The following is a 43,889-nucleotide window of genomic DNA, read 5'->3' as shown; positions in this document are numbered from 1 at the left end:
CGAACGCTAATAAATTCACATTTGTCTGGAAAAAATCCATTGAAAGACACCATATAAATCTCATCGAAAAGTCGAATCAGTTATACAACAAACTACTAGAAGATAAAATCATCCCTGAAATTAATCGTGAAAACGATGAACAGCTATCTATTGAAGAATTAACTCAAATCGCGCAGAAACTCGATGAAGTAGTCGATGACTACACAATTAAAGTAGAAAACGCCGACGATGTAGTTGAGCGAAAAAGATTACGTAGCGAACGTAAAACACCGAAACAAATCGTGAAACAAGTATATGATTGGATTACACGCAAACAGAAATATGAAAGGGATTTTGAGATTTTTGATACACGTAATAGCTATTCAAAAACGGATAATGATGCGACATTTATGCGCATGAAAGATGACTATATGCAAAACGGACAACTAAAGGCAGGATATAACGTGCAAGTTGCGACAGAAGGTCAATTTACGTTGGCGTATGGCGTTTTCCCTAATCCAACAGACATGAAAACACTTATACCATTCCTTGATCAAATTGAAAAACAGTACTTTGACTTACCTAAACACATCGTTGCGGATGCCGGTTACGGCAGCGAACAAAATTACGATGACATCTTAACAAAACACCAACGCATACCACTGATTACGTATAACCACTACTTAAACGAACAAAAGCGTAAGTTTAAAAATGACCGCTTCAAAACAAGTAATTGGGTGTACGATGCGGAGCGTGATATGTATACTTGTCCGAATGAAAAGCAGCTGACTTTCCAGTATAATTCCGTTCGAACTGATAAATTTGGTTTTAATCGTCAATTTAAAATCTATGAATGTGAAGACTGTACGGGTTGTCCGTTGCGTGAGTTATGTACAAAAGCGAGAGAAGGTACAAATCGCAGGCTTACGATTAATGAAAAGTGGGAACAACAAAAAGAATATGTAAGAGCAAAGCTTTCAGAAGAAAAAACAGGTGCAATTTATCGTAAACGTAAAATTGACGTTGAACCGGTTTTTGGATTTCTGAAAGCTAATTTAGGTTTCACACGATTCTCTGTTCGTGGAAAATCAAAGGTTGAAAACGATATTGGTCTCGCATTAATGGCTGTAAACTTAAGAAAATATGCGGTCCGAGGATAATCCTCCACCGCATATTTTCAAAAACAAACGCAAAAAACGAGATTGCATAATGCAATCTCGTTTTTTCCTATGAACTGAAACCTTTTTGTCCCAGTCTCTTTTTTTCTTTATATAGCTAGTTGTATACAATGTTATAGGATCCGTTTTAATAAGATGAGGGTGCCGTATTCAATGTATACAAATCTGAATTTTAGAATTATTACAGCCCCGTTTCAAATGTAATGATTAGTTCATCTCCAGTTCATTTAGGCGATGTATGCTTAGCTTATTAAAAGATTGGAGGAGTTAGTTATGAACCTTGCCTTGAAAGAAATTAAGAAAAATAAAGTAAGATTTTTGATTTTAGGTTCAATTGTGTTTCTCGTTAGTTTACTAACTTTTATCATTTCTGGTTTGGCGAATGGATTATCACAAGATAATGCCGCCCTTATTAAAGATTTACCAGATGGACAATTTTATATGAATGAAGATGCAGATAAAAAATATAATCTATCCAAAATCGATAGTGATATCCAAGATGATATATTAAAAAAACAAAAGGATGCAGTAGCATTTTCGCTTCAAATGGGCTTTTTAAATGATAAGGATGATAAGCAACAAAGCGTCGCCTTTGTAACATCTACAGGTTCAAAGTTATTTGAAAATGTGAAACCTGGGGAAGTAATATTAGATAGCTCTTTAAAGGAAGCCGGTATAAAAGTAGGCGATACGTTAACAAACAATCAATTTAGTGGCGAGTTTGTTGTAAAGGGCTTTGTTGATCAAAAGAAATACAGTCATGCGCCTGTTGCGTTTATCAACATGGTGAATTATCAAGAAATCTACCGAGTGATGGAAATGCAAATGATTTTTGTACCAGATGCGGATTCTTCACTTGAAATCGCTGGATTACAACCATTTTCAAATAAAGAGTTTCTAAATACAATTCCTAGTTATAGTGCGGAACAGATGTCTTTAAATATGATTGTTTGGTTTTTAGTAGTCATTAGTGGCATGTTGTTTGCGATCTTCTTCTACATGATGAACGTTCAAAAAATTGGGCTATACGGTATTTTAAAAGCGATTGGTTTAAAGACAAGTAAGTTATTCAAATTGATATGGACACAAATGCTTGTCATTACAGCTATATCACTTGTTTTGTCTATTACACTCAGTCAAGTATTTAATATGCTAGCACCAGAAGGTATGCCATTTAGTTTAACTTTTGAAACAACTATGCAATTGTCTTTAGTATTCCTAGTTATCGGATTTATTGGAGCTACACTTTCAGGGCTTCAAATAAAAAAAATCGAACCATTACAAGCGATACAGCAAGGAGAGGCTTAGAATGACGATATTTACAATTGATAATGTTAGAAAAACGTTTACAAATGGGGAAGTAGATGAAGAAATTCTAAAAGGGATCAATCTTTCTCTTAAAGAAGGTGAAATAACAGCATTAGTAGGCGCTTCAGGCTCTGGTAAAAGTACGCTTTTGACAATAGCTGCGGGACTTCAACCTACGACAGAGGGGCAAGTACTATTCGAAGGGGAAAATATGACGGATATGGGTGCCGATCAAGTTCGTGAAGTACGAGCAAGTAAGTTTGGCTTTGTCTTTCAATTTGCACACCTGGTGCCTTTCCTTACAGTAGAAGAACAACTATTGCTAATGCTAGATGTTTCTGAAACGAAATTAAAGAAACATGAGCAATCAAAAGAAGTGGATCGAATACTTAAATTGGTTGGGATGGACCACCGAAAAACAGCGTATCCCTCTTCATTGTCAGGTGGGGAGAAACAACGTGTTGCAATCGCCCGTGCAATCATTCATAAACCTAAAGTTCTCTTCGCAGATGAACCAACAGCAAGTTTAGATTCAAAAAGGTCTAAAGAAGTAATGTTACTAATTAGAGATTTAACGAAAACACTAAACATTACTACGTTAATGGTTACACATGATGAAGAAATGCTTGCTTATGCTGATCATATCGTTAAAATGAGCGATGGTTTAATTTTGCAAAATGCAAATTAAATCTTTAAACAACAAAAAATCATAGCCTATTGGAAAGTCTACTGAAAAATGCTTTTCCAATAAAATCTCTAATAAAAATATAACCTTAAGGATTTAGCGCTCTAGCGTTCGCTTTCCGCAGGCACAGTGTAAGCCGCAACCCTCGCATCGCGCGGTTTGTTGCATCTTCCGTCTTGTGCGTGCTCCTGCCGCTACGTTTCACTCACGCTTTCGTCGCAAATAAGGTTCCAGCAGTGGTCTCACACTGCCGCACAAAATCCTTGCATGGTAAAGTAATGCTATGCAAAAAAACTACTTTAGATTTTTTCAGGAACCTTCTTTGGGATTTGTGGTCTTTTCAATTTGAAAAAGTATTAAAAAATAATAACCCCCTCGTTTTCAATTAACGAGGGGGCTAAGTTTATTGCTTATTTCTTAATGTCCTTTGTCCATTCAGCAACAGTAGCTTCATTGTCTTTAATCCAATTTTTAGCTGCTTCTTTTGGATCAGCACCGTTCATAATTTCAAGCATGACTTCTTCTAAATCTTCTGAAGTCCAGTGGAAATTATCAAGGACTGTATACACATCAGGATTATCCTCTTTAAATCCTTTACGAGCAAATGTGTTAATTGTTTCTTCACCGCCGTAAATACCTTTTGGATCTTCCAAGTATTTTAAATCAAAAGAAGCGAATTTCCAGTGAGGAGACCAGCCAGTGACGATAATTTCTTCTTTATTTTCAATGGCTTTAGAGAGTGCTGTTGTCATCGCGCCAGAAGAAGAAGGTAGTACATTCCAATCTGCTAAACTATCATATTCCTTTAATGCCTCGTCAGTCGCTGCCATAATACCAGCACCAGGTTCAATCCCTGTTATCGTATGATCAGCCTCATTTTTTAAATCTTCAATAGAGTTTACTTTCATATAACTTGGAACGACTAATCCAATTTTAGCACCGGATAGGTTTTCACCGAGCTCATCCAAACTATCTTTATATTTTTCATATTGAGTAGCGTGTGTGTTTGGTAGCCATGCTGCAACCATACCGTCTACCTCGCCTTTTGAAAGAGCTTCCCACATGATGCCGTTATCTAGCGGTGTTAATGTTACATCATAGCCTAAATCTTCTAGTACCTGACCAACGACATTGGTAGAAGCAATTTCAGTATCCCACTCAACGTAAGCAAGATTTACTTCTTTTGCATCTTTACCTTTCCCAGAATCATCGTCACTACTACAAGCAGCAAGCAAGAATCCAAGTCCTAAAGCCATACCTAATTTGGATAATGTTTTAAATTTCATCGAATCTTCCTTTCTTATTGCGATGTCTAGATATTCGCGCCGCATGCTTACGGGCACGAATATACTTTTCTTATTGCACTTTCTTTTTGTTAAAGCTTTGAGTTAAGCGATCGATAATGATCGCGAAAATCACGAGTCCTAAGCCGGCGACGAAGCCATTTCCGACCTGTGTACGTTGAAGGGCCGTTAAAACTTCACGACCAAGTCCTGGTGCGCCAATCATAGATGCAATAACGACCATTGAAAGTGATAGCATGACAGTTTGGTTAATACCAGCCATGATTGTTGATTTGGCCAACGGGATTTCAACTTTGAATAATTTCTGACTGGCAGTACTGCCGTATGAATCAGCTGCTTCGACCAATTCTTTCGGTACTTGGCGAATACCTAAATTCGTCATACGTACAGTAGGGGGTAATGCGAATATGACTGAGGCAAATACCCCTGGGACAATTCCAATGCCGAAAAAGGCAACTGCAGGAATTAAGTAAACGAAGCCAGGCATCGTTTGCATGAAATCTAGTAACGGTTTTATGATGCTCTCAGCGATACTAGATTTCGACATTAATATGCCGAGTGGAATACCTATTATGATAGAAATCACACTCGAAAATAGTACGAGCGTTGTTGTTTCCATGAGCTGAGTCCATAAGCCTTGGTTATAGATGAATAACAGACCAACTAGAGAGAAAATTGCAAGACCGAATTTTTTTCCGGTCGCAAAGAAAGCTAGAAGGACGACTAATAAAATTAATATAATGGCGGGAATGCCAATTAATAAATCAGTGACCTGACTCATGAGTAGTTTTCCGGATTTTTGAATAGTGCCGAAAAAGGCTGAAAAATTACTCGTCAACCAGTCCATAGCTGATTCTACCCAAGGGGCAATAGGTAATGATGGGATATTGTCTAGAAAATTATTCATACACTTCGACCTCCTCGTTGCATGTTGAGAGTGCTTCGATGACTACGCCACGGATAAGAACACCGCGTAAGCGTTCATCTTGAACAACTGCAATAGGTGTAGGAGAGTTATGAATCATCCCTAAAATATCCTGTAAGAGCATATCAGGGGGTACTGTTAAAATTTCTGATTGAACAATTGAATGGACCGTCTGTTCTTGTCTTTTTGCAGCGGCAAGTGCATCATCCGCAGTAATAAAGCCTTTCAAATGACGGTTTTTATCTACTGCCAATAGTAAACTAACAGCCTCTTCTCGCATTCTTTTTAGCGCTACATTCGGTCCATCAAGGTCTACATTAACGTAAACAGGTCTCACCATTGCATTTTCCGCCGTTAATACTCTTGAGCGATCCACATCTTCTACGAATGTTCGGACATAATCATTGGCGGGATTTGTTAATATTTCTTCACCTGTGCCAATTTGAATAATCGAACCGTCTTTCATAATAGCGATACGATCTCCGATACGAAGTGCCTCATTTAAATCATGCGTAATGAAAATGATTGTTTTTTTCAGAGTTTGTTGTAAATCTAGTAGTTCATCCTGCATTTCTTTACGGATAAGAGGGTCGAGTGCCGAAAAGGCCTCATCCATCAATAAAATTTCAGGATCATTTGCTAGTGCCCTTGCTAAACCGACACGTTGTTGCATACCACCAGATAATTGATTTGGATATTGATCTTTGTATGCAAGTAAACCTGCATTTTCAAGTGCTTGCTCTGCTTTTGCTGTACGCTCTTCTTTTGAGACACCTCTGATTTCAAGACCATATTCGGTGTTTTGAAGCAGTGTACGATGGGGGAATAAACCGAAGTTTTGGAATACCATACTCATTTTGTTGCGTCGAACTGTTTTTAAAGCATCCTTACCCATTTTAGAAATGTTTTCACCGTCTATAAGGATGTTGCCATTTGTAGGTTCAATTAAGCGATTTAGAAGTCTAATAAGTGTTGATTTACCACTTCCTGATAAGCCCATAATAACGAAGATTTCTCCTTCGTTCACTGAAAAGCTAGCGTTGTAAACACCAACTGTTGCACCTGTTTCTTTTAAAATATCAGTCTTGCTTTTTTGTTGCTTGACGAGTTCTAGTGCTTGGGGGATATGCTTACCGAAAACTTTGGAAACATGCTCCACTTTTATTTTTTCCATAGAACCGCTCCCTTCGTAGATTAATACTATTTACAGGATTGTCATATCCATAAATAAGAAAGTAACAACTCAACCCTAACAGAAGGTTGTTACTTTTGTCAAATTAGCAAAAAAGAAAAAATCCGCTTAAACGCTGATCTACCAGCGTTTAAGCGGATTTTAATTTGGGTATAAAAAGTTCTGGACGCGCGTTAAACTTTCATCATTGCCTATGAAGTAGATGATATCTCCTTCTTGTAGCGACGCATATGGACCAGGTGATAGTAATAATTCGTTGTTTCGACGAATGCCAACGATCGTACCAGTTGTATTTTGCCAAAAGTTTAAATCCTGTAAAGTTTGGTGAATACAAGGGCTTTCCAAAGTCATTTCAATCTGATAAGGAATGAAAGGATTGACGGAGCGGAAATGTTCTGTACGGCTAATAAGCTGCTTCGTTTTTTCCTGCAAATTGATCAATTGGTTTTGCTGTGCATGGATACTTACTAAAAGTTCATTTTGTAGTTCGTGGATTGACTGAACATCGTGAAATTGTCGGACAAAATGAGCTGCCTTTTCATATGATTTAATGAATACACCACTACCTTTTGAAGCTTCAACAATTTCTAAATCCTGTAAAACAGCAATGGCTCTTCTAGCAGTTTCAGCAGATACATTATATTGGCTTGCTAGTGAGGATCTTGCATATATTTTATCGCCGATTTGATATCTTTTTTCAACTATTTTCGAGGCAAGGTCAACGGCAATTTGCTGATATTTTGGCTGTTTCACTTGAACATTTTTTTCTAAGTTCATTCATAAACTTCCTTTCATCTTTAACAACATATCTTCGCTTATTATAGACCAGCGTGCTATGAAAAAATAGCATTAGAAAAATCTTTAAGTATTCCTCTGAATAAAAGTCATTTTAGGTACTCTTATTAGTGAAAAGAGTAATTGGAATTTTAATAAAATAAGAGAAGTTGTTTGACAGACATTAGTTATCAATATAAACTTAGTTACGTTATGTAAGTAATGAACTAATACAAGCTCGCAGCTAGTTATTTAAGTTAGCTGTTTACGAAAGAAAGTTGGAGAGAATTATGACAATTACAACTAAAATAATGGATATAGTTAAAGAGAAAATGGTTATTATGAAGCAATCTGAAACAGAAAATATCTGTATCGTTGGACCTGTGAAATTGCCAGTTAAGCAAGGTGATTTTTCAGAGACATTCCAATGGTATAACTGGCTAAAGGTTGATGCAAATTTATCAAAAGAAGAAATTATTGATTCACTTGCAGCAGCGAATTTAGCTTATCAACAGCAATCATCTGTCCTTGTATATGGTGATTTTGCCAATGGAGAGGATGCAATCATTCGTATGCACAGCATTTGTCATACTGGAGATATTTTTGGTAGTCAGCGTTGTGATTGTGGCTATCAACTACATGAATCTATGAAAATGATTACTGAACATGGTTGTGGTGCTATTTTCTATTTAGCTGATCATGAAGGCCGTGGCATCGGTTTATTTTCAAAATCAGTTGCTTATTTATTACAAGAAGAGGGCTTAGACACAGTTGAAGCCAATCATGCACTTGGTTTCCCTGATGATACACGTTCTTACGAAGAGGCCTTAACTGTATTAGAAGCACTTCGTACAAAACCTGTAACATTGATTACTAACAACCCGAAAAAGCTAGAAGCCTTAGAAGCACATGGTTTAGCAGCAGAAGGGCATGTACCGTTATGGGGTGGCTTAACCGAGACAAATCAATTTTACTTGAATACAAAGGTTGAAAAATCTGGACATATGCGTGAATCGAAGTAAGTGAGGAGGACATTGTGATGACGACGGATGAAAAATATATGCAGTTAGCGCTTGATTTAGCAGCGAGTGCAAAGGGAAATACTAACCCAAATCCATTAGTAGGGGCTGTTATCGTAAAAGATGGCGTTATTGTAGGTACTGGGTTACATCGGAAAGCTGGGGAACCTCATGCAGAAGTACATGCTTTTCGAATGGCAGGGGAGCATGCAAAAGGTGCAACTCTTTATGTGACACTTGAACCATGTTCACATTACGGCAAGACACCTCCTTGTGCAAACTTAGTGAAGGATTATGAAGTATGTCGTGTTGTTGTCGCAATGCAAGACCCGAACCCTGATGTAGCAGGTCGAGGTATCCAACTACTTCGTGAAGCAGGGATTGAAGTTGAGGTGGGTGTGTTAGAATCACAGTCACGTCGCTTAAACGAACGCTTCATTCACAATATGTTGACGAGTCGTCCATTTATCATTTCAAAATATGCGATGACATTAGACGGGAAGATTGCTGCACATACAGGACACTCTAAATGGGTGACAGGAGAAGCGGCACGCGAAGATGTTCATCATATTCGACATGAGGTCGACGGTATTTTAGTTGGTGTTGGGACCGTGATTGCAGATAACCCATCTCTTACAACTCGATTAAATGACAGCTATGGCAAAAATCCTGTACGTATTATTATGGATAGTTTGCTTCGCACACCGGAAAATGCGAATGTTCTCAATGTCGAAGAAGCGAAAACAATCATTGTTTGTAGTGATGAGGTAGACCAAGGGGAAAACTCTTTATTTGAAGAAAAAGGTGTGACAGTCTTACGGGTTCGTCGTGGGCATGAGGGACTTGACATTGATGATATGCTAGCAAAGCTTTATCAACTAGGTATAACAGATATTTTAGTTGAGGGGGGGAGTACAGTGAATGCTTCCTTTTTACAAAGTGGAGCTATTAATAAATACATTGTATATGTGGCCCCGAAAGTATTAGGAGGTCGCTTATCGTTAACACCGATTGCTGGCCATAGTGCTTTTTCGATGGATGAAGCATTTGACGTTGAATTTGATTCATTTGAAAAAGTTGGTCAAGATTTACGTATTATCGCTTATCCAAAGAAAGGTGACGAAAAGTGAATTGTGAAGCGGATGTTTGCATTGTAGGAGCAGGACCAGCTGGAACACTTCTTGGTTATTTACTTGCAAAAAAAGGCTTGTCGGTAATGCTACTTGAACAAAATGCAGAGCTTGGTAAGGCATTTCGTGGCGAGCATTTAAATGAAATAGGTGAGGTAGTTTTAAAGAGTCATAACCTTTTTGAAGAAGTTGAAGCGCTTGGTTTATTACGTATGGAAAAACTAGAATATTACTATAATGGTCAAATCATTAAGGAAATAAGCCCTGATCCTGCAGTAGGCCATCTAGGTATCCATGTGCCACAAGCTCATTTACTAAAAGCTATATTAGACAAAGCACAGAAAATTCCACACTTCACTTGTATGTTAAATACGAGGGTGACACGACTTGTGGCAGATAAGTCAGGGCGCTATGTTGGAGTGGTTGCCTCTAAAGATGGTAAATCAATTGAAATTACCAGTCAGCTTATTATTGGGGCTGATGGTCGCTATTCTACAATTCGTAAGCAGTCGCACATTGATATAGCAAAATGTAAACATGGATTTGATCTACTATGGGCAAAAATTCCTGCACCACAAGGATGGGAGCCTGTTATAAAAATGGCTCTAGTAGAAGGGAAACAATTATCGTTATTTTCCCAAACAAATGGATATATCCAAATTGGTTGGAATATTGATCAAGGTAGCTTTTCAAGACTTCGAAAACAAGCATTTACACCATTTATTCTACAGCTAACAAAAGCTTTTCCAGAATTGGCTGAGCAAGTGACACAATATATTACATCTTGGCAAGATTTTGTGTTACTCGATGTATTTAGTAGTAGATGTGAAAGTTGGGGAACGGAGGGACTTGTACTTTTAGGAGATGCAGTTCATACGATGACACCAACTGGCGCATTTGGTTTAAACAGTGCACTAAAGGATGCGGATTGTCTTGCAACACTATTATCAAAAGAAACTATCGCACAATTTGACGTACAGATATTCCAACAAATTCGCGAGCCAATTATAGAAGAAATACTGGCGAAGCAAATCGAAAAAGAACAATCTTTTGCCGCAAACTTCGTAGAAACGGTCGCTTGAAAGGAACGAGAAAAGATGAAATTTGGCTTTGATATAGATGACACACTAATCGATTTACGCGCGCATGCTTTTAAGCTATATAATAAAAAACTTGGCAAAAATATAGACATTGAAGCATTCCATGCACTGCAAAGAGTGGAAATACACGAGCCGTTTGGATTAACTGATGCAGAAGGTTCTGCGATGTGGAATAGCTCCTTAGAAGATATTTATTTTACCGATTGTTCTATTTTTGAAGGGGCGCTTGAAACATTACAAGCATTACAGCAAAAAGGACATGACATCTACTATATAACGTCACGTCCAAAACATTATTGCGAGAAAACACGTGAATGGATGATTGCGCAAGGATTTCCTGTTACAGAAGGGCACTTTTTCTGTGGGATGCAAGATCATGAAAAAGTGGAGATTATTAAATCACTAGCGCTAGATGTTTATGTAGATGATAAACCAGCAGTACTCGAAACATTACAAGATGTTGACACGAAAGTACTTCTAAAAAATCAATCATACAATCAGCATGTGACATTGCCACGTCTGCATCATTGGCATGGATTTGAGTCACTGGTAACCAATCTATTATAAAAGGGATATGGAGGTTAATTTCCGTTCCGGCTGTAGTTGAATGTGCTGTCAAGTGCCGACTTTGGCGTGGAGCTTTAATAGTAGTGGATAAGTTTATCTAATCAAGACACCTTTGAAAAGTTCTAGTTGAAGTTCATCTACCATCATTCTGCACACTTTCTTCATATTTATCGTTTATAATATAAGCGATCAGCGTTAGTTGACGTAGAAAGAAACAAACTAGAGGTGGATATAAGATGAAATTAAAAATGTTTGCTGCAACTTTGTTTGCTACTGTTGTACTAGGTGCTTGTAATGGAGAGAGCTCTAATGTAGAGAATTCAGTAAAAGAAATGGGTACACAAAATATTAAGGAATTGGTGGCTGAGTATAGCGGGAATAAAGCAACTGACGAATCTGCTTCAATCACATCAAGCCAATTGATTGTGACGGATCAAGAAGGAAAAGAGTTCACATATGCTTTGCCAAAAGATGAATTTTTTGTTTCCATTGCACCTTACGTTAATCAAACGCACCCTTGCACAAACCATAGTTTGACTGGTTGCCAAGGTGAAATGGCAAATAAAGAGATTGATGTTTACATTGAAGACTCGAAAGGTAATGTGCTAGTGGATGAATCTATGAAAACGCCAGCAAATGGCTTTATTGATTTATGGCTCCCACGAGATGAAACGTATAGCATCAAGATGGAACATGAAGGAAAAATGGTAGACTCAAAATTCTCTACTTCGGATAATGATGGAACTTGCATTACAACGATGCAATTAAAATAAAGCAAAAAAGGATTGATATCACGAATGTCGTGTTATCAATCCTTTTTCTTAGTATAGTTGCTTTTCAATTTCCAACGCAACTTGTTGAATAGTTTCAATTAAAGATTGTTCATCATAATCATTGTATCGTACTTCAGGAATGACCATTGTCACCGAAGCGATGATTTGATGTGATGCATTTAGGATTGGTGCTGTAACAGAACATGCCCCACGTACACGCTCACCATTACTCTTTGCAAAACGCTGGGAACGGATTTGCTGTAACTCCTCCATCAACTGGTCTTTAGAAAGAATCGTATGATCAGTGATTGGTGTAAGTGTTATTTGTTCTACATATTCTTCAACATCTGGCATAAAGGCGAGCAATGTTTTAGAAGATGCCCCTGCATAAAGAGGGGAGGTGTCTCCAACATACATTTTCGTCGATAATGGATATGTTGAATCATAGTTTAAAATACAACGCCTTTCCAAACCATCAATAATATTGATAGAAACACTTTCACCCATTTCTTCGTTTAGTTTTTTTAAAAGGGGCTCTGCCACAATAATAAGGCTAGACTCTTGTTTGACTAAGTTCCCTAAATAAAGAAGCGAATGTCCTAGTTGGTAGCGTTTCGTACGCTCATCTTTATGCAAAAATCCCTCGTATACAAAGGTAGAAACAAAGCGTTGTAAACTAGAGATGCTAATCCCAGTTTTTTTACTTAACTCTGTTAAAGAAAGGGTTGGTTCATCTTTCGTAAATGCTTTTAACACTTTAATCGCTTTGTGTAGCGACGACATCGTGTAGTTTTTTTCGAAAGTCTCTTGATTCATCTCGTCACCTACTCATATCAATTACGCCTTGGCGTAATTGTGTCCAGATTTTGAATTGTGCTTGCACAATTAACTCCTTTCAAAATCTGTGACATCCGCCGGAGGCTTTATCTTCATTCGGTCGGCAATTGGGCTCATTTTGAAAAAAGCTAAGACTGCAATCATTTCACTTCCTATAGAGGTAGGAAGCTTCTGCTGAATGAAGATAAAAATTACCTTTATTATAACTCACTTTCAATTAGGGAGAGAGGACTTTTGGAATTCTTTTGAATGTTCCCCAAGTATCGGAGGAGCTAGTTTGTATTCGATATTTAAGTTAGAGAATTTTATCGGATTTTTGACGAACTTGATTTTACCATATTGTGCATGTTCTATTTCACCGATCATATCGCGTGCAATTACTTGAGGCTGTTCAAGTGCTTCAGCAATCGTGTTTACGCGGCCACCTGGAATCTTGTGTTGCTGTAATAATTCAATCCATTCATCGCGAGTTTTCGTCATTGTAATTTCGGTAATTTTCGAAACTAATTCATTTTCATTTTGCTTGCGCATCGTATTTGTTATAAAACGTGCATCTTTGGCCCATTCCTCATGTCCAATCATACCGCAAAATTTTTGGAATTGTCCGTCTGTACCAACACAAATCATTAAAGGACCATCCGAACAGTTAAATACTTGGTAGGGTGCTACATTATTATGGCGGTTACCTAAACGTTCAGAAGTAAAGCCTGTATTCAAGTAAGCACTTGCTACATTTGCTAAACTACTCATTTGAACATCGAGTAAAGCTAGATCAATAAATTGTCCTTCATTTGTTTGATCGCGCATCCGTAGAGCAGCTAAGATACTAATAACGACATAATTAGATGTTAAAATATCTGCAATCGGTACACCTACTTTTGTAGCCTCTCCTTCGGGCGATCCTGTTACATCCATTAATCCACTCATCGCTTGAATGACAGGATCAAAGCCAGGTTCATAGGCAAGGGGGCCAGTTTGACCAAAGCCTGTAACCGCACAATGAATTATGCGAGGGTTTACTTTTTTTAACTCTTCATAACTGAGTCCCATTTTTGCCATGTCACCTGTTTTAAAGTTTTCAAGCACGATATCTGCATCTTTGACAAGTTCTTTAAACTGTTCTTGTGCTTCAGCAGTTTTTAAATCTAATGAGATTGATTTTTTGTTACGGTTCGCACATAAATAATACGTACTTTGATCATTCACAAATGGTCCCCAGTCACGCATACTATCTGAGCCGTTCGGATGTTCTACACGAATCACTTCAGCGCCTAAATCTGCCAGCATCATCGATCCTGCTGGGGCGGCATAGACACGTGATAAATCAAGTACTCGAATATTTTCAAGAGGTTGCATCGTTTTTCCTCCTATGATCGTTAATTATAAGTAGGTTTGCGTTTTTCCACGACAGCACTAACGCCTTCTTTAAAGTCATTTAGTTCTGTCACAATCGCCATTTGGGATGAAATATAATCAAGAGCAGAACGTAAATCCATTCGTTGGCTTTGATAGACTGCACGCTTAATGAATTGTAATGTCGTTGTTGGACGACTTGCTAATTCTTTTGCATAATTGTATGTGTATTCATCTAGCTCATGGTCTTCTACCACAAATGTTACGACACCTTTTTCTTTCGCTTCATCGGCAGTTAATACACGAGCTGTCCAGAACATGTCTAATGCTTGGTCGATACCGATTAATTTCGGTAAATAATATGCCCCACCGTCACCTGGTACGATCGCTACATTAATATAGCTTTCCGAAATCTTTGTTGATTTTGCAGTAATCCGAATATCGCACATTAATGCCATATCAAGACCCGCGCCCATCGCAAAGCCATGAACTTGAGCAATAACGGGCTTATCGATTTCCTCAAGAAGCAGAGGAATTCGTTGAATCCTTTTCCAAAGGGAGTTTTTTCGTGCTAAGCCAGTGGAAGAAATGTCTTCTTCACTTTTGAAGAACCCTTCACCTGCTTGCATTGCTTTAATATCGCCACCTGCACAAAATGATTTGCCGTTTCCTTTTACAATCACTACTCGAATATCCTCTGAATCACGAACTGTTTCAAGTGCATGAATCCACTCCGTAATCATTTCTTCACTAAAGGCGTTATACGCTTCAGGTCGGTTTAACGTAATCGTTGCAATATGATCTTTCACTTCAAATAATAAATCTGCCATTAAAAATCACTCCTTATAGTGTTATTGGTATTTTTGTATCTGTTAAATACGCCCATAGGCTGTCACCGCTATTTTCTATCAGTTGTGTCGCCAATATTTCCGTCCAATAGGAGATGTTTGCTCCTTCATCACGCCATGACCAAAGTCTACGTGTATATTGGTGCAAGCTATGCTCGTGTGTCGTACCGATTGCAGCATGTACTTGATGAGAAATTGTCGCTACGGCTTGAATAGCTTCTTCAAAACGGATGCGTGCATAGGCCACTTCACTATTATTACTTTGTGTCAGAAGGGCATTTGTGACGTTATTAAAAGCTGCTAATGCAACAGCTGTTTCACCTGCTAAGTTCACAATATGCTGCTGAACGAGCTGGAAGCGATGAATCGGACGACCAAATTGTTCGCGTTCTTTCGTATATTGAACCGTTAAGTCGTTTATTTTATCGATTGCACCTGTCATCAGTGCTAATTGAAAGGCTGTTTCAAATGTTGTGAGTGTTTGGATTTCATCAGATGTTAGGACAGCGGATATTTGTGAAACTTCAGCATTAGAAAACTTTACAGTATCCCTTGGTTCGCCAGCTAAGTTTGCCCCTTGCGTAATTTCAGCTTTACCCAAATCTATCTCTACTAAATGTGTACCTTCTGAGCTATTTGCTAGTGTTACTAAGTGTTTTGTATGACGTGCCCAATGAATATGGATCGCTTCGCCCGTTAATTTTTTGTCTTCTAGGGTATAGGCTTGATCAGTAGACAACATGTATGTCGCTAGATCACTGATTACCTGTAAGTTGGTATATTCTAATATATAATTTGCCAATGTTGTCTCAGCAAACGGAATTGGTGCAGCATACTTCCCGGTTAATCGAACAATATTCAGAAGATCTTCTAAATCGCCACCTGCACCTCCGTTTTCTTCAGAAATGGCGACAATCGGAATACCATTTTCTTCGAATAAATCCCATACTTTTGGTGCCCAAAGACCTTGTTCGACTGTATCCACTAAATCTTTATCAACATTTTCTTTTAGCATACGTTCTACGACATCTAAAATCATATCTTTCATTTCACTCATTGTGCTACAACCCCTTTCGCTACCACGCCATATAGTACTTCTGAAGTTCCTCCACGTATAGTAAAGCCAGGTGCATGTAAAATGGATTCCGCCATTAAGCGATCAATTTTTCGCTTGGCATCAAGTGTTGGGTAGGTTTGTACTAATAAGCGTGTGATTTCGGGAATACTTTGTTCAAATTTTGTGCCCAGAGCTTTGACGAGGGCCGCAGGAATGGACACGTCATTACCTTCACCGGATTCTAATAGTTGTGCTACGCCAATTGATAGATTCCGTAAGCTCCACAGACGTGCGACAACTTTAGATGCCTGTTTTATTCCTTCTGTATTTTTTTGTTGTTTTAGTTCTTGGATCAGTTCGTCAAGTAATGGAAATGTGCTTAAGATACGCTCAGGACCACTGCGTTCAAAGGCAAGCTCTGCTAAACCTTGAGACCAGCCATTACCGATTTCACCTACCACCATATTGTCTGGGACGAAAACATTGTCAAAAAATACTTCATTGTAATGATGCTCACCTGTTAAGAACTTGATAGGTACAACAGTTATGCCATCTGCCTGGAAATCAACAATGAGTTGGCTTAGTCCAGCGTGTTTATTTTTTCCATCAAAAGGACTTGTTCGTACTAAGGTCACCATATAGTGACAAAGGTGAGCGTTACTAGTCCATATTTTTTGACCGTTCACAATCCAGCCACCCTCTACTTTTTCAGCGCGCGTACTTACCGATGCTAAGTCAGAACCACTATTAGGTTCACTTAAACCAATCCCGAAGTAACATTCGCCTTTCACAATTTTAGGTAAGAAGAAATTACGCTGTTCCTCGGTCCCATAACGTAGAAGAAGTGGTCCTGTTTGGCGATCAGCAAACCAATGAGCTGCAACAGGCGCCCCAATAGCTAAAAATTCTTCCGTTAAAATGTAACGATCGATTGTACTTCGCTCTTGCCCACCATATTTTTTGGGCCAAGTCATGCCAATCCAACCTTTTTGCCCGATTGTTTTTGAAAACTCAGGATCATCTCCACTTAACCAAGAATCACATTTTGATATAAAGGTACCCTTCGCTAATTCTTCTTGTAGGAAGCTCCGAACTTCTAGACGGAATTGTTCCTGCTCTTCTGTAAATTGAACAACTGGTAATTGAAACATTTAATAATTCCTCCTTTTACCGTATTGTGATAACCATTATTCTATATGCGTATTCTATTATGGTTAATATATCCAAGTCAAATGTTTTTTGGAATAATTAAAAAATTTAAATAATCTATTTTCGGTATTTTTTTAGGTCCTTCCCCAAAATGTGGGGGTTGCAATATAAATGCAGCATTTTTGGATTGTAGAAGAGCTAGCGTGACTCCATGGGGCTTACCGGACGTCCACAGGAAAGCTCACTGGCGGTACGAAAATCAACCACTAGTTTTGGTGATGAGCCATTTTTTAGTGAAATATAAATAGAAGGAGGGATAAGTTGCGTTTATTTGCTGTATTAGAGGGAAAAGGATCAATAAAGGTTAGGAAGAATAGATAAATAGAGTAAAAAACAGGTAATTTAAGGATAATAGTGTTATTATGTAGAAAATTTCGTTTCGGAGGTGTAGAAGTATGCAAATGACAATTAAAACATCGCAAAAGGTAACACAAGTATTATCAGCACAGCTTGTGCAACATTTAGAAATACTTCAATATTCAACGAATGAGCTAGAACAATATATACATGAGAAAGCAAGTGAAAATCCCTTGTTAGTTGTGACGGATGCAAAAGCAAAAAGTCATTATGAGGAAATTATGAAGTTAGCAAACTGTTCTTTCAATACTTTTTCATCGCATCATAATACATTCAAAAATGATCACTTCAATGTCATTGAGATGAAGCTAGCTGAAAAGGAAAGCTATGAGCAGTTCTTATTCGAACAAGTACCTATACATCAAAATTTATCTGTAATAGACCTAAAAATTTTAACATTCCTAATTCGCTCTTTAGATGATCGTTTGTTTTTAGATGTGGCATTAGAAATCGTAGTCGATAAGTTTAATACTACCTATTCACATGTAGAGGCTATATTGGATTTACTTCAAACCTTTGAACCTGTGGGGGTAGGCGCACGTAGCTATATAGAATATTTACTTATTCAACTAGATCGTGATCAGTTTGCACCTAAAATGGCAGCACAATTTATCAGCATGGATTTAGAATTAGTAGCAGCTCAAGCGTTCAAACAGTTAAGTAAGAAATATAACATGTCTCTTCAAGAAGTAAAAAAGACTGTTCACTATATAAAAAACTTAAAGCCAAAGATTACAGGTGATAAGTTTGAAACCATATCATACGTCATTCCTGATATAGAAATAAATGAAATAGAAGGGGAATGGATTATCAAATTAAATCGCCGTAATTTACCTTCTGTTTGCATTGATGAAAGCTACGTCGCTTTACTTAAAAGCGACCCCAATTATAAAACTTACTACAAGAACTCAATGAAGGATGCGCTTGCCTTACTTCAAGGAATTGAACAACGTGATAAAACACTTTACGAATTAGCAAGATGGTTAGTACAGTTACAGGCTGATTTTTTTTCAATCGGCATAGAAGCAGTAAAACCTATGCGTTTAAAAGATATGGCGAATGTATTAGGGGTTCATGAGTCTACGGTTAGTCGAGCAATTCGTGGAAAGTATATACAAACACCGCATGGGATATATCCTTTACAATCTTTGTTTACAAAAGGTCTCGTAAATACTTCTGGGAAAATCAATTCTATTGCGTATATTAAAAAGCGGCTAAAACAGCTAATCGAGGCTGAAGATAAACAAAATCCATTAGCTGATCAGCAAATTACAGAGATTTTATGTGCAGAAGGAATTCAGATTTCAAGACGAACAGTGGCGAAGTATAGGGAGGAGATGAATATTGTTAGTTCATATAATCGAGCTTATGGATAACGAGATGCAAAAAATATAGAAATGATGTAATTTCACATCATTTATTCGAATGTGCAATGGATTTTATCAATGGTAGATAGAATTCCTAAGCACATTCAAATTTTTTTCTCCATACTGTATGAGCAAAAATTGTCACTTGTTTTCCTACGCTAGTAGCGAGGGCTGCGGCTTACGGTGTGCCTGCGGAAAGCTCTTTAATGAAAAAGCACATGAAGCATTTTTTTTGAAAAATACATTTTTTTTTTCGTGTAAGTAGATTTTGGCATCAGAATTGCTCATTGAATAGCAGACATTGAATTAGAAGGAAGGTGCTAGTAAATGTCTACATAAAACACTAAGGGGTGGTTTAATGGGAGCTTTGCAAAAATCACTGAAGACACGACACATTACTATGATTTCTATTGGGGGAGTAATTGGTACAGGACTATTCGTAGGTACGGGGAAAAACATCTTAAGTACGGGCCCTGCGGCTGTTGTGTCGTATGCAATTGCGTGTTTACTCATAGTCTTGATCATGCAAATGGTTGGGGAAATGGCATCGGGAGAAATGGCTTTAGGGGAAAAGTCTGGTGGCTCGGCTGAGCTAGGTTCATTTGCTTCATATGCAGGGAAATATATTGGACCGTGGGCAGGTTTTACAGTGGGCTGGTTATATTGGGCAAGCTGGGTGTTTATTGTTGGGTTAGAAGCTGCACTAATTGGGGGAATGCTAAATAATTGGTTTCCATTTATTCCGGTTTGGGTCGGTGGTGTAGGCATTACATTATTAATGACAATCATTAATATTTACTCCGTAAAATCATTCGGCGAATTTGAATACTGGATATCATTTATTAAAGTTACCGCAATAATTGTATTCCTAGTTGTTGGTACAACCATGATTTTAGGTATTTGGCCAAATTATGAGCCAAAAGGGCTTGGAATTCTAACAGAGTTTGGTGGCTTTGCACCAAATGGTATTGTACCGATTCTCACGGCGATTGTATTTGTTATTTTCTCAATTTGCGGTGCTGAAGTTGCAGCCATTGCAGCGGCGGAGTCTGAAAACCCGGCGAAAAATATCGTGCGTGCCATTCGAAATGTCGTATTCCGCTTAGGGTTATTCTTCGTCGGTTCAGTAGCAATTATGATTTTAATATTGCCGTGGAATGATTCAAAAATGCTAGCAGCGCCTTATGCAAATATTTTAACGATGGCTGGGTTACCAGTTGCTGCTCAAATCATTCAAATAGTAATTTTTATTTCACTTATCTCCGTGTTAAACTCAGCACTTTATACGAGTTCACGTATGTTACTTGAAATGTCACGCCAAGGCAATGCGCCAAAAATTTTCTCGCAAATTAAAAACCGGCGTGGTGCACCAGTACCGGCTATTCTCGGTAGTACAGTGGTTGCGTATATTTGTGCATTATTATACTTCGTCTCACCTGAAGTCATTTTCTACTTTTTAGGTAACTGTGTTGGGGGTCTAATGATTGCTGTTTATATTTTTATAGCGATCTCGCAAATTCGATTCCGACGTTCTTATGATAAAATTTCGAGTGAGCCATTAGCAATTAAAATGTGGTTATTCCCTGGCTTGTCATATGTAACTATTGGCGTCTTAGCAGTCGTTTATTTATGCCAAGCACTAATAGAATCTTTACGCCCTCAGTTCTACTTGAGTTCAATAGTAGTCATAGGCTCGATTGTGCTGTTCTTTACGATGCGGAAACTTTCTTCAAAATCAATTGAACAATTACCAACTGAGCAAATAGAGGAAAAGTTAGCATCAGAGTAGAATGTTAATTTAAAGATGAATACCCTTAGATAGCGTGCTATCTAAGGGTATTAAAGTTTTGGGAGGATGTGACCTGCATGTTGACAAAAGGACTACATAAAGAGGAACATTTTTTTATTGTGAAAAATCATGAAGTAATTGTAAAAAGCGATATCGAAATCGAACTTCTTGAAAAAATAGTAAACCGCTATTGTAAAGGCAAAGAAACCTTTAAGGTTGAAGGTTATTTTGTACATGTATTAGTAACATCGCAAGGAAACTTATTTTATGTAAGACCATTGAAGCAGTTTAGCGATATTGATTTTATGAATCCTTTATCAAATAAAGTTTTAAACTCCATTTCAGATGGTATTACAATTTGTGATCGTAAGGGTAAAATATTATTTCAAAATGATATAGATATTGAAATTGTCGGCATGGATTTAATGGGAAGATACGCAAAAGACGTAATTGCTGAAGGGTTAATGAGTGATTCAATATCAATGAAAGTGATTGAATCAAAAGAAAAAGTAACAATCTTACAAACATTCATTAACGGAAAATGCCTTTTAGTTTCAGGTAAGCCAATTTTTGGTGAAGACCATGAGTTGCAATATGTAGTAGCGATTACACGTGATATGACGCATCTAAAACGGTTAGAACAAGAAATGAAAAAATTAGAAGTTCAAAATGAAAATTTTAAAAGTAAACTACAAACAATACAAAATGAAGAGTCTTTAAAAAGTAGTTTAATTGCCGTATCACCGGCCATGATGCAAGTAGTCAAGCGAGTCATGAAAGTGGCAGAAGTAGACTCTACTGTGTTAATTGGTGGCGAATCGGGTGTCGGGAAAGAAGAAATTACAAAGCTTATTCACACATATAGCAGACGTAGCCATAAGCAAATATTAACGATTAACTGTAGTGCAATACCTGAAACCTTACTAGAATCAGAGCTTTTTGGTTATGAAGCAGGGGCATTTACAGGTGCAATAAAGGGCGGAAAAGCAGGGCTATTTGAAATCGCATCTGGGGGAACGGTGTTTTTAGATGAAATTGGGGAAATGCCCTTGTTGCTACAAGCGAAATTATTGCGCGTGCTTCAAGAGTCTGAAGTACAGCGTATAGGTAGTGGAAAGCCTATTCCAATTGATGTACGTATTATTGCAGCGACGAATCGAAACTTAGCTGAAATGGTTAGGCAAGGTAGTTTTCGGGAGGACTTATATTATCGTTTAAATATTATCCCGATTGAAATTCCATCATTAAGGCATCGGCGGGAAGATATTATTCCGATGGTTAATCATTTTTTAACGTTAATTGAAGAAAAGTATGGGATTCATCGAACAATTGAGTCATCTGCCATGAAAATATTAGAGACATACGATTGGCCAGGGAATGTCCGTCAACTAAAGAATATGGTGGAGCGTATTTGCTTATTATCTACGCAAGCAGAAATAACTATAAATACTGTGCAACAAGAGCTGGATAGTAATCCTATTGTGGTGCGTAATACAGAGAATCTAGCTCAAGAAAAATATATGCAAGAGCATGAACCCGCTCCAATGTATTCTGGCACATTAAAAGAGCAGGTAGCATCGTTTGAAAAGCAAATGATTAAGCAAGCACTGTCTAAACACCCTAGTATACGACAAGCTGCCAAATCACTTGGCTGCGATCAATCTACACTTGTTCGGAAAATACAAAAATACCAATTAACACGACACGTTTCATATAAAGACTAATGATGCGTTTTTACATCATTTTTTCGCTTTTGCTTAAATAATTGCAGTTTTGAAAAGGTATTTAATGTTGTATTGCAAATATAATGAAAAAACACATCATTCATTTTCGATTAAATTTTTATACAGTCATCTATTGAAGTAATTAGGATCGAGGATGACAAATGGCATTTTCAAAAAGAAAATGCTTTTTTTTTTTGAGTTGGCACGGAAGTTGCTTTTATAAAAGTGTATGAAATTTTAAGCGGAAAGAGGATGGTATTTATGACAATTCAACTAAAAGAAGAATTAAAGGCATTAGATCAAAAGCATTTTCTTCATCCAACTACATCTATTGAACAACAACAAACGCAAGGGCCAAGTGCCATTTTCACAGAAGGAAAAGGAATCTATTTAAAAGATATAGAAGGCAATGTCTATATTGATGGAATGTCTTCGTTATGGAATGTAAACGTCGGCCATGGTCGTGAAGAAATAGCTGAAGTCGCAAAGGAACAAATGGCTAAACTAGCATTTAGTTCGTGCTTTGCTACATTCAGTAATGAACCTGCAATTCGTTTGGCAACAAAAATCGCTTCTGTAACTCCTGGTGATTTAAATACGGTATTTTTCACTTCAGGTGGTTCGGAATCAAACGATACAGCGATTAAATTAGCACGTCATTACTGGTTACTTAAAGGACAACCAAAGCGTCAAAAAATTATTTCACGTACACAGTCATACCACGGTGTAGCGATGGGGGCTACAAGTGCAACAGGATTACAAGCGTTTCGTGACTTTACGAACTCACCTGCACCTGATTTCCACTATGTATACAATCAATCCGCACGTAATTTACGCGAAACGATTGAAGAGCTAGGACCTGAAACTGTTGCAGCGTTTATTTCAGAGCCTGTACAAGGTGCTGGCGGTGTCAATATCCCGCAAAAAGACTATTTTAAAGAGGTGCGAGCTATTTGTGATGAATACGGAATTTTATTCATTGCAGATGAAGTAATTACGGGCTTTGGCCGTACGGGGAAATATTTTGGTATGGAGCATTTCGGCGTAGTGCCAGATATGATGTCATTTGCGAAAGGCGTATCTAGCGGTTATGCGCAACTTGGTGGCGTTGCGATTTCAGAAAAAATTCATAAAGATTACTGCGAACTTTCAAAAGGTACATTAATGCACGGTTATACTTACAGCGGCCATGCACTTGCTTGCCAAGTTGGACTGAAAAATATTGAAATTCTTGAACAGGAAAAGCTAATAGATAACGCAGCAAAGATGGGTGAGGCGATGTTAGAAGGCTTCAAAGCCCTTCAAGCAAAATATAGTTTTATCGGTTGCGTTCGTACGATTGGATTGCTAGGAGCGATTGAATTAGTAAAAAGTCGTGAAACTGGAGAGCTATTCGAAACACCTCTAAGTCCAGTTTTTGTACAAGAAACGATGAAACGCGGCTTAATCTTACGTACAGTTACTTACGATCAAGATACTGTTGTTTTCTCTCCACCGTTAATTTTATCTAAAGCAGAATTGGACGAAATGCTCCGTATTTTAGATGAGACATTTGAATATATCCGCAAAACATTAGTTGAGAAAGAAGGTTGAGCAATGATTATTGGGATTCCAAAAGAAATTAAAAATAATGAAAATCGCGTAGGTATGACACCAGGTGGAATTTTTGATCTTTTGAAAAATGGTCACATCGTAAAGGTAGAAACAGGTGCAGGATTAGGTAGTGGATTTACAGATGATGCCTATATAGAAGTGGGAGCAGAAATCGTTCCTACAGCGACAGAAGCATGGGATGTAGACATGGTCATAAAAGTGAAAGAGCCATTACCACAAGAATACGGATATTTTAAGAAAGATCTTATCCTGTTTACGTATCTTCATTTAGCGCCTGAACCTGAATTAACGAAACAGCTCATTGAAAAAGAAGTCGTGGCGATTGCTTACGAAACGGTTCAGCTACAAAACGGCGCGTTACCATTATTGACGCCTATGAGCGAAGTGGCAGGGCGTATGGCTGTACAGTTAGGTGCGCATTTTTTAGAAAAGCATGAGGGTGGAAAAGGTGTGTTACTTGGAGGTGTTCCAGGTGTATCACCAGCCAAAGTAGTCATTATTGGTGGGGGAATTGTCGGCACGAATGCCGCGAAAATGGCTGTTGGTGCAGGCGCAGATGTCACAATTTTAGATACGAATGTTGATCGTTTACGTCAATTGGATGATCAATTTGCTGGACGTTTAAGAACGCGCATATCCAATACATTTAATATTTCAGAAGAAATCAAGACAGCTGATTTATTAATTGGGGCTGTTTTAATCCCAGGAGCTCGTGCACCACGTTTAGTGACAGAAGAAATGGTGAAGGAGATGCCAAAAGGTTCCGTTATTATCGATGTTGCCGTTGACCAAGGTGGTTCCATTGAAACAATAGACCGTATTACAACACATAGTGAGCCAGTGTATGAAAAACATGGAGTTTTACATTATGCAGTTGCAAATATTCCTGGGGCAGTAGCGAGAACATCGACGATCGCATTAACAAATGTCACGTTACCATATGCCCTACAAATAGCTAATAAAGGCTACGAAAAGGCTGTACTAGAAAACGCGGTATTAGCAAAAGGTGTGAACACAGTACACGGGAAAATGACTTATGAAGCTGTGGCAAATGCTCATAACATTCCATTTACACCATTAAAAGACGTGCTACAAACTGTTGCAATCTAAGGAGGAGTTTTATGACAACTATCATTCGAGAAATACGAGAACAATTTAATCCTGCAAAACCATCTGAATGTATCGGCCAAGTAGAGCTATTAACACTGGATGAAACGAAAGCAATCGTTACAGCAGCGCAGGATGCATTTGAAGGATGGAAAAAGACATCATCAGTCGCACGTGGTGAAATATTACGCGTGACGGCAGACTTGTTCGAAAAAAATATCGATAAAGTAGCCGAAATTGCATCACATGAAATGGGTAAAACGAAAAACGAAATGATAGGTGAAGTGAAACGTGGTGCCTCCATCTTGCGATATTTCGCTCAAGAGGGTATGCGTGCAACAGGTGAGGTATTGCCATCTGCAAGTGAAGGGAAAATATTGTATACGAAGCGTGTGCCACTAGGTGTTGTGGCCGTTATTACACCGTGGAATTTCCCTGTTGCTATTCCTTTGTGGAAAATTGCTCCTGCATTAGTGTACGGCAATACAGTCGTTTGGAAGCCTTCTATTGAAACAGCGTTAACAGGGAAATTAATTGGTGAGCTTTTTGAACAAGCAGGCATGCCAAAAAACGTATTGAACGTTGTACAGGGGCGTGGATCGAAGGTAGGGCAAGTGTTGCTAGAAGCGCCTGAAGTTAAGGCTATTACATTTACTGGTTCTAATGGTGTTGGACAAAGCATTTTAAATACAGCTGGCCCTACTAAAAAGAAAATCCAATTGGAGCTTGGTGGGAAAAACGCAGCTATTATTTTAGCAGATGCCGACATCCATTTAGCTGCAAAGTTGACAATCGAAGGTGCGATGAAGCAGACGGGCCAACGTTGTACGGCAACTAGTCGAGTGTATATCGAGGAAGCTGTTTATGATAAAGTCTTAGAACATTTAATCCTAGAGGCACAAAAAATAGAAGTTGGTGTTACGATGGGCCCTGTTTCATCTAAAGGGCAATATGATGCTATTTTAGGAGCGATTGAACAAGCAAAATTGGATGGAGCCAAACTTGTATTTGGTGGTGGGCCTACACAAGGAAAATCGGAAGGTTATTACATTGATCCAACGATTTTCACTAATGTTACACATGATATGGCAATTGCTCACGAAGAAATTTTCGGGCCAGTACTTGCAGTGATGAAGGTGAAAGATTATGAAGAGGCTATTCGTTTATCAAATGACTCAGAGTTTGGGTTAAGTGCTTCCATCTATACAACTAATATTCAAAAAGCATTTGATTTTATTGAGCGCAGCGAGGTTGGACTTGTTCAAGTAAACGATGAAACTGGAGGTGCAGAACCTCAAGCACCGTTTGGGGGCATGAAAAACTCAAGTACAGGTGCACGTGAGCAAGGACAGGCTGCAAAAGAATTCTTTACAGTGTCTAAAACGGTTACTATAGGCACACATATCATTTGATTTATCTAAATGTTCAAATGAGTTTTTGGAAAAGTGTAATGGCGATAATGCAAAGAACTTTTCCTTGCTATGGAAGTCAGTGTTCGTATTTGTTTTTTATTATTTTTGTAGATTATTATGCAAAAAAATATAGGACAGTCCTAAAAGTGAAGTAGTGCTATTTTCTTTGATATTCAGGTGAAAATCCACGTAGACTCCTGCGGGAACAGCATAAGACGTAAGACGCAACAAACCGCGCGTAGCGAGGGTTGCGACTTACGTCGTGCCCGCGGAAAGCGAAGTGGATTTTTGCCATATAAAAAGCTAGTTGTTCTGCTTAAAGGAGATTAATAGATAGCAACGATTTTGTAGTTATATTGCATAAGTAGACCTGCTTAAAAAAGATAAAACTAATAAACGAAAGAAGGGATTTCTATGACTCACACTCGCTTAGCAATTGATGTCGGTGGAACTTTTACAGATGTCTTTGTATTTAACGAAGAAACAGGAGAAATATTTGTTACGAAAACGTCATCTACACCATCTAATCCAGAGCAGGGAATTTTAAATGGGGTTGAGAAGGCGAAACTGAATGGGAAGGATATTAAGATTTTTTCTCATGGGACAACTGTTGGAACTAATGCATTAATTGAACGAAAACTACCAAAAACAGCTCTCATCACAACGAAAGGTTTCCGAGATGTAACCGAAATTCGTCGTGGTACTAAGGAAGATATTTGGGATACCTATAAAGATACAGCAAAGCCTTATATACAACGACGTGATCGATTTGAAGTAACTGAACGTATAGATTATGAAGGAAATATTATTGAAGCGATTCAAGAAGATGAAATTCGAACTCTTGCGAAGAAATTAAAGCGTCGTGGAACAGAATCTATTGCAGTTTGTTTTCTAAATGCGTATGTAAATGGTGAAAATGAAGCAATAGTTAAAGCAATTTTGAAAGAGGAGCTACCAGATGTATATGTATGTATTTCAAGTGAGGTACTGCCGGAAATTTTCGAACATGAACGGATGAGTACAACGATTATAAATGCAGTTCTTGGACCAATTATGAGTAATTATATTAGCAAATTGAGCAATGAAATGCAGAAAAAAGGCTATGAAGAGGAAATTTTAGTTTTACATTCTGGTGGTGGCGTCATGACTTCGAGTACAGTCCCGCGCTATGCGGCTAGGTTAGCGAGCTCGGGGATAGCTGCTGGAGCGATTGCTAGTAAACACATAGCTAAGTTATGTGGATTTGAAAATGCAATTGGCTTAGATATGGGCGGGACAAGTACTGATATTTCACTAATGTATGAAGGAGATATTCGTATAACGAAGGATTGGTCGATTGAATATGGATATCCAATTGGGTTCCCAAGTATAGAGATTTTAACGATTGGTGCAGGTGGAGGTAGCTTAGCTTGGAAAGATGAAGGGGGCTCCTTACGTAATGGTCCACAAAGTGCAGGTGCAGTACCAGGACCTGCGTGTTATGGTCGAGGTGGTACAGAGCCAACCAACTCGGATGCTAATTTAGTTCTAGGGAGACTCGGTGTGAATCTATTAGACGGCACGATGCAATTAGATAAAGCTGCAGCAATACAGGCTGTTCAGAAAATTGCAGATGCATTCGATCATTCTACTGAAGAAGCGGCAAGTGCCATTATAGAAGTTGCAAATGCCAATATGAGTGATGCAGTTCGATTAATATCCGTTCGTCGAGGTTATGATCCGCGTGATTTTGCTCTTGTAGCCTTTGGAGGTGCAGGACCATTACACGGTGCATATCTAGCAAAAGATTTGAACATCCCAAAAGTCATTATCCCTACTCATCCAGGAGTAGCAGCTGCAATGGGATGTTTACTTGTAGATGTTCGACATGATATTTCTAAAACCTATGTGAAAAAGGTTAATGATGTATCTGAAGATGAGCTGACAAGGCAATTTGAAGAACTACGGAAAGAGGCTAAAGTGCTTTTAGAAGAGGAAGGGATTTCAGATGATACATCTACATTGATGAATTATATGGATCTTCGTTATAAGGGGCAGTGGCGTTCTTTAGCCGTTGTAGTACCAGATCAAATGATGTCGATGGAAGAGATATTAGAAGCATTCCATCGGGAACATGAGCGAGAATTTGCTTTTTCTGATAAGGAACAAACTGTAGAAATATATGGATTACGTGTGACGGCTATTGGAACAGTACCTAAGCCAGATTTCCCGCAATATGTACCTGAAGGCTCGATTGAAGATGCATATAAAGAAACACGTCCGGTTTATTTTGATGGTAAATATGTTGACACGAAAGTTTATAATCGCGACAAGATTCCGGTTCATACACAATTAATTGGACCAGCGATTGTAGATCAACTAGATACGACAACAGTTATTCCACCAGGGTTTACAGCTGAGGTAGATGCTTATAAAAATATCATTATTACGGTGAACTAATACATGAAAAGGGGGAAGTAATCTATGAGTACAACTAGGTTAGTGGTAAAGAATAAAATGCAAAATCTAGATCCAGTAACATTTGAAGTGTTAAAAAACGGCTTTGTCAATTTAGTCGATCAAATGGCTGAACAAATGTTACGTACATGTTATTCGTTTGTAATTTATAACCGGGATTTTAGTTGTGCATTATGTGATGCACAGGGAAATACTGTTATGCAAGGAACTCAAGATATCTCAGTTCATGTAGGGACATTGCATTTAACTGCGAAAGCTGTATTAGAGGATTTTGCAGGGGATATAAATCCTGGTGATGTATTTTTAGTAAATGATCCATATCGTGGTGGGACACATTTTAGTGATGTACGGGTTATTCTACCTGTATTCCATGGTGAGCAGCTGATTGCGCTAATGCAAACAAATGGACACTGGGCAGATGTCGGTGGTTCTAACCCTGGATCCTTTGATATTACTGCAAAGGAGCATTATGGGGAAGGATTACGTATTCCACCTGTACGTATTTATAGTAAAGGTCAATATTTAACAGATGTCGTGAATATTATCGTGAAGAATATGCGTATCCCAGAAGAACGTATGGGGGATTTACGTTCACAAATCGAAGCAGCTAAAGTTGGTGAGAAACAACTAAAAGAGATGATTAAGAAGTATGGTATTGATACCGTACTGTCAGCTTTCGATGAAGTACAAAATTACGTAGAACGTTTAATGAGAGCGAAAATAAAGACATTACCAAATGGACAATGGGAAACGGTAGATTACATTGATATGGATCCACAACTAGGCGATGGTCTAATTCCAATTCATGTAAAAATGACCATTACAGAAGATGAGATTTTCTATGATTTAAGTGGTTCTCATCCTGCTATCAGTTGCTTTTTAAATGCTGGATTCGGTTCAGCACTTTCAGGAACATATGCAGGAACAAAGACTTTCTTTCCCGAAATTCCACTGAACTCAGGATTCTATCGAGTCGTGAAAATTCACCTTCCTGAAAACTCTGTTGTGAATGCACCTAGCCCAGTAGCTGTATCGGGCTATTGCTCAGGTTCTTTTGAAAAGATTATGAATGCGTGCTTTGAACTATGGTCGAACATTATGCCTGAACGTGCTATTGCATGTTCATTTAACCTAGAGTACTTACTAATAGGCGGCTACGATAAACGACAAGATAACATCGAGTACTTCATGTGGTATGACTGGATGGCAGGGGGGCATGGTGGTCGTGTTGATCGTGATGGTGCGAATACAACTTCACCAGTGTTTGGCGTTGGATTAAGTGTCCAGCCATGTGAAGGTCAAGAACGTTTGTCACCTGTCATTACAACAAAGCATGAAATTATTACAGACTCAGCAGGGCCAGGGAAATATCGTGGTGGCTGCGGAGTTGAAAAGGGAGGAGTTTTAACAGACGTAAACCAAACTGTCATGTCTTATTGCTGTGATCGTTCACGCTCAATTACATGGGGAATTATGGGCGGCTTACCTTCTATTGCTCAAGGAGCTATTTTAAATCCAAATCAAGAGAATGAGGAGTTTTTGGGCACGATTTTCTCAAATGTAGAAGTGAATAAAGGTGACTCCTTTACACGTCCTTCTGCAGGAGGAGGAGGGTTAGGTGACCCATTAGAGCGGGATGTAAATGCTGTTTTAGAAGACGTAATTGATGAGTATGTTTCGATTGAACGTGCGAAGCTCGATTATGGAGTAGTGATTTATGAAGTTGATCGTGATATTGATGCATTTGAAATTGATCATGATGCAACTGCAATAGAACGTGATACTATTCGTAAACATCGTCATCAGTGGTTAGAAACAGATCCAATGGAAGTGGAGAAGCTGTACAATACAGGAGAAATTAATCAAATGGATGTTGTGCGTCGTTATGGTGTTATCATGGATTACAAAACAAATAAGGCCTTGCCAATTTCAACAAAGCAATATCGAGAAGCTATGAAAAAACGTTCATTAGCATACTGGAATCACTGATAAATAACCAAGAGTAATTCAAATTTGAATTACTCTTGGTTATTTAGTTTAGGCAAAACGACTGAGCTTGAAAAGCGATAAATCCTGCTTGCTTTCTCCGTGTAAGGCTAAATCGGCTAACACTTCGCCAACAGCACTACTAAATTTGAAACCATGACCTGAAAAGCCTGCCGCCACAAGTATATTGTGATGTCCTGGCAAAAAATCAATAATGAAATCTTCATCAGGGGTCATCGAATATTTGCAAGTTTTCCCGAATTTCAAGTCACCGTGATTAGGCATAAATTGAGTAATAAAGTTTTGTAAGTCGATCGCATCTTGTTCATCAAATGGACGAAGCGGTTCGTTCGGATTCACTATATCACCACCGTCATGTCGCCCGATTTTTAATCCCGCACCGTCAATGCTTGGAAATCCGTAATAAGAGCTTCCCTCTAATTCAAAGCAATAAGCAGGAAATTGTTGTTCTGCATAAAGGCTTTCATCTGCTTCAAACCATGCGAAAGTTTTGCGCATTGGTGTGACGGGAATGGATACGTCCATCGTTTGTAAAAGCTCTGTTGCCCAAGCACCTGCAGTGACGATTAGCTGTTTTGCCTCATACTGACCTTTGGTTGTCTGCACTCGCACAATATTGCCAGCTTCAATCGACTGTACTTTTTCATTAGTATGTAGTGTTGCGCCTGCTGAAAGGGCTAGCTGTTTATAGGCGGCAACGCAAGCCTCCACTCGTAACACCCCAGCAGTTGGCTCGAAGCAAGTTAAGAAGTTATCTGGCAAGGATAAGCCCGGCCACTTCTCCTTCGCTTCTGTAGCCGTATACTGTTCAATCGGTAAGTCGTAAAGCTTGGCACTTGATACAACGTTTTTAATAAAAGAATGAGTTGCCTCTCCGACATTGATCACGCCAGTTTGTAAAAATAATTGTTCATTCGTTTGTACTTCAAGTTCCTTCCAAAGCTCACCCGCTCTTTTGACAAAAGGTACATAGCTAGCACCTTCACCATACGCAAAACGAATAATACGCGTCTCCCCGTGATGGCTACCTTCCTCATGTGGAGGATTAAAAGAATCAATCATTAGCACATTTTTTCCGGTTTTCGCTAAGAAATAACCAGTTGCCATCCCCATTGAGCCTGCACCGATAATAATTACATCATAAGTCATAGTAATCCCTACTTTTTAAGTACAGTGTAGCAAAAACGAGAATGTTAAAACAGAACTTTCTAAAAATTATCATTTTAATAGTTTTATATTCGTTACTCTATGAATTCTTTAAAAGTAGTTAATGTAGAAGGTGTATGTTGTTCATTTTTTCTCGTGCATAGATAAATCGGGCGTTGAATATCAATATTTTTTACAAAAACGCGTGCTACCTGTTTACGATGGATAAATTCAGAAACTGCAATAGACGGTGCTAGCATAGCCCCATATCCTGCGGCAATAGCATGAATAGATTCGTTGATGCCATTTAATTGCAAGCCTATTTTAGGTGGGATTGTTTTATGGATTTTACATAAGGAGATTAATAATTCTTTCGTTGAGCTACCATCCTCACGCAAGATAAACGGTTCATTCATTAATTCCTGGAGTAAAACTTCTTGCTCTGCAAGTTTATGCCCGTAAGGCACGATAAACCAATAATCTAAATTCATAAGAAATGTGTAATCAATATCAGGGTGATGTCCATCTTCTTTGACGATAAAGCCTAAATCAGCCTTGTAGTGTAGTAGCTGTTCAATAACTTGTTTTGAGTTTTCTGTTTTCAAATGAATGTTAGTAGTTGGATAGGCTTGTTTATATTTCGCCATCCAATTAGGCAATAGAAAATGAGCTGGTACATGGGTAGCTGCGATATGTAATTCTTCGATACCTGTAAATTTCAGTTGTTCAACCTTGTTTTCAATATCCATCTCTAAATCAAAAAGGCGTTGTGCCTGTTTAAATAAAAATTCCCCATTGCTTGTAAGAGATATGCCTCTACCTTTCGATTCGACGAGGGTTAAACCGAGTTCTTTTTCTAAATTTCGAATTTGTATCGTGACGGCTGGTTGACTAATCATTAGTGTTTGAGCAGCTTTTGAAACACTTTGTAATTCAGCTACTTTCGTAAATAAGCGAAGTGCATGTAAATTCATCTTATACCTCTTTGTATAAATTTAATTAATATATTTATATAAATTATATATTAGATTTATTAATTTTCGCTAGGTATCCTTTTATTAACGAAAAAATAGTAGGGGGTACAGTTATGAATCGTCAACAGGCTGGCATATTGTTTGGTGGAGTATTATTACTGGTTGTCGCGATGGGCATCAGTCGTTTTGCATTTACACCAATTCTCCCATTTATGCGTCATGATGTAGGCTTTTCTTTTGAAGTGGCTGGATTTTTAGCATCTAGTAACTATATTGGTTATTTTATAGGAGCGCTATGGGCAGGGTTTGTGTATCGAAAGAGAAAAGCCTTCTTACTTATAAGTGTTGTGATCAATGTCCTTTCGGTTGTATTGATGGGTCTTATCGAACTATATAGTATCTGGCTTGCGCTTCGTCTTATTGCAGGTATAACAGGTGGGCTAATTTTTGTTTTAACATCAAGTATTATTATGGATTATTTAGCAAAACAGACATTAACACGCTGGTCTGGCTATTTATTTAGTGGAATTGGTCTTGGCATTGCGATTTCAGGACTTTTTGTACCTTATATGGAGGCCCATTTTGCATGGCAGGGGGCGTGGATTGGATTAGGTATTTTATCAGCGTTATTTTTAGTAAGTACGATAATTTTATGGAGAGATTTACAAGTTCAAGATGGCATGAAAGCGATGAAAACTTCTGAAACGAAGTTGACGCAAGGTTTTATGCCATGGCTTATTGCAGCATATGGTTTTGAAGGGCTAGGCTATATTATCACTGGCACATTTTTAGTAGACATTATACATAATATCCCTTCGCTTCAAGCTTATTCATCGTATAGCTGGGTAATTGTTGGCGTGGCGGCAATTCCTTCTGCACCCGTTTGGACTTTATTAATGGAAAAATTTTCAGCTATCAAAATATTGTTTGTGGCGTACATACTACAAGTTTTCGGTATTTTGTTACCGGTATTTTCTCAGACGGTATGGAGCGTATTATTGTCTTCATTTTTATTTGGCTTAACGTTTGTTGGTATCGTTACGTTAACGACTTCTTATGCTCGTCAACAGTTTCCGACACAAAGTGGCTCTGTTGTTTCAATCTTAACAACGTTTTATGCATTTGGACAAATCGTGGGTCCAATTATCGCGGGCAAATTGGTCGGTGTCTATAGTAGTTATAAAGCAGCACTTATTTTTGCAGGGGCAATTGTATTTTTTGCACTTGTGATTATGATGGTTGGTAGATGGAGAACAGCGAGGCGACAAGCCGAACTAGAGAATATGACAGTAGTTAGTGCACAAACAACACCATAGTTTTGGTGAGGGGCTTAAAATGGACCACATATTTCCATGGACAACTGTATTAACAGTTGTCTTTTTTATGTGCTGGGAATTGTACTTGTTAGAGAATAAAATTCAATTATGGGAAATTTTTACGATATTAAAAGTGACGTATGTTTCATTGCCTACTGATGGCACAAATATGTCGGAATTAATAATCTCGTAAAACAATGGCTGAAAAGGAGAGTCGATTATATGAAAGTTCAAGCAAGCACAAACAAATATGCAAGGCCTATCAAGAAAAACAACATGAAAAGCCTGTCCCCCGATTTGTTTTTAGATGAAGAGAAAAAGAAAAGAGGGAAAGCTAAATTTGAAATTAGAAATGAAAATGGCTATATCCGTCATTATATTATTAAGGCAAATGGCGAAAAAATACTTGTGAAAGAAGTGAAGCAACAACAAGAACTGTCTTGTGAAACAGGAAGGGGAGAATTTTCGGATTCCCTTGATAAAAAATTAATAGAGCAGCTTACTTCTAAACTACCACCGAATCAGCGAAATAAAGAGTCTGATGAAAAAATTATTGGACAAAGAGAAACTCGCATAAATAAATATAAAGCGGGGATTTGATTTATTTTGAGATAGCATGGAGGGGTCTAATAGGTTCTGAATTAGCTAAGCTGAAACTGTAAAGAAAACAGATTGTATGACTAGTAAGCACTATACAACTAAAAGGGAATGTAAATGTGCTTTTGTGCTTCTGTATTTCATTGTGAATATAACCAATGCTTTGTTGATGAATTTATTATTAGATAGATTTGTATGTTTGCAGATATGAAGAATAAGGTAAGTGTATAGTATGCAAACACAATAATCATTGGAGGGGACACCATGCAAGATTTACTGTTAATTTTATTGTTACAGCTTTTATATGTTCCTTTACTAACATTACGTACAATCTTTTTAGTAAAAAACATCACAACTTTAGCTGCTATCATTGGCGTCTTAGAAATGAGTATTTATGTATTTGGTTTATCACTAGTTTTTAATGGAGACCAAAGTATTTTAGCGATGATTATTTACGCAGTTGGTTTTGGAATAGGAATATTTGCGGGTACAGCTATTGAAAAGAAATTAGCAATAGGCTATGTCTATACAACCGTTAATACAAAATTAAAAAATGAAGAGATGGTCAATTTTCTCCGTTTAGAAGGATTTGCTGTCACGACTTATGTTGGAGAAGGGCGCGATAGTAATCGTTATAAATATGAAATATTGACAAAACGTAATCGTGAAGCAGAGCTATTTCATCTAATTGAAAAGTTTGAACCTAACGCATTTATTATTTCATATGAACCAAAATCGTTTAAAGGTGGATTTTTATTGAATCGCATTCGTTCAAAAGCAGAAAAGTAGGTTGACGATAATTATGATCTATGAAGTTTTCTAAGTATAGTAGAGGGCAAATAATATGCTGTATATAGGTGCTTTTTTTCATGTTAGTACGACAAAATGGCAGCATCCTATTCAATTGAATAGGATGCTGCCATTTTTATTTTGTTTAGGATACTCTAAATTCTCGGACTCGCAAGTAGCTGTCGGATGTGAACTAGCGCTTTAGCGTATTTGTTCATTATTGAAAATTAGCTGGTACGTGGATACTTTGTGATGAAAAGTCTAGAAGATTTCCACTATGATCTTTTATTCCATTCGTTGCTGATTTTTGAATCATCACATTACTACCAGCTCTCAAAATCCCATTTTGTGTAATGATAACTTGCGCCGTTTTTGAATCTGGTAAGATGTGTGTTGCAGTTGTAGCAGTAACACCATTGATAATTACATTAAAATCGGTTGGAGCAACATTTAAAACATCTTCTGAAAAGACAAGCGTAATCATTGAGGTACTTGTTACATAGGCAGATGCAACTTTTGGTGCTAGGTTGTCTTTTAAGTTTATCGTTGTTTTATGTTCTGGCATCATTTCTGTTGAATTCGTTGCCTTTAAGCCTTTAATCGTAATATTACGTTCACCTGAAAAATTATTTGTATCTTTTCTAAGTGTCAGTTTTATACTATTTAAATTTGTTGCCTCGATAACAGCACTTTCTACTTGTGCACCGTCAATTACATAGTTCTCAATATTTTTTGCGAGGGCCGGGTCAACTGGATGATTAAATTGCAAATAAACAACATTATTATCTAACAACATATCATTAGTAGCTGTACGAATACCTACTAATGCTAACTTATTTAAATTTACGTTTAAGTCACCTGTACGGGTAAATTTCAAGTTCGCTAATTGCTTCAAGTTCACGCCATAAGTACTCGAAACGCCTGTAAATGTCAGTGTACCATCAAAGTTAGCACCTTTTATATCGAATTGATTTAATAAAGAAGATAGCTTTATACGAACCTTTGTCGGTGCATCCTTCACAGCTAACACTTCACTTGCGGATACATGTCCAGTATTATATAAAATATTTTGATGGATATAACTACCAGTAAATGATGCATTAGGATAACCGCTCAATTTCATTGCTTTATCAAATGTTAATTGTAAATACTCTATATTTTGATCAGTTACTACTTCAGAACTTACGAGAGTGGGTGGGTTCTCGTCTTTCGTGAAATTGTAAATAGTAGAGAAAGTTGCTATTTCTCCTGATAGGTCTGTGACAACACGTTGGCTTGCTGTTGCGATTGTTGTTACACCTAATAGTGGAACATTCTCATGCACTGTTACATTAAATAAACGGCCATTTGTTGAATCTTTTTCGACTTTCGTCACCGCTAGAGGTGTAGAACCAAGTGTTACGGCTAAATCCATTGGTGTAATAGCTAGTAATTCCTCAGAGAATAGTAGTTGGAATGTATTTGGACCTGTTTGATGGACACTTGCTAATGTAGGAGCAATGCCGTCTTTATCGCCTTTTTTCACGGTTACGGTCGCTGGGTTTGGTGAGATTAAATTGCCTGCCACATCACGTGCTGCGATAAATGTTAATTGTATCTCAGCTCCCGGTGACAATGGTTGTCCATTTGCTGTAGCACCAGATAAATCAAGTGTCGCTTCTGTTGCATGGGCAGCCAATGCGCCTTTAATGCCAACAACTTTCGCACCATTCGGTAAAGTCGCTTGGATTTGTTCATTCGCAAAGGCTAACATTGGTTCGGAAAATTGAACAGTGAAAGCTGATGCATTGCCTTGTTTTGTACCAATAATGAACGGTGCAGTTGTATCTTCTCCGACTACCAATGTGCTGTCTAATTTATTTACATAGACACCCTGCACTGTTTTTACATTTTGTAAGACGTAACGATGTGTGCCTTTTAACGATTCTTTAAAAGTAAACGTAATCGCTTTTTTATCTTCGCTTAGTTCTGTTTTGAAAACAGCAAGTGCCTTTAAAGTATCAAGATTAGAGAACGTAAACACATTGTCAGCTACTGTTCCATCCGCTTTAAGCACCGATGCTGGGTCAATCGCTTGGTTAAATGCTACCTTTACCTGTGTACCATTTACCGCATCAATGGATTTTACTTTTAGTTCCGCTACCACATATGTCACGACAGCTGAATACGGCTTTTCATTAATGATAAAATCCACTTTCGTTTCTTCATTTTCTGGTAATGGCGTCGGTAACGTCACTGTATGCTGTGTTCCATCTGTTAATGTAACTTGGAGTGTTGTTGCATTTGTGACAGCGACTGTTTGAATAAGTAAAGGTACTTCTGGTTGGATTGGTGGAACTGTTTCTGGCTCTGGAATTGGCTCTTTCCCAACTTCATCAATATTTGTCATTGTACGATGTAAAAATGATGCGAATTGTCCGCGTGTTAATGTATTTTTTGGATTGAAATTTTTTACATTTGTGATTTTTGCGTATTCTAATGCAATAATCGCTTCACGGTTTTCATCAGCAGATGCCTTATGTAAATCTGTCATCGCAGTTTCGAATTTTTCTTCTCTATATTTCTCTATTAAATCGACATTATAAACCGTTTTAATTGCACGAACTAGTACAACAGCCATTTGTTCACGTGACATATTATTTGCTTGAATTAATTTATTGTTAGACCCTTTAAATACACCCTCGTCCTTCACAAGTGCGGCATATTGTAATAATTCCTTATCTTTTGAAGTCGTTGGCAAGTCCGTAAAACGGGCTTTCTTATCAAAATCTTCTGGAATACTGAAGTTTTCAGCTACAAGCCATTTACCTAAAAATTTCGTTACACTACCACGTGTCACGACAGCATCTGGTTTAAACGTGCCATCTGTGTAGCCGCCTACGATTTTTAACTCCGCTAATGCTAGAATTGCTTCTTTATGGTCATTTTTATTAATATCTGAAAAGCTTGCAGCATTTGCTACAGGTACTACTGCTGAAGCTATTAATGCCGCTGATGCTGCACCTACAACCCATTTACTATGTCTATTATTCAAGTTAAATTCCCCCTCTAAAGGTAGTCTAGTTCCTATTATAAAAGAAAACTGTATACTTTTCCAAAAAAATGTCGAAATGTTGAATGGAGGAAAGGGTAGGGAGTCTAAGAGCGGTCTTTTGAATAATATAAATAGTTATTTTTGGTAAAAATATATTTACTTTACAAATATAATCAGTTAGACTGATTATCATGAATGGTGATTAAAAGGAGGGTAGGAATTGAGTAGAATTTTTAAATCATATGGTTTTATGACAGGGAAAGTCGAACAACTCTTTGAACTGGAATTTGCCGAAAAACTAAAGCCATTTAACATTAATGCAAAACAATATGGTGTTCTTATTAAAATTGATGAAAAACCTCATTTATCTCAAAAGGAAGTAGCGGCAGAATTAAAAATTGACAGAACAACAATGGTTAGCTTTATTGACCATTTAGAAGCTTTAAAGTATTTGACTAGAACTAAAAACCCTAAAGATAGAAGATCTTATAGCCTAACGATTACAGTGCAAGGTAAGCAAATATTAGAAAGCTGCTGGGGCTTAATGGAACAGTCTGAAAGAAAAATATTATCTTCTTTAAGTAATGAAGAAGCGGACATGTTAGGTGGAATTTTGATGAAAATCTTGGAAACCAGGAGGATTAATGAATGACTCAACTTGAATATTTTAAAAGTCGAATCGAAGCAACATTTAGCCCAATGGATTATATGCAAGAAAGTAAGCAAAACAAAGATGAGTATGTATTACTGGATGTTAGAAATGGACCTCCTACTTTAAAAAAAGAAAAGATTCAAGGAGCGATAGAGATTCCACTATTGGCGTTAGAAAATCGTTTGTCAGAATTGCCTAAGGAAAAGGTAATCGTTTTATATTGCTGGGATGTATGGTGTAGCACAGCTGCAAAAGCGGCTTTAATCCTTTTAGAAAAAGGATTTAAAGTGAAAGAATTAAGTGGTGGAATTGCCGCTTGGAAGACTATGAATTTCCCAGTAACTCCTGTAAGGCATTCAGATTCATCAATTGAAGAATGTGGATGTTAAATATGTAAAGCTTAAGAGGATTGATCAAAATAAAGACTTTTATAAAACGCCGTCCAATTGTTTGGACGGTTTTATGCATTTATAAGATAAGAAGTATGAGTAACTTAATCATGGTTCATCACCATAACTAGCAGTTGATTTCCGTTACGGCAGCGTGTTTTCCTGGGGCGTCCGATAAGCCGATTCACTCGCTCCAGGTTCTTATCTGTGACGCTGATGAGGGCACTGAAAAACTCTAAATTAGATTAATTTTATGGTATTTTTTAGATAAGTATTATTCTACTATGCAAGGATTTTGCGCGGCGGCGTGAGACTCCTGCAGGAACAGCATGAGACGTAAGACGCAATAAACCGCGCGTAGCGAGGGTTGCGGCTTACGCTATGCCTGCGGAAAGGGAACGCCAGAGTGTAAAATTCCTAGTTCCAATTTTAATTAGAGAATTTATTTAAAAAAACACTTTTTCAGTGCCCTAAAGCTGATGCCCAAAGAGTCACGCTGGCCCCACTCCAATCAATAAACGCATTATTTAATATGTCCATTCCACCTTTTGGTAAATAACCCTAATCGTTTTAAATACAGAAAAATATATCATTTTGAAACCTTTTAGATGTGCTAAAGACTCTAAGTAGTGAAAGGAGGGGAAACGGAATGGGACATGATGTACAGATAGTGAAACGAGCCATTACGGGAGACAAAGAAGCTTTTGAGCAATTGCTCTATTTAGAGGAGGAGAAGTTGTATTATGCTGCACTCTCTTATGTAGGCAATAAAGAGGACGCACTCGATGCTATACAAGAAACAGCATGTAAAGCCTACCTAACAGTTAAACAGCTAAAGAAACCTGAATTCTTTTCGACATGGCTATTTCGAATCCTAATTCACGAATGTTATCGCTTGCTGAAAAAAGGGCAAAGAATAGTTCCTTTTGAGGAAGACGAACTGTTAAAACGTTTGAATCAACAACCCTATAAAATTGACACTCCAATTGATTTAACAGAGGCATTGCAACAGCTAGATCACTCGTATCAAACAGCGCTAATTTTGTACTATTATCGTGATTTACCTATTAAACAAATTGCTGAAGTGATGGAAAAGCCAGTTGGAACGATAAAAACATATTTACACCGTGGGAAAAAACAATTAAAGCGAGAGTTAGAGAGGAGTGCAACGTTTAATGAAAAAATCATTTAATACAAACGAAATCCGCACAGAATTCCCTAGAGGTGAGGTCCGGGCAGCAATTTCTCAAGGGATTCAACAAGCAGAACAGCAAGGCGATTTGCAGAATACGCCGTTGCAAGTAAAAAGAAGAAAACGTAAACCGCTTTTATATATAGCTAGTACTGCAGCAGCATGTGGTTTAATAATCGGTTCTGCATTCGTATCCCCAACATTGGCGAGTAGTTTATCGCAGCTGCCGATTATCGGTTCAGTATTTAGTGACTCCGGCTTATTAGGGCTAAAACAGGCTAGTGATCAGGGGCTAACGAGTGCAGTTGGAGAAACACAAACGAATAATGAAATTTCTGTAACTATTAATGAAGTGTTATATGATTCCACAAATATTACAGTTGGATTTACAATTGAATCGCAAGAAGAGCTGAGCGAAGAATATTTTAGAGGATTTATAGATTTTACAATTAATGGTAATTCACCTGTAACGGGTTCGGGTAGTTATGGTGAAAAGATTATTAGCCCAACTGCTCGTACAGGCATAGCAACTTTTGGTGTAACAGATGATATGCCAGAAACTTTTGAACTAGGCTTAGTTTTAGAAAGCGTGGAAGGGGAGAAATGGAACTTCTCGACACCTATTAAAAAGATTACTGACATTGTTCGCGTGCCCGTGGATCATCAACAGCAAGTAGATGGTGTTAAACTCGACGTTTCAGAATTATCGCTAAGTCCTTCAGGTGTGGGCATTTCATTTGTGGCATCAGAAAAAGGTAGTATGCCTGAGATGATGCGCGCCTCATATGTAGAGTTCCGTATAACAGATGAGTATGGCCGTGAAATAACTTCCCATTCCGGTGGATTAAGAGGTCAATTATATGATGATGTGTGGGTATTCAGTGGAAAGAAAAGTTTTGATCCGATTACAAAGGACATCAAAGAGTTGACGATCACACCATTCTTATCTCTACCAACCGGAGGATCTGGTGTTGCTATAGATGAGAATGGAAACGAAACAATCATTCATGAAAATAGATCGTCGTTGAAAGAAGTAGAATTCAAACCATTTACAGTGAACATTAATTAAAGAAAATCTTGAACAACCCTGAATTAGGAGCACTCATGTAAGAGAGTCTCTTATTCGGGGTTATTTTTTTATTCGTTCTGATTAGTTTTACATATAAGTTAAGATACTTGTTTCCAATACATATTTAGCAAGGCATCTAATTCTTGACTACACATAACGACCTTTGGATGTGTAAATCCGAGATCTTTGGCTTTTTTATACATGACTTTTCTTTTATATTCAATGGCAAGTTTTAAAATTTTTATATTCAATATACGTTTCACAAAATATCTCCTAACATTCAATTTAATTTATATTATGTCCTGTAATTTAGTTTATAACCATACTATTATTGTATAATACTTGAAATAAAAAATGTAAAATTTTGAATCAAATAAAAAATTGTAATTAAATTGTAATATATAGGGTCGAACGAGTGGGAATTTATTAGCTTATTTTTATTTATGAGAGAAATAAAAAGATTGTACGTTGTATAGAGTGTAGAGGCCTTTACGAGAAACGGTAAGAAGGGGAACTGGTGCCATGAAATCGAATGAACGAAATTTTATAAAGCGATTAAAGAGACAAGAAGAGGATGCACTCGAATATGTCGTTGATCATTATTTACCACTTGTGAAAGGTGTTGTTTATAAAGTATTGACGCCACTGCAACAAGAAAATTTATTGGAAGAATGTATGAATGACGTATTTTTAAGTGTTTGGGACAATATCGATCAATTTAAAGGCGATGCCATTGATTTTAGAAAATGGATTTGTGCCATTGCAAAATTTAAGGCGATTGATTATTACAGAAAGGCAGGAAAGAGCATGGAGATTTCTTCAGAACATACTGACTTGCTCATTGAAGACTCTGCGGAAGAAGCGCTAATTCGAATCGAAAATCATGAAGAGTTATTACAATTGATAAATGGACTCGAAGCAATGGATCGTGAAATATTCTTGATGAAATTTTTCTTAGGTGTGAAAACAGAAGAAATTGCCTCGCGATTTGGCGTAACACGCACGGCCATCGATAATCGCATTTACCGAGGAAAAAAGAAACTTCAGCAGCAAGCCATAGATATGAAGTTAGGAGGTAGCCTTGTATGAAAGAAATTTACAAGTTATTAAATGATGTGCAATTGGATGAAAAAGAATTTGTTGAACTTGAGGCTAGTGAGTTCGAAAAAGCACAAATGAAAAATCAATTGAAGCAAAGAATGTTGAAAAAGAAAAAACGAGGAAGCTGGTGGCAACAAATCGCTATTGCTTCTCTATTTATAGGGTTATCGGGTACTATATTAGGTTTTACTTTCCCAGCACAGGCAGGAAGTATCCCAATAGTAAGAGATATTTTTAAGTTTATAGATGGGGATCGGGCTGCTCTTTATGAAAATTATAAAGAATTTTCGACTGCGATTGGATTAACTGATAAGAGTAAAGGGATTGAAATTACTCTAAATGATGCCATTTATGACGGTGAAACGATAACTGTTACTTTGGATATTAAAAGCGAAAAAACCTTAGGAAATCAACCGAAATTTCGTCATAGTGCTTCTTTTAACGATGTTAACGGGGGGACGTTTGGTTTAGACATAAAAAAAGTGGATGATTTCAATTATGTAGGGATATTGACGGCAGGAAGTTTTAGTCAAGCTTCAAAGGATATGGCTAATTTTA

At 37.7% G+C, this 43,889-nt stretch carries 39 protein-coding genes (1 of these 39 only partly in view); 26 read left to right on the top strand and 13 right to left on the bottom strand.

The window, feature by feature from the left end; translation table 11 throughout:
- From ACIQZG_RS08090 to ACIQZG_RS08080, 3 genes are all read left to right on the top strand, one after another.
- A partial coding sequence (locus ACIQZG_RS08090) for an IS1182 family transposase (protein WP_402754658.1) occupies positions 1–1,139 on the top strand: 1,139 nt, incomplete at its 5' end.
- Positions 1,140–1,430: 291 nt separating this feature from the next.
- The gene (locus ACIQZG_RS08085) at positions 1,431–2,465 is read left to right on the top strand and encodes an ABC transporter permease (protein ID WP_402754657.1); all 1,035 of its coding nucleotides are present in this window, start codon (positions 1,431–1,433) and stop codon (positions 2,463–2,465) included.
- Between the two features lies 1 nt (position 2,466).
- Positions 2,467–3,153: an ABC transporter ATP-binding protein gene (locus tag ACIQZG_RS08080; protein ID WP_402754656.1), complete on the top strand. Its 687-nt coding sequence runs from the start codon at positions 2,467–2,469 to the stop codon at positions 3,151–3,153.
- Positions 3,154–3,560: 407 nt separating this feature from the next.
- On the opposite strand, the gene ACIQZG_RS08075 is transcribed toward ACIQZG_RS08080, so the two are convergent.
- The 4 genes from ACIQZG_RS08075 to ACIQZG_RS08060 form a co-directional block, all read right to left on the bottom strand.
- Positions 3,561–4,436, bottom strand: a complete 876-nt coding sequence (locus ACIQZG_RS08075) for a glycine betaine ABC transporter substrate-binding protein (protein WP_402754655.1) — start codon at positions 4,434–4,436, stop codon at positions 3,561–3,563.
- A gap of 70 nt (positions 4,437–4,506) precedes the next feature.
- Positions 4,507–5,361 (bottom strand): ABC transporter permease, encoded by an 855-nt coding sequence (locus ACIQZG_RS08070; RefSeq protein ID WP_402754654.1) that lies wholly within the window; start codon positions 5,359–5,361, stop codon positions 4,507–4,509.
- Entirely contained in the window at positions 5,354–6,553 is a 1,200-nt protein-coding gene (locus tag ACIQZG_RS08065; RefSeq protein ID WP_402754653.1) for a quaternary amine ABC transporter ATP-binding protein, read from the bottom strand. Before ACIQZG_RS08065 ends, ACIQZG_RS08070 begins: the two co-directional genes overlap by 8 nt.
- Positions 6,554–6,712: 159 nt before the next feature.
- A complete protein-coding gene (locus tag ACIQZG_RS08060; RefSeq protein WP_402754652.1) occupies positions 6,713–7,348 on the bottom strand; it encodes a GntR family transcriptional regulator in 636 nt (211 codons plus the stop codon).
- A 287-nt stretch (positions 7,349–7,635) separates the two neighbouring features.
- Between ACIQZG_RS08060 and ACIQZG_RS08055 the strand changes: the two genes are divergently transcribed.
- The 5 genes from ACIQZG_RS08055 to ACIQZG_RS08035 all read left to right on the top strand — a co-directional run bounded on the left by ACIQZG_RS08055 (position 7,636) and on the right by ACIQZG_RS08035 (position 11,934).
- Positions 7,636–8,367, top strand: a complete 732-nt coding sequence (locus tag ACIQZG_RS08055; RefSeq protein WP_402754651.1) for a GTP cyclohydrolase II — start codon at positions 7,636–7,638, stop codon at positions 8,365–8,367.
- A gap of 17 nt (positions 8,368–8,384) precedes the next feature.
- Positions 8,385–9,494: a bifunctional diaminohydroxyphosphoribosylaminopyrimidine deaminase/5-amino-6-(5-phosphoribosylamino)uracil reductase RibD gene (ribD, locus tag ACIQZG_RS08050; RefSeq protein ID WP_402754650.1), complete on the top strand. Its 1,110-nt coding sequence runs from the start codon at positions 8,385–8,387 to the stop codon at positions 9,492–9,494.
- A complete protein-coding gene (locus ACIQZG_RS08045; RefSeq protein WP_402754649.1) occupies positions 9,491–10,576 on the top strand; it encodes an FAD-dependent monooxygenase in 1,086 nt (361 codons plus the stop codon). Before ribD ends, ACIQZG_RS08045 begins: the two co-directional genes overlap by 4 nt.
- 15 nt (positions 10,577–10,591) lie before the next feature.
- Positions 10,592–11,161 (top strand): 5' nucleotidase, NT5C type, encoded by a 570-nt coding sequence (locus ACIQZG_RS08040; protein WP_402754648.1) that lies wholly within the window; start codon positions 10,592–10,594, stop codon positions 11,159–11,161.
- Between the two features lie 236 nt (positions 11,162–11,397).
- Complete coding sequence (locus ACIQZG_RS08035) at positions 11,398–11,934, top strand: CueP family metal-binding protein (RefSeq protein ID WP_402754647.1); 537 nt, start codon at positions 11,398–11,400, stop codon at positions 11,932–11,934.
- Positions 11,935–11,982: 48 nt separating this feature from the next.
- Here ACIQZG_RS08035 and ACIQZG_RS08030 read toward each other — a convergent pair whose 3' ends face one another.
- The 5 genes from ACIQZG_RS08030 to ACIQZG_RS08010 form a co-directional block, all read right to left on the bottom strand.
- Positions 11,983–12,750 (bottom strand): IclR family transcriptional regulator, encoded by a 768-nt coding sequence (locus ACIQZG_RS08030; protein ID WP_402754646.1) that lies wholly within the window; start codon positions 12,748–12,750, stop codon positions 11,983–11,985.
- 234 nt (positions 12,751–12,984) lie between these two features.
- Positions 12,985–14,127, bottom strand: coding sequence for a CaiB/BaiF CoA transferase family protein (locus tag ACIQZG_RS08025; protein ID WP_402754645.1), 1,143 nt, complete (start codon positions 14,125–14,127; stop codon positions 12,985–12,987).
- A 20-nt stretch (positions 14,128–14,147) separates the two neighbouring features.
- Positions 14,148–14,954 (bottom strand): enoyl-CoA hydratase/isomerase family protein, encoded by an 807-nt coding sequence (locus ACIQZG_RS08020; protein WP_402754644.1) that lies wholly within the window; start codon positions 14,952–14,954, stop codon positions 14,148–14,150.
- A 13-nt stretch (positions 14,955–14,967) separates the two neighbouring features.
- On the bottom strand, positions 14,968–16,029 hold the full coding sequence (locus ACIQZG_RS08015; protein ID WP_402754643.1) for an acyl-CoA dehydrogenase family protein: 1,062 nt from the start codon (positions 16,027–16,029) through the stop codon (positions 14,968–14,970).
- Positions 16,026–17,180: an acyl-CoA dehydrogenase family protein gene (locus ACIQZG_RS08010; RefSeq protein ID WP_402754642.1), complete on the bottom strand. Its 1,155-nt coding sequence runs from the start codon at positions 17,178–17,180 to the stop codon at positions 16,026–16,028. Before ACIQZG_RS08010 ends, ACIQZG_RS08015 begins: the two co-directional genes overlap by 4 nt.
- 453 nt (positions 17,181–17,633) lie before the next feature.
- Here ACIQZG_RS08010 and rpoN point away from each other — a divergent pair, with 453 nt between their 5' ends.
- The 8 genes from rpoN to ACIQZG_RS07970 all read left to right on the top strand — a co-directional run bounded on the left by rpoN (position 17,634) and on the right by ACIQZG_RS07970 (position 31,054).
- Positions 17,634–18,971, top strand: coding sequence for an RNA polymerase factor sigma-54 (gene rpoN / locus ACIQZG_RS08005; RefSeq protein ID WP_402754641.1), 1,338 nt, complete (start codon positions 17,634–17,636; stop codon positions 18,969–18,971).
- Between the two features lie 349 nt (positions 18,972–19,320).
- Positions 19,321–20,751 carry an amino acid permease gene (locus ACIQZG_RS08000; protein WP_402754640.1) on the top strand — a complete coding sequence of 477 codons (1,431 nt, stop codon included), beginning with the start codon at positions 19,321–19,323 and terminating at the stop codon, positions 20,749–20,751.
- 77 nt (positions 20,752–20,828) lie between these two features.
- Complete coding sequence (locus ACIQZG_RS07995) at positions 20,829–22,475, top strand: sigma-54 interaction domain-containing protein (RefSeq protein ID WP_402754639.1); 1,647 nt, start codon at positions 20,829–20,831, stop codon at positions 22,473–22,475.
- 261 nt (positions 22,476–22,736) lie between these two features.
- Positions 22,737–24,068, top strand: a complete 1,332-nt coding sequence (locus ACIQZG_RS07990) for an aminotransferase family protein (protein ID WP_402754638.1) — start codon at positions 22,737–22,739, stop codon at positions 24,066–24,068.
- 3 nt (positions 24,069–24,071) lie between these two features.
- The gene (gene ald, locus ACIQZG_RS07985) at positions 24,072–25,199 is read left to right on the top strand and encodes an alanine dehydrogenase (RefSeq protein WP_402754637.1); all 1,128 of its coding nucleotides are present in this window, start codon (positions 24,072–24,074) and stop codon (positions 25,197–25,199) included.
- A gap of 11 nt (positions 25,200–25,210) precedes the next feature.
- Entirely contained in the window at positions 25,211–26,608 is a 1,398-nt protein-coding gene (locus ACIQZG_RS07980) for an aldehyde dehydrogenase family protein (RefSeq protein ID WP_402754636.1), read from the top strand.
- Between the two features lie 414 nt (positions 26,609–27,022).
- The gene (locus ACIQZG_RS07975; protein ID WP_402754635.1) at positions 27,023–29,047 is read left to right on the top strand and encodes a hydantoinase/oxoprolinase family protein; all 2,025 of its coding nucleotides are present in this window, start codon (positions 27,023–27,025) and stop codon (positions 29,045–29,047) included.
- Positions 29,048–29,071: 24 nt separating this feature from the next.
- Positions 29,072–31,054, top strand: coding sequence for a hydantoinase B/oxoprolinase family protein (locus ACIQZG_RS07970; RefSeq protein ID WP_402754634.1), 1,983 nt, complete (start codon positions 29,072–29,074; stop codon positions 31,052–31,054).
- Positions 31,055–31,102: 48 nt separating this feature from the next.
- Here ACIQZG_RS07970 and solA read toward each other — a convergent pair whose 3' ends face one another.
- Both solA and ACIQZG_RS07960 read right to left on the bottom strand, forming a co-directional pair.
- The gene (solA, locus tag ACIQZG_RS07965) at positions 31,103–32,221 is read right to left on the bottom strand and encodes an N-methyl-L-tryptophan oxidase (protein ID WP_402754633.1); all 1,119 of its coding nucleotides are present in this window, start codon (positions 32,219–32,221) and stop codon (positions 31,103–31,105) included.
- A 92-nt stretch (positions 32,222–32,313) separates the two neighbouring features.
- Positions 32,314–33,192, bottom strand: a complete 879-nt coding sequence (locus ACIQZG_RS07960; RefSeq protein ID WP_402754632.1) for a LysR family transcriptional regulator — start codon at positions 33,190–33,192, stop codon at positions 32,314–32,316.
- A gap of 113 nt (positions 33,193–33,305) precedes the next feature.
- On the opposite strand from ACIQZG_RS07960, the gene ACIQZG_RS07955 reads away from it, so the two are divergent.
- From ACIQZG_RS07955 to ACIQZG_RS07940, 4 genes are all read left to right on the top strand, one after another.
- Positions 33,306–34,508, top strand: coding sequence for a YbfB/YjiJ family MFS transporter (locus ACIQZG_RS07955; RefSeq protein ID WP_402754631.1), 1,203 nt, complete (start codon positions 33,306–33,308; stop codon positions 34,506–34,508).
- 19 nt (positions 34,509–34,527) lie between these two features.
- Positions 34,528–34,701, top strand: coding sequence for a hypothetical protein (locus tag ACIQZG_RS07950; RefSeq protein ID WP_402754630.1), 174 nt, complete (start codon positions 34,528–34,530; stop codon positions 34,699–34,701).
- Between the two features lie 29 nt (positions 34,702–34,730).
- Entirely contained in the window at positions 34,731–35,108 is a 378-nt protein-coding gene (locus ACIQZG_RS07945) for a hypothetical protein (protein WP_402754629.1), read from the top strand.
- Between the two features lie 261 nt (positions 35,109–35,369).
- Entirely contained in the window at positions 35,370–35,894 is a 525-nt protein-coding gene (locus tag ACIQZG_RS07940; RefSeq protein ID WP_402754628.1) for a DUF2179 domain-containing protein, read from the top strand.
- Positions 35,895–36,111: 217 nt separating this feature from the next.
- On the opposite strand, the gene ACIQZG_RS07935 is transcribed toward ACIQZG_RS07940, so the two are convergent.
- Positions 36,112–38,928: an S-layer homology domain-containing protein gene (locus tag ACIQZG_RS07935; protein ID WP_402754627.1), complete on the bottom strand. Its 2,817-nt coding sequence runs from the start codon at positions 38,926–38,928 to the stop codon at positions 36,112–36,114.
- Positions 38,929–39,148: 220 nt separating this feature from the next.
- Between ACIQZG_RS07935 and ACIQZG_RS07930 the strand changes: the two genes are divergently transcribed.
- The 4 genes from ACIQZG_RS07930 (at position 39,149) to ACIQZG_RS07915 (ending at position 42,230) form a co-directional block, all read left to right on the top strand.
- Complete coding sequence (locus ACIQZG_RS07930) at positions 39,149–39,580, top strand: MarR family winged helix-turn-helix transcriptional regulator (RefSeq protein WP_402754626.1); 432 nt, start codon at positions 39,149–39,151, stop codon at positions 39,578–39,580.
- The gene (locus ACIQZG_RS07925; RefSeq protein ID WP_402754625.1) at positions 39,577–39,969 is read left to right on the top strand and encodes a rhodanese-like domain-containing protein; all 393 of its coding nucleotides are present in this window, start codon (positions 39,577–39,579) and stop codon (positions 39,967–39,969) included. The genes ACIQZG_RS07930 and ACIQZG_RS07925 overlap by 4 nt, the downstream gene beginning before the upstream one ends.
- Before the next feature lie 649 nt (positions 39,970–40,618).
- Positions 40,619–41,161, top strand: coding sequence for a sigma-70 family RNA polymerase sigma factor (locus ACIQZG_RS07920; RefSeq protein WP_402754624.1), 543 nt, complete (start codon positions 40,619–40,621; stop codon positions 41,159–41,161).
- Positions 41,145–42,230: a DUF4179 domain-containing protein gene (locus ACIQZG_RS07915; RefSeq protein WP_402754623.1), complete on the top strand. Its 1,086-nt coding sequence runs from the start codon at positions 41,145–41,147 to the stop codon at positions 42,228–42,230. Before ACIQZG_RS07920 ends, ACIQZG_RS07915 begins: the two co-directional genes overlap by 17 nt.
- A gap of 98 nt (positions 42,231–42,328) precedes the next feature.
- Here ACIQZG_RS07915 and ACIQZG_RS07910 read toward each other — a convergent pair whose 3' ends face one another.
- Entirely contained in the window at positions 42,329–42,484 is a 156-nt protein-coding gene (locus ACIQZG_RS07910; protein WP_402754667.1) for a Spo0E family sporulation regulatory protein-aspartic acid phosphatase, read from the bottom strand.
- A 268-nt stretch (positions 42,485–42,752) separates the two neighbouring features.
- Between ACIQZG_RS07910 and ACIQZG_RS07905 the strand changes: the two genes are divergently transcribed.
- Complete coding sequence (locus ACIQZG_RS07905; RefSeq protein WP_402754622.1) at positions 42,753–43,319, top strand: sigma-70 family RNA polymerase sigma factor; 567 nt, start codon at positions 42,753–42,755, stop codon at positions 43,317–43,319.
- Positions 43,316–43,889: the 5' portion of a DUF4179 domain-containing protein gene (locus ACIQZG_RS07900; protein ID WP_402754621.1), read on the top strand. Its footprint extends 539 nt past the window's final position; 574 of the gene's 1,113 nt are visible here — the first part of the coding sequence; its start codon is at positions 43,316–43,318; the stop codon falls past the right edge of the window. The genes ACIQZG_RS07905 and ACIQZG_RS07900 overlap by 4 nt, the downstream gene beginning before the upstream one ends.

Origin of the sequence: Lysinibacillus sp. NPDC096418, assembly GCF_044762775.1 — a bacterium.
Taxonomy (GTDB): domain Bacteria; phylum Bacillota; class Bacilli; order Bacillales_A; family Planococcaceae; genus Lysinibacillus.
Note: the sequence above shows the minus strand (reverse complement) of the source record. Positions and strands in the feature narration are given on the sequence as shown.

Coding starts and splice junctions, on each gene's coding strand:
- ACIQZG_RS08085 (WP_402754657.1), top strand. CDS start 1,431: ATGAACCTTGCCTTGAAAGAAATTAAGAAAAATAAAGTAAGATTTTTG.
- ACIQZG_RS08080 (WP_402754656.1), top strand. CDS start 2,467: ATGACGATATTTACAATTGATAATGTTAGAAAAACGTTTACAAATGGG.
- ACIQZG_RS08075 (WP_402754655.1), bottom strand. CDS start 4,436: ATGAAATTTAAAACATTATCCAAATTAGGTATGGCTTTAGGACTTGGA.
- ACIQZG_RS08070 (WP_402754654.1), bottom strand. CDS start 5,361: ATGAATAATTTTCTAGACAATATCCCATCATTACCTATTGCCCCTTGG.
- ACIQZG_RS08065 (WP_402754653.1), bottom strand. CDS start 6,553: ATGGAAAAAATAAAAGTGGAGCATGTTTCCAAAGTTTTCGGTAAGCAT.
- ACIQZG_RS08060 (WP_402754652.1), bottom strand. CDS start 7,348: ATGAACTTAGAAAAAAATGTTCAAGTGAAACAGCCAAAATATCAGCAA.
- ACIQZG_RS08055 (WP_402754651.1), top strand. CDS start 7,636: ATGACAATTACAACTAAAATAATGGATATAGTTAAAGAGAAAATGGTT.
- ribD (WP_402754650.1), top strand. CDS start 8,385: ATGACGACGGATGAAAAATATATGCAGTTAGCGCTTGATTTAGCAGCG.
- ACIQZG_RS08040 (WP_402754648.1), top strand. CDS start 10,592: ATGAAATTTGGCTTTGATATAGATGACACACTAATCGATTTACGCGCG.
- ACIQZG_RS08035 (WP_402754647.1), top strand. CDS start 11,398: ATGAAATTAAAAATGTTTGCTGCAACTTTGTTTGCTACTGTTGTACTA.
- ACIQZG_RS08030 (WP_402754646.1), bottom strand. CDS start 12,750: ATGAATCAAGAGACTTTCGAAAAAAACTACACGATGTCGTCGCTACAC.
- ACIQZG_RS08025 (WP_402754645.1), bottom strand. CDS start 14,127: ATGCAACCTCTTGAAAATATTCGAGTACTTGATTTATCACGTGTCTAT.
- ACIQZG_RS08020 (WP_402754644.1), bottom strand. CDS start 14,954: ATGGCAGATTTATTATTTGAAGTGAAAGATCATATTGCAACGATTACG.
- ACIQZG_RS08015 (WP_402754643.1), bottom strand. CDS start 16,029: ATGAGTGAAATGAAAGATATGATTTTAGATGTCGTAGAACGTATGCTA.
- ACIQZG_RS08010 (WP_402754642.1), bottom strand. CDS start 17,180: ATGTTTCAATTACCAGTTGTTCAATTTACAGAAGAGCAGGAACAATTC.
- rpoN (WP_402754641.1), top strand. CDS start 17,634: ATGCAAATGACAATTAAAACATCGCAAAAGGTAACACAAGTATTATCA.
- ACIQZG_RS08000 (WP_402754640.1), top strand. CDS start 19,321: ATGGGAGCTTTGCAAAAATCACTGAAGACACGACACATTACTATGATT.
- ACIQZG_RS07995 (WP_402754639.1), top strand. CDS start 20,829: ATGTTGACAAAAGGACTACATAAAGAGGAACATTTTTTTATTGTGAAA.
- ACIQZG_RS07990 (WP_402754638.1), top strand. CDS start 22,737: ATGACAATTCAACTAAAAGAAGAATTAAAGGCATTAGATCAAAAGCAT.
- ald (WP_402754637.1), top strand. CDS start 24,072: ATGATTATTGGGATTCCAAAAGAAATTAAAAATAATGAAAATCGCGTA.
- ACIQZG_RS07980 (WP_402754636.1), top strand. CDS start 25,211: ATGACAACTATCATTCGAGAAATACGAGAACAATTTAATCCTGCAAAA.
- ACIQZG_RS07975 (WP_402754635.1), top strand. CDS start 27,023: ATGACTCACACTCGCTTAGCAATTGATGTCGGTGGAACTTTTACAGAT.
- ACIQZG_RS07970 (WP_402754634.1), top strand. CDS start 29,072: ATGAGTACAACTAGGTTAGTGGTAAAGAATAAAATGCAAAATCTAGAT.
- solA (WP_402754633.1), bottom strand. CDS start 32,221: ATGACTTATGATGTAATTATTATCGGTGCAGGCTCAATGGGGATGGCA.
- ACIQZG_RS07960 (WP_402754632.1), bottom strand. CDS start 33,192: ATGAATTTACATGCACTTCGCTTATTTACGAAAGTAGCTGAATTACAA.
- ACIQZG_RS07955 (WP_402754631.1), top strand. CDS start 33,306: ATGAATCGTCAACAGGCTGGCATATTGTTTGGTGGAGTATTATTACTG.
- ACIQZG_RS07950 (WP_402754630.1), top strand. CDS start 34,528: ATGGACCACATATTTCCATGGACAACTGTATTAACAGTTGTCTTTTTT.
- ACIQZG_RS07945 (WP_402754629.1), top strand. CDS start 34,731: ATGAAAGTTCAAGCAAGCACAAACAAATATGCAAGGCCTATCAAGAAA.
- ACIQZG_RS07940 (WP_402754628.1), top strand. CDS start 35,370: ATGCAAGATTTACTGTTAATTTTATTGTTACAGCTTTTATATGTTCCT.
- ACIQZG_RS07925 (WP_402754625.1), top strand. CDS start 39,577: ATGACTCAACTTGAATATTTTAAAAGTCGAATCGAAGCAACATTTAGC.
- ACIQZG_RS07920 (WP_402754624.1), top strand. CDS start 40,619: ATGGGACATGATGTACAGATAGTGAAACGAGCCATTACGGGAGACAAA.
- ACIQZG_RS07915 (WP_402754623.1), top strand. CDS start 41,145: ATGAAAAAATCATTTAATACAAACGAAATCCGCACAGAATTCCCTAGA.
- ACIQZG_RS07905 (WP_402754622.1), top strand. CDS start 42,753: ATGAAATCGAATGAACGAAATTTTATAAAGCGATTAAAGAGACAAGAA.